General features: G+C 44.5%; 40 protein-coding genes (2 of these 40 only partly in view). 38 read left to right on the top strand and 2 right to left on the bottom strand.

The genetic code is table 11. The annotated features are described in order from the left end of the window. The 21 genes from AC1DOV_RS18115 to AC1DOV_RS18215 form a co-directional block, all read left to right on the top strand. Nucleotides 1–1,071: the 3' portion of an NADH-quinone oxidoreductase subunit N gene (locus AC1DOV_RS18115; RefSeq protein WP_477550660.1), read on the top strand. Its footprint begins 483 nt before the window's first position; only the last 1,071 of its 1,554 coding nucleotides appear in the window; its start codon lies off the left edge, out of view; the stop codon is at nt 1,069–1,071. A 645-nt stretch (nt 1,072–1,716) separates the two neighbouring features. Then, entirely contained in the window at nt 1,717–4,920 is a 3,204-nt protein-coding gene (locus AC1DOV_RS18120; protein WP_477550661.1) for a S8 family peptidase, read from the top strand. 116 nt (nt 4,921–5,036) lie between these two features. Beyond that, on the top strand, nt 5,037–5,303 hold the full coding sequence (locus tag AC1DOV_RS18125) for a DUF1146 family protein (RefSeq protein WP_076266234.1): 267 nt from the start codon (nt 5,037–5,039) through the stop codon (nt 5,301–5,303). A 300-nt stretch (nt 5,304–5,603) separates the two neighbouring features. Then, nucleotides 5,604–7,040 carry a UDP-N-acetylglucosamine 1-carboxyvinyltransferase gene (murA, locus tag AC1DOV_RS18130; RefSeq protein ID WP_477511482.1) on the top strand — a complete coding sequence of 479 codons (1,437 nt, stop codon included), beginning with the start codon at nt 5,604–5,606 and terminating at the stop codon, nt 7,038–7,040. Between the two features lie 172 nt (nt 7,041–7,212). Then, on the top strand, nt 7,213–8,190 hold the full coding sequence (locus AC1DOV_RS18135; protein ID WP_477550662.1) for a LacI family DNA-binding transcriptional regulator: 978 nt from the start codon (nt 7,213–7,215) through the stop codon (nt 8,188–8,190). 191 nt (nt 8,191–8,381) lie between these two features. After that, nucleotides 8,382–9,689: an ABC transporter substrate-binding protein gene (locus AC1DOV_RS18140; RefSeq protein WP_477550663.1), complete on the top strand. Its 1,308-nt coding sequence runs from the start codon at nt 8,382–8,384 to the stop codon at nt 9,687–9,689. Nucleotides 9,690–9,796: 107 nt separating this feature from the next. Continuing rightward, nucleotides 9,797–10,681 carry a carbohydrate ABC transporter permease gene (locus AC1DOV_RS18145; protein ID WP_441874703.1) on the top strand — a complete coding sequence of 295 codons (885 nt, stop codon included), beginning with the start codon at nt 9,797–9,799 and terminating at the stop codon, nt 10,679–10,681. Continuing rightward, nucleotides 10,681–11,508, top strand: a complete 828-nt coding sequence (locus AC1DOV_RS18150; protein ID WP_441874844.1) for a carbohydrate ABC transporter permease — start codon at nt 10,681–10,683, stop codon at nt 11,506–11,508. Before AC1DOV_RS18145 ends, AC1DOV_RS18150 begins: the two co-directional genes overlap by 1 nt. 24 nt (nt 11,509–11,532) lie before the next feature. Then, nucleotides 11,533–12,990: a glycoside hydrolase family 32 protein gene (locus tag AC1DOV_RS18155; protein WP_441874704.1), complete on the top strand. Its 1,458-nt coding sequence runs from the start codon at nt 11,533–11,535 to the stop codon at nt 12,988–12,990. Nucleotides 12,991–13,001: 11 nt separating this feature from the next. Next, on the top strand, nt 13,002–13,952 hold the full coding sequence (locus tag AC1DOV_RS18160; RefSeq protein ID WP_477550709.1) for a carbohydrate kinase family protein: 951 nt from the start codon (nt 13,002–13,004) through the stop codon (nt 13,950–13,952). Nucleotides 13,953–14,170: 218 nt separating this feature from the next. Further along, nucleotides 14,171–14,542: a DUF3846 domain-containing protein gene (locus tag AC1DOV_RS18165; RefSeq protein WP_477511547.1), complete on the top strand. Its 372-nt coding sequence runs from the start codon at nt 14,171–14,173 to the stop codon at nt 14,540–14,542. A gap of 234 nt (nt 14,543–14,776) precedes the next feature. Beyond that, entirely contained in the window at nt 14,777–16,282 is a 1,506-nt protein-coding gene (locus AC1DOV_RS18170) for an efflux RND transporter periplasmic adaptor subunit (RefSeq protein WP_477550664.1), read from the top strand. Then, nucleotides 16,279–17,046: an ABC transporter ATP-binding protein gene (locus AC1DOV_RS18175; RefSeq protein ID WP_477511487.1), complete on the top strand. Its 768-nt coding sequence runs from the start codon at nt 16,279–16,281 to the stop codon at nt 17,044–17,046. Before AC1DOV_RS18170 ends, AC1DOV_RS18175 begins: the two co-directional genes overlap by 4 nt. Continuing rightward, nucleotides 16,988–18,178, top strand: a complete 1,191-nt coding sequence (locus AC1DOV_RS18180) for an ABC transporter permease (protein WP_339205386.1) — start codon at nt 16,988–16,990, stop codon at nt 18,176–18,178. Before AC1DOV_RS18175 ends, AC1DOV_RS18180 begins: the two co-directional genes overlap by 59 nt. A gap of 125 nt (nt 18,179–18,303) precedes the next feature. Continuing rightward, the gene (gene spoIID / locus AC1DOV_RS18185) at nt 18,304–19,494 is read left to right on the top strand and encodes a stage II sporulation protein D (protein ID WP_477550665.1); all 1,191 of its coding nucleotides are present in this window, start codon (nt 18,304–18,306) and stop codon (nt 19,492–19,494) included. 82 nt (nt 19,495–19,576) lie between these two features. Further along, nucleotides 19,577–20,323: a M23 family metallopeptidase gene (locus tag AC1DOV_RS18190; RefSeq protein WP_076266223.1), complete on the top strand. Its 747-nt coding sequence runs from the start codon at nt 19,577–19,579 to the stop codon at nt 20,321–20,323. A 192-nt stretch (nt 20,324–20,515) separates the two neighbouring features. Further along, nucleotides 20,516–20,803: a sporulation transcriptional regulator SpoIIID gene (gene spoIIID, locus AC1DOV_RS18195; protein ID WP_054025430.1), complete on the top strand. Its 288-nt coding sequence runs from the start codon at nt 20,516–20,518 to the stop codon at nt 20,801–20,803. Between the two features lie 124 nt (nt 20,804–20,927). Beyond that, nucleotides 20,928–21,920 (top strand): rod shape-determining protein MreB, encoded by a 993-nt coding sequence (gene mreB, locus AC1DOV_RS18200; protein WP_477511491.1) that lies wholly within the window; start codon nt 20,928–20,930, stop codon nt 21,918–21,920. Nucleotides 21,921–22,095: 175 nt separating this feature from the next. Further along, nucleotides 22,096–22,959 (top strand): flagellar hook-basal body protein, encoded by an 864-nt coding sequence (locus AC1DOV_RS18205; protein ID WP_076266221.1) that lies wholly within the window; start codon nt 22,096–22,098, stop codon nt 22,957–22,959. A gap of 32 nt (nt 22,960–22,991) precedes the next feature. Further along, nucleotides 22,992–23,834, top strand: coding sequence for a flagellar hook-basal body protein (locus tag AC1DOV_RS18210; RefSeq protein WP_076266220.1), 843 nt, complete (start codon nt 22,992–22,994; stop codon nt 23,832–23,834). Between the two features lie 16 nt (nt 23,835–23,850). Beyond that, nucleotides 23,851–24,168, top strand: coding sequence for a DNA-directed RNA polymerase subunit beta (locus tag AC1DOV_RS18215; protein WP_083681610.1), 318 nt, complete (start codon nt 23,851–23,853; stop codon nt 24,166–24,168). A gap of 145 nt (nt 24,169–24,313) precedes the next feature. Here the strand turns inward: AC1DOV_RS18215 and AC1DOV_RS18220 are convergent, their stop codons facing one another. Continuing rightward, nucleotides 24,314–26,521, bottom strand: a complete 2,208-nt coding sequence (locus tag AC1DOV_RS18220) for an Ig-like domain-containing protein (protein ID WP_477550666.1) — start codon at nt 26,519–26,521, stop codon at nt 24,314–24,316. Between the two features lie 245 nt (nt 26,522–26,766). Between AC1DOV_RS18220 and AC1DOV_RS18225 the strand changes: the two genes are divergently transcribed. From AC1DOV_RS18225 to AC1DOV_RS18305, 17 genes are all read left to right on the top strand, one after another. Then, nucleotides 26,767–27,300, top strand: a complete 534-nt coding sequence (locus tag AC1DOV_RS18225; protein WP_475444823.1) for a CDP-alcohol phosphatidyltransferase family protein — start codon at nt 26,767–26,769, stop codon at nt 27,298–27,300. Between the two features lie 175 nt (nt 27,301–27,475). Beyond that, complete coding sequence (gene fabZ, locus AC1DOV_RS18230) at nt 27,476–27,907, top strand: 3-hydroxyacyl-ACP dehydratase FabZ (protein WP_056631018.1); 432 nt, start codon at nt 27,476–27,478, stop codon at nt 27,905–27,907. Between the two features lie 33 nt (nt 27,908–27,940). Next, complete coding sequence (locus AC1DOV_RS18235) at nt 27,941–29,668, top strand: phospho-sugar mutase (RefSeq protein WP_477550667.1); 1,728 nt, start codon at nt 27,941–27,943, stop codon at nt 29,666–29,668. 35 nt (nt 29,669–29,703) lie between these two features. Further along, nucleotides 29,704–31,848: a DUF5693 family protein gene (locus AC1DOV_RS18240; protein ID WP_477550668.1), complete on the top strand. Its 2,145-nt coding sequence runs from the start codon at nt 29,704–29,706 to the stop codon at nt 31,846–31,848. Further along, on the top strand, nt 31,812–32,960 hold the full coding sequence (gene csaB / locus AC1DOV_RS18245) for a polysaccharide pyruvyl transferase CsaB (protein WP_477550669.1): 1,149 nt from the start codon (nt 31,812–31,814) through the stop codon (nt 32,958–32,960). Before AC1DOV_RS18240 ends, csaB begins: the two co-directional genes overlap by 37 nt. Before the next feature lie 64 nt (nt 32,961–33,024). Then, nucleotides 33,025–33,729, top strand: a complete 705-nt coding sequence (locus AC1DOV_RS18250; RefSeq protein WP_083681660.1) for a WecB/TagA/CpsF family glycosyltransferase — start codon at nt 33,025–33,027, stop codon at nt 33,727–33,729. 103 nt (nt 33,730–33,832) lie between these two features. Further along, complete coding sequence (locus AC1DOV_RS18255) at nt 33,833–34,975, top strand: glycosyltransferase family 4 protein (RefSeq protein WP_339205378.1); 1,143 nt, start codon at nt 33,833–33,835, stop codon at nt 34,973–34,975. Between the two features lie 260 nt (nt 34,976–35,235). Then, entirely contained in the window at nt 35,236–39,369 is a 4,134-nt protein-coding gene (locus tag AC1DOV_RS18260; RefSeq protein ID WP_477550670.1) for an S-layer homology domain-containing protein, read from the top strand. 516 nt (nt 39,370–39,885) lie between these two features. Next, nucleotides 39,886–42,513: an S-layer homology domain-containing protein gene (locus AC1DOV_RS18265; RefSeq protein ID WP_477550671.1), complete on the top strand. Its 2,628-nt coding sequence runs from the start codon at nt 39,886–39,888 to the stop codon at nt 42,511–42,513. 225 nt (nt 42,514–42,738) lie between these two features. After that, nucleotides 42,739–44,829 (top strand): hypothetical protein, encoded by a 2,091-nt coding sequence (locus tag AC1DOV_RS18270; RefSeq protein ID WP_477550672.1) that lies wholly within the window; start codon nt 42,739–42,741, stop codon nt 44,827–44,829. Nucleotides 44,830–44,908: 79 nt separating this feature from the next. Then, nucleotides 44,909–45,400, top strand: a complete 492-nt coding sequence (locus AC1DOV_RS18275) for a hypothetical protein (RefSeq protein WP_477550673.1) — start codon at nt 44,909–44,911, stop codon at nt 45,398–45,400. A 112-nt stretch (nt 45,401–45,512) separates the two neighbouring features. Continuing rightward, on the top strand, nt 45,513–45,788 hold the full coding sequence (locus AC1DOV_RS18280) for a small, acid-soluble spore protein, alpha/beta type (protein ID WP_477550674.1): 276 nt from the start codon (nt 45,513–45,515) through the stop codon (nt 45,786–45,788). A gap of 158 nt (nt 45,789–45,946) precedes the next feature. Further along, nucleotides 45,947–47,161 carry a methionine adenosyltransferase gene (gene metK / locus AC1DOV_RS18285; protein ID WP_477550675.1) on the top strand — a complete coding sequence of 405 codons (1,215 nt, stop codon included), beginning with the start codon at nt 45,947–45,949 and terminating at the stop codon, nt 47,159–47,161. Nucleotides 47,162–47,343: 182 nt separating this feature from the next. After that, a complete protein-coding gene (locus AC1DOV_RS18290; RefSeq protein ID WP_477550676.1) occupies nt 47,344–51,726 on the top strand; it encodes an Ig-like domain-containing protein in 4,383 nt (1,460 codons plus the stop codon). A gap of 191 nt (nt 51,727–51,917) precedes the next feature. Continuing rightward, nucleotides 51,918–54,623 carry a stalk domain-containing protein gene (locus tag AC1DOV_RS18295; RefSeq protein WP_477550677.1) on the top strand — a complete coding sequence of 902 codons (2,706 nt, stop codon included), beginning with the start codon at nt 51,918–51,920 and terminating at the stop codon, nt 54,621–54,623. A 76-nt stretch (nt 54,624–54,699) separates the two neighbouring features. Beyond that, nucleotides 54,700–55,860, top strand: a complete 1,161-nt coding sequence (locus AC1DOV_RS18300; protein WP_477550678.1) for a sensor histidine kinase — start codon at nt 54,700–54,702, stop codon at nt 55,858–55,860. A gap of 7 nt (nt 55,861–55,867) precedes the next feature. After that, complete coding sequence (locus AC1DOV_RS18305) at nt 55,868–56,596, top strand: response regulator (RefSeq protein WP_477550710.1); 729 nt, start codon at nt 55,868–55,870, stop codon at nt 56,594–56,596. A gap of 165 nt (nt 56,597–56,761) precedes the next feature. Here the strand turns inward: AC1DOV_RS18305 and AC1DOV_RS18310 are convergent, their stop codons facing one another. Beyond that, nucleotides 56,762–57,671, bottom strand: the 3' portion of a protein-coding gene (locus AC1DOV_RS18310; RefSeq protein WP_477550679.1) for a SpaA isopeptide-forming pilin-related protein. It continues 656 nt past the right edge of the window; only the last 910 of its 1,566 coding nucleotides appear in the window; its start codon lies off the right edge, out of view — the gene reads right to left on this strand; it ends in the stop codon at nt 56,762–56,764.

A 57,671-nucleotide genomic window follows, 5' to 3' on the forward strand; every position in this document is an offset into this window, starting at 1 on the left:
GTATTGGTTGGCATTAGGCGCAAATCAACTTTGTCTGCTGAAGCGGCATTCAAGTATGTCATTACGGGCGGGATTTCCTCGGCGATGGTGTTGTTCGGCATGTCGTACATTTACGGCATAACCGGATCAGTCGATTTGGGTGTGATTGGGGATGCTTTGCCGCGGGCGATGCAGGATTTCAAAGCGCTTGCTTATGTGGGCTTCCTGTTTATGATTGCGGGATTCGGTATTAAGATTGCAGCGGCTCCGTTTCACGCATGGGCGCCTGATGTATATCAAGGGGCTCCAACGCCTGTGTCGGCTTTTCTAGCGGTCATTGCCAAAGGTGCCGCGCTGGCTGCTATATTTAGGGTTATGTTTAGCACTAGCTTATTCAGCGCAGCGGGAGAAGCGGCAAAAATATCAAATGATCTCTTCCTGGTCCTGCTGGTGCTGGCTGCTGCAGCGATGCTCGTCGGAACGACAGCTGCGCTTAAACAAAGGAACGTGAAGCGATTGCTGGCCTTGTCAGGAGTAGCCAATGCGGGTTACATGCTGGTGCCTATCGGTATTTCAATAACGATGGTTCATAGCAGCAACTTCTCTGAATTTGTTTATTATTTGGTTGCTTACTTGTTTATGACGATCGGAGCGTTTGCTGTCTTTACGGTAGTTAGCCGCGCATCGGGGCATGAGGAGCTGAAAAGCTTCGCGGGCATGTACTACCGAGCACCTTGGACGGCTGCGGCTATGGTAGTGTTTATCTTGTCTTTATCAGGCTTGCCGATTTCCGGCGGATTTTTTGGGAAGCTGTTTATCTTGCTCGGTGCAGCGAATGCTAAAGCTTATTGGCTCGTAGCCGTTATCGTCGTAAGCAGCGTCATTTCTTACTATTTCTACTTTGGCATTGTTCGTCAAATGTTCATGCGCAGCGGAGAAGAAAATAATGAAGTGCGAATATCGGGAGCAACGGGAGTTGTGATCTGGCTGTGTGCAGCAGCAACGATTGCACTAGGTATTTTCCCAGGACCGTTAATGCAATGGATTGATGCCATATTCTCGATCAAGGGCGATTTAATGATAATGGGATAAGCAGATTGTAGTAGAGTGATGCGAAGCATTCGTATTCTAGAGGTGTGAAAATAATAGGTCGTTTAAGTAGATGAGGAGCTGATGTCTATTTAAACGATCTATTTTTTGTTTAATCGATGAAGGGGATTTTCGAGGTGGCACAGGGGAAATAGAAAGTAGTTTATAAGCTAAAAAGCAGCATTATAGTTAAAGTTACTGTTAAGGACACAGACTGTAGCAGCAGTTTTAGATATGATGATAGTAATGGCTGGATTATAGTCATTTCTAGCATATAGCAAGAAGAGAGGAAGCTGTCTGACACTGTTTTAAACAGGGATTATGAGCAGAAATATAATTACAGTGTTTCAGCGGAGAATGTTGCGGGTAATGTGCAGCAGGGGGAGTATAGGTTCATAGTATAGTAGACATGAAGTACTATTCTATCTATGTGAACCAGTGTTGCCGCTCGTCTATATTTACCGGGAAATAATAGTTTGTGCCGAATACTGACGTTCCGAGCTATGGAGCGGGATAGTTGTAGGACTTTTGTCCTTTTTGTCTTACAGAAACAAGGGAATTGATACCTGTAAAGAGAAATTGTAGTTAAGGAATATCCAATTGAAAGTGGGAACAAACCATAACCCGTTTCATACGAAAAGGCAGAAAATGATGAGCACTCAAAAAGAACCAAAGCGATTACGAAATTCACAAATGATTAGTCAGAGCCCATCTGATGATCGACAGGGCTCTGCGCTCAAAAAGCATAAAGCTCGCTTGTCTAGGCAAGCAATCGCCATTGCCACGCTCGCCGCGCGCAAGCTCCTTCGTCGCGCGCTGCCCGCGCTGCTGATCGGGAGCATCACCCTCGGGGGCATAGCCCCCGCAGGGTTCGCTCCCGTAGCGGCGCCTATGGCGCTGGCCGCAGCATCGCCTGCGGCTGAGGGCGCCGAAGGCGCCGATGCAGAGCAGCCGCAAAGCTGGCTGCTCAAATGGCGTGACCCCGCGCTAGCGCATGAGCTGCGCGGGACAGAGGTGCTCCGCCGCCAGAATGAGGCGGCGGTCATGCTCGTACGTCCGGCCGCTGAAGGCGCGGACGTACAGGAATGGCTCGACCGGCTGCGAAGCCTGCCGGGCGTAGAGTACGTGCACCCGAATAATAGGGTGCATATGCTTGCTCTGCCTGCCGGCGAGTCGGAGGACGCAGCCTCGGCAGGCTCAGAGGCCGCGCGCAGCAATGCGCGGCCTACAGGCTCTTCTCCATCCAATGTATCACCGGCAGCTTCTGTACCTAACGAAGTATCGCCCGCAGAGACTCCATCGACACCGCCAGCGGCGCCGCAGGAGTCTGAGGCAGCTTCCACAGCGAAGATTGCAGCAGCAGCTACAGCACTGAAAGCAAATGATCCTGAGTTGTCTAAGCAGCTTTATCTCAGTCAGATCGGCGCGCAAAAGGCGTGGGAAACCGTTCGCGAGCAGCAGCAGCTTACGATAGCGATCGTGGATACAGGTGTTGATTTGGAACATCCGGATTTGAAGCCTAATCTTGTTCCAGGCGCTAATCTAGTGAGTCCTGGTGATTCGCCCGATGATGACAATGGGCACGGTACAAGTGTAGCAGGTGTTATCGCAGCTGTAGGAAATAACGGCATTGGCGTATCAGGCATACTGTGGAAAGCCAAAATCATGCCGATAAAAGCGCTGGATCACCGAGGTGACGGAACAGAGCAGGAGCTCGGCGAAGCCATATTGTACGCCGTTCGCAGCGGAGCAAGCATCGTTGTACTGTCGGTTGGCCTTCATCGATATTCTCCGTACATGCTCGACATTGTACAATATGCGGAAAGCAAAAACGTACTGCTCGTAGCAGCGGCAGGCAATGACGGCGTCACCTTTGGAGAGAAAGCTGCGGTAAAATACCCGGCAGCTTATCCGACGGTACTCGCAGTCGGTGGTGTCAAGTCGAATAATACGGTCGATAGTCGATCGAATCGAGGCACTGAGCTTGACCTTGTCGCACCTTGGAATGTATATACAACAGCCATTGGTGGACTCTATAAGAAAGAAGAAGGAACTTCAATGGCGGCTCCGCAAGCCGCAGCTGCTGCAGCGCTCATATGGGCTCGCTACAAGGACATGAAGCCTTACCAGATACGCGAGCTGCTGCGCCAAACAGCTAAGGATATTGGGCCGCCAGGTGCGGACAGCACGTCAGGCTACGGTGTGCTGCAGATCGACCAAGCGGTACGTTCAACCTTGAAGCCAGACGGCTTCGAACCGAATGAAACCCAATCAACTGCTGCAAGGTTTCAGCTGAACAGCCAAATTTCGGCTTTGCTGCAGGGCGTATCCGACCATGATTGGTATCAAATCGATGCGCCGTATGATGGCACGCTGACCATACAATACGAAGGGCTTGTTCCTAACGGAAAGATTGTTCCGCCTGTTAGGCTCACCCATTACATGAATGGCGTGAAGCAAAGTACGAGCGATACGAAGCTTGCAAGCAGGTCCATTGATCTTGAGGTTAAAAAAGGGCGGCAGCTCATTCATCTGGAGCTCATCAATCAGAGCAGCGACGATGAATTGCCTTATCTGCTGACGTCTACTTTTACGATGAAGCCGGACGATTACGAGAAAAATGATAAATCGTTTGAAGCCTATACATTGCAGCCTCGTACGCAGTCGATTACGGGCAACTTTCATCAAACCGCCGATCGCGACTGGTTTACGGTAACCTTTACGCAGAGCGGAAAGCTAAGTCTTACGCTTAGTACGAATACGGCACGTATTGATCCTGGGCTTGCTATACAGAAGGCAGGTCAGCAATTAATGGTGTACGATGATGAGGGTGAAGGGGAGACTGAGCAGTCACCAGTCATAACTGTGACTCCTGGTAAATATTATATTCGTGTTCACAATGCGATCTCCTCAGAAGCTAGTCCGACCATAGGCACCTACATATTGAAGATGGATTATATGCCAAAATATGATGATCCGAATGAACCAAACGATAAATCGTACGAGGCGTTTATGATTAATCCAGGTACGGAGTACCTTGGTGTAATTAGCAGCTACTCCGACGTAGATTGGTTTCAAATCCGGGTTTCAAACGCCAGCATCATCAGCATGACGGTAAACGGTGTGCCGCTTGACGTTGATTTGAGCCTCTTGCTCTATGATAAACGGATGAAGCAGCTTACGGCATCCAAAACAAAAGCAAGCGGGAAGCTCCAAACCGAAGAAAAGCTGCTGCAGCCTGGTGTGTATTACGTGAAGCTGGAAGCAGATGCTCCTTTTGACAAGCAGTATTATCGCTTAAAGGTGAAATCAGAGGAGTTGATTGCTGGATTCCGTGATATTAAAGGTCATTGGGCTCAAAATGAAATCGTCGCCTTAAACAAAAAAGGCATTATTAACGGAACAGGACAAAATCGCTTTGAGCCTAGACGCTCCATAACGCGAGCTGAGGCCGTTTCCATGGTTGTGAAGGCATATAAGCCAGCTTCATCTAGTCGCGTGCAAGGGAAGCGATTCAAAGACGTCCCATTAAAACATTGGGCGAATGATGCGATTACAAGGGCTGTAGAGCAAGGCTGGGTAAAAGGATTCCCGAATGGTGAGTTCAAGCCGGATCAGCCGATTACAAGGGCGGAAATGGCAATGATTATCGGTTATGCGGAAGGTGTACGGCCTAAGCTGCCTGTTATTGATCCGTTCGCCGATGTACCAAAGTCTCATTGGTCAGCACCCATGCTGTATGCCATGAAGTTGAACAAACAAATTGAAGGGATAGAATCAAATCTGTTCAAACCAAGCCTGCAGGCTAGCCGTGCAGACTACACGGTGCTGCTCCACCGATTTATCGCCTAATATTTTCATCAAACAAAATGGCTTCCAGTTACGTTAATAATATGAAGCAAGATAAATGCTGTTTGTAAAGCTGCTTGAGTTTGAAGCTTAAAACATGAAAAAGCTCAGGAGGCATCATGGACGTTAATTACGGTCTTATAAATGGTTTGCAAAACTACACCGGAATGACCGGGTTGTTTTCTATAATCATTGTTATTCTCAGCATTATTCTGGTGTGGTTTGTACTGCAAGAGGTGAAATGGGAAGCTTTTTTTCGTTTTCCAAAGAGTCCAAAAGCCCGTTTGTTTCAAGTATTTGTTGCTATTATTATGGGTCATTTGTTAGCAAAATTCATCTTGGAATATTGGGGCTACACCGTTCTTCTCAAATCGTTTGTCGAATAACAAAAGCGAAACATGTCAACAATGGGTAATACATGACGGTCTCAAAAAGCCGATGGCTTGCGAATAGGTATAAATCAGGACCAGTAATCGTACCGGGAACGTAGTTTTTTCGTGAAAAAGAGACGTTTTTGGAGAAAAAAGTCATAAAATGCGCTGGGAATGACATGTAAAAAATGGTAATAATATAACGCTTGTCGATTGGTGTAATTGAGTGATAAGATGAAGGTTGGGTAAAGTGAGATAAACCTTTTTTTTCACAAATAGGAAATAGAAAATGCAGTTCGCGGAGGGAACCAAAAGATGACCAAAATTATCGTCCGCGGAGGCCAGCGTTTGAAGGGAACGGTCCGTGTTAGCGGAGCAAAAAATGCAGTACTCCCCATTTTAGCGGCCTCATTATTGGCGACAGAAGGAGACAGCGTCATCTATGACGTACCCCTCCTCGACGACGTTATGACGATTCAGAAGGTGCTTGCCTCATTAGGCGCACAATTATCCTATAATAATGAAACGATGCGCATTACAGCGCAGACCATTACGACTTATGAAGCTCCTTATGAGCTTATTCGAAAAATGCGGGCATCCTTCTTAGTTATGGGTCCTCTTCTTGGTCGGATAGGCAAGGTAAGAATTTCGTTGCCTGGCGGCTGTGCGATCGGCACTCGTCCGATTGATCAGCATTTGAAGGGCTTTGAAGCGATGGGCGCTGAAATTACGCTTGGGCAGGGCTTTATCGAAGCCAGCACAAAGACGCGTCTTAAGGGTGCGAAAATTTACCTAGACGTAGCCAGCGTAGGCGCAACGGAAAATATTATGATGGCAGCTGCTTTAGCAGATGGCACAACGATTCTTGAGAATGCAGCCAAAGAACCGGAAATCGTGGATTTGGCCAACTATATCAATGCTATGGGCGGCAAAGTTCGTGGCGCTGGTACAGGAGTTATTCGTATTGAAGGCGTGGACCGGATGTATGGCGCAGCCCATAATGTAATTCCTGACCGTGTTGAAGCAGGCACGTACATGATTGCGGCCGCTATTACAGGCGGTGACGTATTCGTTGAAGGTGCAATTTCTGATCATTTGACGCCGGTAATCTCTAAGCTGCAGGAAATGGGCGTAGAAATTACGGAGAGCGATAACGGAATTCGTGTACAATCGAGCAAGCAATTGAAATCGGTTGATGTGAAAACATTGCCGCATCCAGGTTTCCCAACAGATATGCAATCTCAAATGATGGCTCTTCTCCTCGTATCTGAGGGAACAAGCGTTGTAACGGAAACGGTTTTCGAAAATCGTTTTATGCATGTCGAGGAATTCCAGAAGATGAACGCTCAAATTAAAGTCGATGGACGTACAGCTATCGTTAATGGCGGTATGCCGCTAACGGGTGCAAAGGTATGCGCTACCGATTTAAGAGCAGGAGCAGCACTTATTTGTGCGGCTTTGCGGGCGGAAGGCGAGACTGAAGTAACAGGTCTGCATCATGTGGATCGCGGTTATGTTAACATTACAGGCAAGCTTGCAGCTCTTGGGGCTGATATTCATCGTATTGAGCTGATTAGCGAGGAAGACACGGCGGCAAGCAAGCCATCCGTTTCGGTCCAAGTTACATCGGCAGTGCGTGATACAGCAGCTGTAGTGGCGATCTCTTCAACGTCTTCTGATGTGGATACAGCTGCTTCCTTTAAGCGTGAGAAAGAGGTTGCGGTTCTCAAAGTTCAGCCGACGTGGGCTTAATTTCCGTTAAGAACAAGATAAAGAAGCTGTTTCAAATAAGTCGCAAAGGGCTTATCTGAAACAGCTTCTTTTTGTTTGGACAATCTATACTTTTGAATTATTTATTAAGTATAATAAGGCTAACCATTTAGCTATAATGGTTACTACTACTGCAATAAGCAAAGGGGCGGCCATGGCAACGATACACGATGTGGCAAAAATAGCGAACGTATCCGTGACGACGGTTTCCCGCGTTTTAAACAATCGGGGTTATATTAGTGAAGCAACGAGAACGAAGGTTTATCAAACGATGGAGCAATTAAATTACCAGCCGAATGAGATTGCCCGCTCTTTACTAAGAAAACAATCTAACGTCATTGGTCTTATTATACCTAGTGTAGCTCATCCGTTTTTCAGCGAGCTCGCGAATCACATAGAAAACTATGCTTATGAGCTCGGCTTCAAAATGCTGCTTTGCAATTCCCAGCTTGACCCGCAGAAAGAAAAGGATTATATCGAAATGCTGAAGCGCAATCGTGTGGATGGCATTATCATGGGCAGTCATACGCTTCAGGTCGATGAGTATAAACATTTGAACTCGCCAATTGTCACGATTGATCGTCAGATCAGCAGTGAAATTCCGTATATCTCTTCCGATAATTATGCAGGCGGGAGCCTTGCGGCACAATTGCTGGTTAGTGAGGGCTGCAAAAAAATTGCGCATATATGCGGTAATTTGGAGCTACATTTGCTCGCAAATCAGCGTACAGAAGCGTTTCAAGCCGTGATGAAAGAGAAGGGGATCGAGCATGTCATCATTCAGACTGATATGAATGTGTTTGATCAACTCCAGTACGAGCAAATTATACATCAGCTGTTTCAGGATCATCCCGATCTGGATGGCATTTTCGCTACGAGTGATATTATTGCTGCTTTTGCAGTTAAGGAGTGTGTGATCGCCGGCAAACGAATCCCGGAGGATGTGAAAATTATCGGTTACGACGATATTAGCGCAGCCAGATGGCTCACGCCGGAGCTGACAACGGTGAAACAGCCGATTGCAGAAATTGGGAAAATGGCGATTGATTTGATTATGAAGCAGATGAACGAGGAAGCTTTCGAATTCGAAAGTATTTTACCGGTTGAACTGATTAAACGAGCTTCTACATAGATTAAAAAAACGTGAAAAACCCAAGTGCAGCAAGGGTTTTTTATTTTTTTAAAAGTTATGTCAATCGTTTAACATGTCAAACGATTGACATACTCTTATTCACAATTATATAATACGTTTTGTAAGCGGTTTACACGATCGGTAAATCGTCTTTCAATCTTTTTCAATCTCAAAAAATTGGGGGCAATCAAATGAAATCATTGAAATGGATGCAAGCGATAGCATTATCGCTAATGGTAGTTATGGTTGTAACGGCATGTGGTAATTCGAATAACGCGGGATCGTCTAATGGAGGTTCTGCAGTAAAGATATCGTTGCTTAACTCGAAGGGCGAGATTCAAGCCCAACTCGAAGAGGCTGCGAAAGTATTTAAAGAGGATAATCCTAACATTACGCTTGAAATTATACCGGTACCGGCAGGACAGTCCCCTTTTGAGAAAGCGTCTGCGCTTTATGCATCAGGAAACCCGGCTACCATTACGATGCTCGATACAGGAGATGTTGAGAAATTCAAGGATCGTGTTCTTGATCTTAGCGGTGAGAAGTGGATGGCGGATGCCGTTGACCGCAGCACGGCGCTAACGACATTTGATGGTAAAAACTACGCTTTCCCGCTTGCAGTTGAAGGTTATGGTTTTATTTATAACAAAGCGGTTGTAGAACAAGCGGTAGGCGGAACATTTGATCCAGCAACGATTAACACAACAAGCGCACTTGAAGAGCTGTTCAAGAAAATCGAAGCTTCGGGAAAAGCGCCGCTTATTATCTCTCCAATGGATTGGTCGCTGGGAGCACATTATTTGCCGCTGGCTTACGCGGGTCAATCAGCTGATACGGCTGCAGTTGCAAAGTTTATAGACGATTTGAAGGCTGGAACAATCGATTTAGCTAGCAATACGGTTTTCAATGGACTAATGGATACGTTCGACGTCATGACAAAATACAATATCGACAAAGCTTCCCCATTGTCCGGCACCTATGAGCGCGGTCCAGAGGTGCTCGGTAAAGGCGAGGTAGGCATCTGGTTCCAAGGGAACTGGGCTTGGCCGCAAATTAGCAGCTTTGATACGGCAAGCGGACAATACGGCTTTCTACCTGTCCCTATAAGCAACAATCCAGATGATTTTGGCAATACACAAGTGTCTTCTGCGGTTTCGAAGCGTTTGGTCATCGACAAGGAAAAAAATACGGCGGAGCAGCAGGCTGCTGCAAAAACGTTTTTGGAGTGGATGGTATACAGCGAGAAGGGGCAAGACTTCCTCGTGAACAAAGCGAATATTATTCCAGCGTTCAAGAACATTACACTTGAAGCGAAAGATCCGCTTGCAAAGTCTATTTCTGAACATATCGCAAACGGCAAAACAGAGGATTCAATCAGCACGCTGCCAGCTGACCACTGGGCTAAGCTTGGCGCATCGATGCAGAAATATTTAGCAGGTGCTTCGGATCGTGCGGAGTTGACGAAAGATATTGTGGAGTATTGGAAGACGGTTAAGTAATCCTTAATAGCTTATAGAAGGCTTACCCCGCCAACCGACGGGGTAAGCTGTTTACTCTTTATCGTTTTTTTGAATTACAAAACCATGCTTGAATGTGAGGGATCATGATGATAACGGAAAAAGGGCTGTGGAATCGATTGCGATTGCGGCTGCTGTTTACCGGACCGACTTTGTTTGCTTTTCTTGCTGTAATGATTATTCCATTCTTGTATGGGATTTATTTGACCTTTACGAATTGGGATGGTATATCGACGACAAGCAGTTTGGTTGGATTTGAGAATTACGTAGCGGTATTCAAGGATGCTGTTTTTTGGAAGTCATTTTTGCTTACCTTAAAATATGTTTTTATTTCAGTTGCCCTTATTAATGTAGTTGCGTTTTTGCTAGCCTATGTATTAACGAGAGGATTGAAGGGGCAAAGTATTTTTAGAGCCGGCTTCTTTATTCCCAACTTGGTAGGCGGCATTGTACTCGGCTTTGTATGGCAATTTATTTTCTCGAATGTACTCGTGTATCTAGGCAAAGAATGGGGTATTCCGTTATTCAGCTCCTCATGGCTGGCTGACCCGGACAAAGCCTTCTGGTCGATGATTATCGTCACGGTATGGCAATATGCCGGTTATATGATGGTTATTTATGTAGCTGGGCTTATGAATGTGCCTAAGGATATTTTAGAGGCAGCAAGTATTGATGGTGCGAGCCTATGGACGAAAATGCGCAAAATGATTTTGCCGCTGATGGTTCCATCGTTTATCGTCTGTATTTTCCTATCACTGCAAAGATGCTTTATGGTTTATGACCTGAACGTTTCACTCACAAAAGGCGGACCGTTCAAAAGTACGGAAATGGTATCGATGCATGTATACGAGAAGGCATTTTTATCGCGGGATTATGGCGTAGGCCAAGCAGAAGCATTTGTCCTGTTCCTGCTGGTGGCGACGATTACCATAGCACAGGTTTATTTTAGCAAGAAGCTGGAGGTTGAGGCGTGATGGAGAAAAAGAACCAATGGCTCGCATGGACGAAGTTCATCGCCCTCTTCGTTATTTTAGTTCTGTTCGTCGTTCCTTTCTTTATGCTGCTCATCAACTCATTTAAGGAAAACAAGGCAATCACATCAAGTCCGCTTTCCTTGCCGGATAGCCTAAGCTTCACGAACTATACAAATGCATTTGAAAAAATGAACTTCATATCGGCATTTATGAACTCTGTAGTCATAACTGTGCTTAGCGTGGTGCTTATCTCTATTTTAGCTGCAATGACGGCTCATTATTTTGTGCGAAATCAAACAAAAACGAACCAATACATGTTTTTCCTTATGGTTGCGGCTATGATCATACCTTTCCAGGCCATTATGATCCCTCTCGTCAAAATATACGGAACCATTGGTCTTCTTAATAGCAAATGGGCCCTTATTTATATGTATGTCGGATTTGGCAGTCCGCTGGCCGTCTTTATTTATCATGGGTTTGTAAAAAGCATACCAGCTGAGCTGGAAGAAGCGGCGCTTATCGATGGCTGCACGCGGACGCAAACTTTCTTCCGTATCGTATTTCCGGTGCTTGCTCCGACGACGGTTACGATTGCCATTTTAAATGTATTATGGATTTGGAATGACTTCTTATTGCCTTCCCTCGTGTTAATTTCGCCGAATGAGCGGACATTGCCGTTGTCTACTTTCTATTTCTTCGGTACGTATTCGGTTGATTATGGACCATTAATGGCAGGGCTTATGCTGACCATATTGCCTGTGCTTGTTGTCTACTTGTTTGCGCAGAAATATATTATCCAAGGAGTCATGCAAGGCTCAATTAAATAATAAGTAAGGGTTGGATGCTTTATTTTGTATACAAGAGAAAATGCCGACACATTTATTGCAGAACGCAAGTATTTGTTGAAAGAGGAATACCGCCTTGCTTATCATTTAATGAGCGAGTTTGGCTGGATGAATGATCCGAATGGTTTTGTTTATTATAACGGTGAATACCATATGTTCTATCAGCATTATCCATATCAGCCCGTATGGGGGCCTATGCACTGGGGACATGCGGTTAGCCATGATCTCATCAAGTGGAAGTACCTCCCGGTTGCTCTTGCGCCCGATCAGGATTATGACCGTGACGGCTGTTTCTCTGGCAGTGCTGTTGAGCGGGATGGTAAGTTGTATTTAATGTACACGGGACATTTGATAACGGGGCCTAATAGAGAGCTTGATTATAGTCAAAATCAAAATATCGCTGTTTCCGACGATGGTATCCATTTTGAGAAGCTGGCTAGCAATCCTGTCATTGGTTCAGACCAAATACCGTCAGGATTCAGCCAGAAGGATTTCCGAGATCCGAAGGTATTCGAGCGCGACGGTATTTATTATGCAGTTTTAGGGTCAAATGATGGACAGGGACGCGGACTTATTTTGCTATATCGTTCAACGGACCTTGTGAGTTGGAGTTTTAGCGGGGAAATCGCGCGCAGTGATGGGAAGCTTGGCGACAACTGGGAGTGTCCTGATCTGTTTGAGCTCGGAGGACACGATGTGCTGGTAATGTCGCCGCAGCGTATGCCAGCGCAAGGAGATGACTATCGTAATCTGCATTCCACTACCTATATGATTGGACGCTTGGATATTAAGCAAAGCAGCTTTCAGTATGATCGGTATGAGCCGGTTGACTGCGGCTTTGATTTTTATGCTCCGCAAACAACAGTTGATGAAAAAGGCAGACGCATTATCATCGGCTGGATGGAGGCATGGGAACAAGAAATTCCGACGCAGCTTGGGCATTACTGGGCCGGCGCTATGACTTTGCCGCGCGAAGTTATTTTGCAGGGTGAGTCGTTATTGTTCAAGCCGCTTGAGGAAATGAAAAATTACCGGAAAAATGCTTATGAGGCAAGCGATATTAACTTATCAGATGTTGTTAAAGATATGGGAGTTAGCGGTGATTGTTATGAGCTGGAGGTCGTGTTCCAGGCAGATCAAGCCAAGGAATTTGGTTTGAAGCTGAGGGTGCATGGCGAAGAAGAAACCGTATTGTCTTATCAGCAAGCGGAAGGTAAATTCCGATTTAATCGCGATAAGTCAGGAATTGGTCTTGGCGGTGAGCGCAGGACGAGTGTTGAACTGAAGGATGGTTTGCTGGCTTTGCGCATCTTCGTCGATAAATCCTCCGTCGAGGTGTTCATTCAAGGCGGCGAGAAGGTGATGACAGGCCGTATTTACCCAGGTACTGAATCTCTCGGCATATTCGCCTACGCAGAAGGTGCTTGTACTATGGTATCCTTTAAAAAATGGGACATCAGCTAGGAGGGCTTAATCTGTCTAAACTATATACGATTGGTGAAGCGTTAATTGATTTTATTCCGGATACTCGCGGCATTGAGCTCAAAGATGTCGTTGGTTTCACGAAGGAAGCAGGCGGCGCTCCAGCTAATGTTGCTTGTGCGGTTGCGAAGCTAGGCGGCAGCAGTGCATTTATAGGCAAGCTAGGTAAAGATGCTTTCGGTGACTTTCTCTTGGAAACGATGAAAGCGTCAGGTGTTGATACCCAGCATGTGCTTCAAACGAATGAAGCAAATACTGCTCTTGCGTTTGTAAGCTTAAAAGCCGACGGGGACCGCGATTTTTCTTTCTACCGAAATCCAAGTGCCGATATGCTGCTTTCAGAGGATGAGATTAACGAAGAGTGGTTCGCTAAAGGAGATATTTTGCACTATTGCTCAGTAGATCTTATTGAGGCTCCTGTGAAATATGCGCATCTCAAAGCGATTGCGGGGATGAAAGCAGCAGGAGGACTCATCAGCTTTGATCCTAACGTGCGCCTGCCGCTATGGGCAGATCATGAGCAGTGCAGACAAACGATACTGCAATTCATTCCTTTGAGCCATCTTGTCAAAATAAGCTCGGATGAGCTTGCTTTTGTGACGGGAATTGAAGACGAGAAAGAGGCTATTGCTTCTTTGTTTGTCGGAGACGTTCAAGCTGTTGTATACACAAAGGGAGCGGATGGTGCGGTGTGGTATACGTCTTCCTACGAAGTATCTACTCCTGGCCAGAAAGTAGCCGTTGTGGATACGACTGGGGCTGGCGATGCTTTTATTGGAGCGCTGCTGTACCAGATGCAGCGAAGTGAAGAAGCGTTAAGCGAAATGAATGCCGATACGGCCAAACGTTTGGTTTCGTTTGCGAACGCCGCCGCTGCTCTTACGACAACAAGAGCAGGCGCGATTTCGTCGCTGCCTGTTTTGCAGGAGCTTCCTCCTTTGTAATCAAAGCTGTATCTATTTAGAGAGTATGTTTTTTCTCGCCAATTCGGGAGAATGAAACATACTCTTTTTTTGAATGGATAACTGAATGGCTATAAGTCCTCGCAAACGTTAATAAATGTGCATGCAAGTGAAAGTTTGTAATTGGGTAAGCACTTGTCATAGAATGAATTAAAATAATGGTTTTGGCAGAACGAAGGGTGTGTTGTCCATTGGCTACGATGAAAGTCATTGTTGCAGAAATCGAAAAAGAATTAGAAGTAAAAGAAATAGAAATTAAGGGAAACATCTATGACGCATTAGATGAAATAGCTGAAGGCAACGTAGAATCTATCACGATATGGAATGATGTTGTTTTATGGTTTAACATGGATTTGCAGTCCGATGGGTCAGCATTCAATTTCCATCTGACCGAGAAATCGCGAATTAGAAACCAAGATGAATACGAGCCTAAAGTATCCGTTATTGGAAATGCTATTTTCACTGGAACGGATGAAGATGGTGAACCCGTTGGAATGACGGAGGACGAAATTAAGGCTGTCATGAGTAACTTCATTGACCGCAAAACATACCACCAATTCACTAGAATATAAAGAATGAGGGCGGAGAGGGATCTCCGCTCTTTTTTAATTCCGTTAATATCGTTATTCAGTAGGAACCCTGTTATTACTGAACTTTTGCTGCCTTACGTAATCTTTTACATCATACGCCTGCTCCCTACTGAACACTAGATGGGGGCTTTTTGTCGTCAAGCTTGTTCATCTTCCGTTCATTTTTGAATGCTATAGTCGATCTCACTAAGACCAATGGAAGGTGGATTAAAGCAGATGAAGAAGTGGACGATAGGGCTCGGCATTTTAATCATTTTAGCCGCGGCTGGAGCAGGTGCCTATTATTTTTATTTTGCTAAGGATAAGGAAGCAGCAGGTGTAATGCCTACGTCTCTGACGGTGCAGGCGACAAAAGGGTCAATCGTAAAACAAATTAGCGGGACAGGTTCGGTAGCAGCTAATTCGAGGGAATCGGTGACTGCTGGCAAGAGCGGCACCATAGCTACTGTGAATGTCAAAAAAGGAGATAAGATTAAAGCGGGACAAATTCTTGTTACCTTTGAGTCTGCGGACGACAATGATGACAAAATTAAATCGATCAATAAAAGCATCACAAAACTACAAGAAACGATTACTGAATACCAACAAAGCTATAAGGAAGCAACGGGCACTGAAAATGAAGAGGCCACGAAGGCATCGCTTCAAAAGAATATTAAAAATGCAAACGATGAGATCGCAGACTACCAGGATCAACTACAAGATATCTATGAAGCACAAGCAAAAGAGGAAAAAGTAGTGACAGCCTCCATAGATGGCGAAGTTACCGAAATGTCTATTGAGGTAGGCGATGAGGTGAATGCCAATACGGCAATAGCTACAATTGTAGATTATACGAAGCTAGAATTTGTGACATCTGTGGATGAGCTTGATATATCTGCTTTAAAGGTTAATCAATCGGCAGATTTGTCCTTAAGCGCGCTGACTGACAAGAAGATCAATGCAACCGTATCGGATATTGCGATGGAGGGTACTTCCAATAACGGTTCATCTTCATTTGAAGTGAACTTATTGCTAAAGAACATTGAAGGCGTGAAGGCGGGGATGTCTGGTGAGGCAGCCATTACAATTGCGTCTAAGGAAAACATCATTCTTGTACCAGTAAATGCTGTCGTCGAAATGGGCACAAGGTCTTTCGTTCGTATTCCGTCTGAAAATGGCGGAGCGGGTACATCGGCAGGCGCTGGACAGGCTGGGCAGCAGCAAGAAGGGGCAGCTGCTCCTGGTGGAGCTGTAGACGGGAAACAAGGAACGGCGACCGGACAAGGCAATACAACAAGCGGAGCACAGAAAGCTCCGACGGGGGGAACGGGAACAGGAGCTGTGAGGCAAGGTGCTCAGGGTGCGCAAGGTAATGGTTCAAGAGCAGTCGCAGGCCAATCCATTGCAGCTGATGGAACGGCTTCAGCAGGTCAATCGGGAGCAGGTCGCGCAGCCGCTGGTGGCGGATTTGCAGCTGGCGGTCGTGGCGGCCGCATGCCGGATGCGCTTGGCGGCCAACTGGTTGAGGTGACCACAGGACTCAGCAATGAAAATTTTGTGGAAATTGTCTCAGGGCTAAAAGAAGGGGACAGTGTGCTTGTTCCGATTGCCCAAGGAACGGCTGGCATGGGCAGCAGCTCTGCGGAGATGACAATGCGGCAGGGCGGCTTTGCTGGCGACGTAATGGTCTTCCCAGGAGGCATGGGCGGAGGAATGCGGACTGGAACAGGTGGTCCACGATGAGTTCAACGCTGAATGCTCCATTAATAGAAATGAACAAGATCACGAAGTTTTATACGATGGCGCGTGAAAAAATGACAGTGCTCCATGAGGTCTCACTTACGGTTGCACGCGGTGATTTTCTAGCCATCGTGGGTCCATCCGGCTCTGGAAAATCGACGCTTATGAATATTATTGGCTGTCTTGATTTGCCGAGCGAAGGAAGCTACAAGCTTGAGGGGCTTGAGGTGACTGGACAAAGCGATAATAAACTGACAGAAATACGAAATAAAAAAATTGGATTTATTTTTCAAGGGTATCATTTGCTTCCGAAGCTCACAGCACTTGAGAACTGCGAGCTTCCGCTTATTTATCGGGGGCTGCCGGGCAAGGAGAGACGTATGCGTGCGATGGAAGCGCTGGATAGAGTAGGGCTCGGTGATCGTATGAACCATCGCCAAAACGAGCTGTCGGGCGGGCAGCAGCAGCGTGTTGGCATTGCACGCGCTCTGGCGACTAATCCGCCCATACTGCTTGCCGATGAACCAACAGGTGCGCTTGATTCTAAGACAGGCATGGAAGTGCTCAATATGATGGATGAACTGCATCGCTCAGGTCAGACTATCGTTTTGATTACACATGATATGGAAGTAGCCAAACGAGCAAGCCGTACGGTCATTATTCGGGATGGGGTGTTGACGGAGCGGGAGCAAGAGAGGAGGGACAGCGATGAAGCTTACGCAAGGTCTCAGGATGGCAGTCAAGAGCGTCTTATCCAACAAGCTTAGAACAATATTATCGATGCTCGGTATATTGATTGGTGTTGCAACGGTCATTGCGCTTGTTGCTATGGGAAAGGCTTCCTCCAATGAAGTGGCTAAGCAGGTATCTTCCCTTGGCAGCCCTAACTCGCTCTCCGTTAATATACTTGGACGTGGAACAGTTACGACGCTGTCAGTCGATGAAGCGAATGAGCTTGGTGATGTTATGAATATTGCGGGTGTTGCGCCTGTGACGAGCACAACAGGATATGCGAAATACGGCAAGACGCAGGTATCCGTTACCGTAGAAGGAATAACCGCCGCTTATGAGGAAGTGAAAAGCTTTCCCGTACAGGATGGCAGGTATATCGCCTCTCCAGATATAACAAACAACACAAAGGTTGCGCTTATTGGTGTGGAGACCGCGAAGGATTTATTTGAGGATGAGAGAGTGGACCCTGCGGCGGCAGTAGGGAAAAAGATAACTATTAACGGTTATAATTTCACGATTGTTGGATTGCTGGAATCGCAAGGAAGCTCACTCAGCGGCTCAAATGACGAGAAAATATTAATTCCGATAACGACGGCTCAGAAAATATTTCAAACAAGCGGCGTTTCTACTATTAACTTAATTGTCTCGGATATAGATCGTATGGCTGCGACGGTTACTGCCGTAGAAGCTGTTCTCTATGAGAAATTCCGAGGCAATGAGAATGCCTACAGGGTGTTTAATCAAGAGGAAGCGATGAAAACATTAAATTCCGTTAATGAAACGATGAACAGGCAGCTCATTTATGTAGCGATCATTTCTCTTATCGTAGGTGGAATCGGCATCATGAATATTATGCTAGTGTCTGTAACAGAGCGAACGCGAGAGATTGGCATTCGTAAATCATTGGGAGCAAAAAAGCGGGATATTATGTTTCAATTTCTAGTAGAGGCGGTGTGCATCAGCGGTTTGGGAGGCGCACTAGGAATTGGACTTGGATATATCGCCTCTTTTACTATTGGAATGATTATGAAGACGGAAACGGAAGTACCTTTAGATACTGTATGGTTAGCTTTTGTCTTTTCTGCCCTCGTAGGCGTTATATTTGGCTATTTGCCTGCAAATAAAGCGGCTGGTCTGCGGCCGGTTGACGCGCTTCGCCATGATTAGACTTTAAGGTTCTACCCTATTATTTGTGCTCATAGAATGAACCATCAGGACCCGTATTAAGAGAGAGGGGGGCGGCGGCAGCTGCTTCCTGCTTCCTTTTTCCGGCCAAGATGGAAGGAGAGCACATGAGGCGAAGAAGAGGGACGTTTTCAATAGTTTCGATGATCGATCGTATACGGACAAGCAGACCGATGGCCTTGTTTGCAATCGGAGCGATGCTTGGTGCTTCTGTCATTCTAGTAAGACTTTCAGTTGATGAGCTTCGCGATGCGCAGGCTGCTAGGTCTTTAACAGACAATGCTGCTATTAAAGCGGGCAGCCAAGCGATACCGAAAACGAGCGTGTTGGATGATGCGGATGCGCTCATTCCATCTTCTGAAAATGATCTTTTAAATCGGCCAACGGCTGGTGATGGGAAGAATGGAGAAACGCTGGATGCGATTGATCGTCTTGTCATTCGTGTTTATTTGACGAAGGAAAAGCGGATAGAGCGAGTTCCGCTTGAAGCGTATGTTCGCGGTGTAGTAGCTGCGGAAATGCCAATCGGCTTCGAGCTTGAGGCGTTAAAGGCGCAAGCCATTGCAGCACGTACGTATATGATTCGTAGAATTTTTCTTGGCAATGACAGCGGAGTTCCGGTAAAAGGAGCGGATGTGACGGACACGACCGATCATCAAGTGTATATTTCAGTTGCAGAGCTTGCAGCCAAATGGCCAAAGAATGAGCAGAAAAACAATATGAGCAAGCTTAATGAAGCGATCTTTCAGACGAAGGGCAAGGTTATCACTTATAAAGGCGAACCGATAGATGCCGCTTTCTTCTCTACCAGCAATGGATTCACTGAAAATTCGGAGGACTATTGGACGCAAGAAATTCCATATTTGCGCAGCGTGGCAAGCCCATGGGACAAAGAGCTGTCGCCGAAATATAAAGAAACGGTCAAGCTGTCACTTAACGAGTTTTACAGTAAGCTAGGAGTATCAAAGAAGAACTCTGCCAAACCTTCTATTCGTGTAATAGAGAAGACGGAAGGAAATCGAATCAGCAAGATGATTATCGGAGACAAAACGTTCACAGGCCGAGAAGTGAGAGAGCTGCTAGGACTTGCTTCCTCTCAATTTATTTGGAATATAAAAGATAAATCGATATCCATAACGACTTTTGGTTATGGGCATGGAGTCGGCATGAGCCAGTGGGGAGCCAATGGAATGGCGCAATCAGGGGCAAAAGCCGAAGCTATTCTGGCTCATTATTATTCTAGCGTTCAAGTGGAACAAGCTTCGAAGCTATCGGAAGTGCTGAGAGCTCGCTCGTAATTTGAACTCTTTCAATATTTCGTATTCACCTCACGTATAAACCTAGCAGATCTGGTAACAATGGCTAGTGAGGTGATAGAAAATGAATGATCAAAATCAAAGTAAACCGAAGCAAAGACCAGAAGAAACTCCCAAAACTGTTCTGGGAGGAACGTCTGCCGCCAAATCTAGCAGTGGATGGAAGAACCTTTTTGCAAAGCGATGGGTATCTCCAGCAATCTTCATGGCCGCGGCAGCAATTATCGTAACCTTAATGTGGATCTATCAGGGGGCGGATACAAAACCGACAGCGACAACAGGAAAAACCGAGCCTTCTGAAGTTACACAAGGGGAAGCGTCAGGAACGCAAGGCAAGGATGAAGAAGTGCAAGAAGTTATTGCTGCCAACGAATCGATCCATTGGCCGCTAGCTGACAAAACAGTGCTTAAAGAAGAGCTTCCATTCTACGATGCAAAAGCAAGTGACGCAGAACGCGAAGCTGCATTGATCCAAACGGGTGACAAGTTCTCTCCTCATATGGGTATCGACTTTGTTGACCCAAATGGAAAAACATTTGATGTGCTTGCAGCATTATCAGGCAAGGTTACTTATGTGGAGCAGCATCCAACTAATGGCAACTCCGTCGAAATCACACATGAGGGCGGTCTAGTGACTGTTTACCAAAGCTTAGCGGATGTAACAGTTAAAGAAGGCGATGATGTTACGCAAGGAACAATAATCGCAAAAGCCGGTCGCAATGATTTGGAACGCGATTTGGGCATCCACCTTCATTATGAAACAAGAAGCAATGGCAAGGCGATAAACCCAAGCTCGTTAGTCCAAGAGTAATACAAGTTAAACCATAACGTCAGGTTAGTAAAAATAGGACTTTAGTCGTACAGGCGGGGAGCAATTCCCTGCCTGTTTTACGTTTTTATGAAAATTTATTCACATTCCTGCCTGTCAAGCTTGGCCACAACGAATATATACGGTGCCTACTCATATAATGTACCAAACTATCTCGAGTAGGGAGGCGGGAACGTGCACGATTACATTAAGGAGCGAACCATTAAAATAGGCCGCTGCATCGTGGAAACGAAGCATACGGTGCGGACGATCGCCAAGGAGTTTGGTGTGTCTAAAAGCACTGTGCACAAGGATTTAACTGAGCGGCTTCCTGAAATAAACCCCGATTTGGCCGATCAGGTAAAGCACATTCTCGAGTACCACAAATCGATTAGGCATCTGAGGGGGGGAGAAGCGACCAAAATTAAATATAAAAAAACGAGTACAAAAAAGCGTGAAGTACTCGCAGCAGGCAAGCATTGAAGTTTTTTCACGAATTATAGAGGAATTTTGTCTTTTTTGGCGAATAATAAACGTTAGCGGTTTCTGTGTCAAGGGAACCAAATGTACGTTTTGTAATTATTATTCGTTGGGGGACTTAAGCCTTATGTTGAGCAAGGATATTGGGATTGATCTTGGTACTGCTAATGTATCCATACATGTAAAAGGAAGAGGCGTTGTTCTCGATGAGCCTTCTGTAGTTGCCATTGAGAGTGATTCAAAACGCGTGCTGGCAGTTGGCGAGGAAGCGCATCGCATGGTAGGCAGAACGCCGGGCAATATTATTGCGATTCGTCCGCTGCGTGATGGTGTTATTGCGGATTTTGAAATTACGGAAATTATGCTTAAAGCATTTATTGATCGCGTGGAGGGACGGAAATGGTTTAGCCGTCCCCGCATTCTTATCTGTGCTCCAACCAACATTACTTCTGTAGAGCAGAAGGCTATTCGTGAAGCTGCAGAACGCAGCGGAGCAAAAGAAGTATTTCTTGAGGATGAACCAAAAGCCGCTGCGATAGGGGCTGGAATGGATATCTTCCAGCCTAGCGGCAATATGGTCGTTGACATTGGCGGAGGCACGACAGATGTAGCCGTTCTTTCTATGGGCGACGTTGTCACTGCCTCCTCCATTAAAGTCGCAGGGGACAAGTTTGACGATGCGATTATGAAGTTTATCAAGAACAAATACAAGCTTCTAATCGGTGAAAGAACAAGCGAGGATATTAAAATTAAAATTGGTACTGTGCTAGAGGGCGGAAAACAGGAAGAGATTGATATTCGTGGTCGCGACATGGTTTCAGGCCTTCCTCTCACATTAACGATTCGTTCAGGAGAAATTCGTGAGGCGCTTTGGGATTCCGTAATGTCCATCGTATCGGCTGCTAAGGCTGTGCTGGAACGCACGCCGCCTGAGCTGTCAGCGGACATTATTGACCGTGGTGTTATTTTGACAGGTGGAGGCGCTTTGCTTGGCGGACTAGATTCGCTTCTAGCAGAAGAGCTTAAAGTGCCTGTGCTTATTGCGGAAGATCCGATGCACTGCGTCGTTAAGGGAACCGGAATCCTTCTAGATAACTTGGACAAGCTCGGGAAGAAGTAAAGACCGTATGCGGCTTATATAATAGATGATTTGCGCGGGTAGGGAGCCTTAGGGGGGCGTAGCCGAGGCGTAAATGAGTCATAGGTCGCATGGACAAGCTATTCAGGCAGCCTTGCTTTCAACCGATAACATATATAGCTAGGATCGATTGGAAGCACTAAGGGGGTAACAACGGATGTTAAGAGGATTGTACACCGCGGCGTCAGGCATGATTTCTCAGCAGCGCAGACATGATACGGTGACGAACAATATTTCGAATATTAATACGCCTGGTTATAAGCAGACAAACGCTGTAACTCGTTCGTTTCCGGAGATGATGCTGTCATTGACAGGCGCTGGTCCGGAAAATTTCACCAAGATCGGTAAACTGACTAACGGTGTATTTGCGGAAGAAAGCTTGTCTATTCATTTGCAGGGCGATCTGACACAGACGAACAACTCGTCTGACTTTGCTTTGATCTCCAACATTGAAGTAGACGGGTTGTCCTTTGACGCTTCCGGTAAAAATATAAGCCCGGACGGAGAGATTACTTTTCAGCCTCAAGCCTTTTTTACACTACAGGATCAAAATGGCGAGGTTCGGTATACGCGGGGCGGGAAGTTTACGCTGACCGAGGATGGCTTTCTTATGGGAAGTGACGGCTCGAGCGTGCTTGGAACGAATGGTCAGCCGATTCGGATGCCTGCCGGTGTAGGTCTAGACAGACTTGTACTGACTGATAATCAGCGCTTCGTTGATGCCAATGGGCAAGATATCGGCGTTCAATTGCTAATTAGCCGTGTTGATAATCCGAATATGCTTGTGCGCGAAGGAAACGGAAGCTTCCGATTCTCGGGAGAGGGCGGCGAAGCTGTCGCTATCGCTCCGAATGAACGCGTGGAAGTGAGACAAGGCTACATAGAACGTTCTAATGTTGATACCGCGCAAGCAGCTATTGACCTTATGTCGGCGCTGCGTGCTTATGAAGCTAACCAGAAGGTTATCCAATTTTATGATCAAAGCTTAAGCAAAGCCGTCAACGAAGTCGGTCGCGTGTAACAACAGGTTGAAGTAGCGGAGGTGCACGAAACATGAACAGTTCAATGATTAACGCTATGGTATCGATGAATGGTCTTCAACAAAAGCTGGATCTTCTAGCGGATAACATAGCTAATGTGAATACGGTTGGTTACAAAAAGAAGGAAGCTACCTTTGAGGATCTTCTAACGAACTTAAGAACTCAGCCGGAAGCTTTCAATCAGCCTGGCCGTAAAACGCCGATGGATTTCACACAAGGCTGGGGCTCAAGAATGACAATGGTTCAGCCTAATTTGTCCCAAGGTCCAATGCAGGGAACCGATAAGGACACGGATATTGCGATCGAGGGAAATGCATTGTTCGAGGTGGAAGTGGACAACGCTGGCAACCGTGCTTATACACGCAATGGAGCGTTTCAGTTGACGGTCGGCGCAAACGGTGATACGATTTTGGCAACGGAAGACGGATATCCAGTCGTAGCTAATGTAAGAAATGCTGTGACAGGAAACGTGGTTGAGGGCAATATCGTAGTACCACAAGGGTACAGTTTACGGGTTAATCCAGATGGAACGGTGCTAGGAGTATCTTCCGAGCGCACAATTCCGCTTGGCAGCATTAAGCTGCTCCAAGCTTCGCGTCCTGCGGCACTAACTGCTGTTTCTGATAACCTGTTTGTCGTTGCAAACGGAATTAATGCTGGTGATGTCGTGCAGCAGACCGTGCCGAACTCGGAAAATAACATTGTGCTGCGTCAAGGTTACTTGGAGCAGTCAAATGTCGAGCTGACGGACGAGATCACCGAGCTTATTAATGTGCAGCGCGCTTATCAATTGGCAGCTAGAGCGTTATCGTCAAGTGATACGATGATGAGTCTTACCAACGGGCTGCGCGCATAAGGATAGGATGATGTGAATGAGTATGGCCGATGAGCGAATGGACCACGAAGCAAGCGGATCCGGGAGTAAAGCGGAAGAGAAAAGCTCAGGGAGGCAGAAGCGCGCCAGTCGCGTGAAGGCTGAAGAGAAGAGCTCCAATAAGAAGCAACGGCCCAAAGGGGTAAGCATGCTGCTGTGGCTTTTGCGCAAAAGCATCGTACCGCTCATAATGATCATTATGCTTGTGGCAGGCTTGTACATTGGTTACGCTGTAATAGGCAAGCAGCCTGAGGATGAGGTTTTTAGCTGGGCTACATGGCAGCATCTCTATGACTTAGTGTTTGCTGAATCGTAATCAATTAAATAGAAGAAGGGATGCCCGCTTTGCAGTGTATGCTGCGCAGCGGGCATCCCTTTTTTTGATAGCCTACATTATTTGTGCAAGTGAGAAACTCGTCGTGTAACGAGATAACGAGCTTCTCACTTGCTGCATTTTTGAACTATTTTACACTTACTCTAATCGTCACGCTTTTACCTGCATAGGTTGCTTTAATGGAGGCGGAACCTTTGCTAACTGCAATGATTTTACCATTAGCCACGGTTGCGACACTCGCTTTGGAGGATGTCCAAACGGCATTGTCGGTAACGTCAGCCGGGTTTCCAGTCGTAAAGTTAGCTTGCAGCTTAGCCGAATAGCTTCCTCCCGGGCTGAGCTGAACCGATTTGCTGGATAGAACAAGTGATTTCAGTTTAGGCGAAATCACGATAGGAACGATGACCGTTTTGCCTTGGTATGAACCAGTAATCTTAGTTGTTCCTACGGCAATTCCTTTAACAGTGGTACTGCTAACGGTTGCGATATTAGGATTGCCAGACTCCCAGTTCATTTTTGAACCTAGTGAAACCTGCTTGCCGCTCTTGTAGTAACCTGTAACCTTAACGGATTTGGATTTTCCAGGGTAAAGGTCTAGAGAGATAGGGTCAACAACAAGCTTGACGATTTCTTCCTCTATTCTTACACGTACCGTTACGCTCTTAGTCAGGTATGTAGCAGTGAGCGTGATGCTTGTCACATCTAAGCCCTTCATCGTCGTTTCTTTCAATACGATATCGTCTGATGAAGCCTTCCATTTCACTCTGCTTGAAATATTCTCTTCTTCTCCGTCTTCATTAATAACGGTTACGGAAGGGAAAGGCGTTTCTTTTCCTAAAATAATGCTAAGTTCCTTAACGTCGGCAATCAGCTTTAACGGCTTCATGTGAACGACTAATTTTACATCCGCTTTATAGTTTTGAAGAGATGCTGTAAGAACGGACTCTCCGAGTGTTTTGGCTGTCCATTGACCATCTTTAATCGTTGCAATCTTCTCATCTGCGGATGACCATTTTACGATTTTGGATACATCTACCTTCGAGCCATCAAATGTTGTTGCCATGACTCTAGGAAGATCCTCGCTAATATCGGTATAACCATCGATAGTTTCCGTTTCAATACTAAGTTCAGTTATGCTCGGATACACTGTAATCTCGATGCTGCGGCTTACACCTTTGTAGCTGGCTGTAATTTTAGCAGAACCAACGGATTTAGGGCTAACCAATCCATTTGATACAGTAGCGACTACAACGTTTGAAGACGTCCAATCGGCTTTATCAGTCACATTTTCAGGATTACTATTAAAATTATCTAAAACATCTGCTCGTACCTGTAGTGGTTTGTCCTGAAGCTGTAGATGGTATTCCTTCTCTGGTGAGAGCTTGATTGATTGGTAAGGTGTACGTATGACCACATCGATCGTTGTACTAACCCCTTTGTGGGATACCGTAATCGTCGTTTTTCCAGCGCTTACCGCTGCGACAACGCCTTTTTTAACCGTTGCTACTTTTTCATTAGAACTTACCCACTTAGCATCGTCTGTTACGGGAAGCGTTCCACCTGTCTTCAGATCGACGGATGCCGTTAATACTTTGTCTTCATCGCCGATGTCAATTTCGACGAGCTTGCCAGAAGTGCCTGAATCGATCGTAATCGACTTGTAAGGTGAAGTTACATTTAATGTAATTGCATCGGATTTGCCTTTATACTTTGCCGTAATTGTAACGGCCCCAACACCTAGCAGCTTAATAACACCTTCATCTACGGTTGCGATCGCAGCATTCGATGTTGTCCAAACAGCATTGCGTGTCTCATTTTCTGGCTCTTTGTTTCCTTTCAAGCCGTTTAGCGTGAAGACCAGATTTTGACCAATCTCGATATCCAGCGTTGTTGGAGCGGTTACTCCGTTCTGCATCAAGCTTACGGAATCATAGATATAGTCTGATGAAGCCTTGATAGAAATGGTGAAGCCTTTATAAGTAGCGCTTATCGTTGCGGTTCCTTTGCCCACACCTGTTAAGACGCCTTTTTCCACTTTGACGAAAGCGGTATTGGATGATTTCCATGTCGCATCGGCAGTAACATCTTTTCTAGTGCCTGAACCTGTTGCGAAAACGGCTAGATTAACCTTATCATCTTCAACAAATGTTTCCAGTGATGATGTGTTGCTGTTGTAATCCGATGGGTCATAGGTGAAATCAAGGCCGGTAACCGTATCTTCTGCTGCGTTGACAATGCCGGTCATGGAAGTCATAACCATTACGATTGCAATTGTAGCTGCAAGCCACCTGCGAGTTATTTTCAACGACTTATTCAAGCGTAAACTAAAATTCACTACATCCCTGTCCTTTCTTGTTTAAAGTAATTGGTATTCTATTTATAACGGTAAGAAGATGGTGAAAATGAATAACGATCACAAAATGTATACATAAAAAAATTGCAAATAGTCAGTTAGAACTAACTTCTGCAATTTGTTCCGCTTATTAGGAACAGCGGATAGTTTTATTTTTACGGGAGGTAGTTGTATAATAGTTGGGAACCATGGTGGACCGTCAGTTATAGGTAGAGGAGCGTGAATAGTTGAATCTGCCGAATCTATTAACATCATTGCGTTTTTTATTAATCCCTGTCTACATCGTGATATTTGCGGAAGGACATATGATTCCTGCCTTTTTGATTATGGTTGCTGCCGGTATTACCGATGTTCTTGATGGTTATATCGCACGCAGAACCGGTCAGATTACAACGGCTGGAATGATGCTTGATCCGCTTGCAGACAAGATGATGCTGATCACTGTTATTGTATCGCTGCTCGTATCCGGCCATATTTCCTGGGCTGCGGCTGCAGCGATGTTTTTGCGCGATTTGGGCATGATAGCGGGGGGATTCTATTTTCACTTCCGAGGGAAAAAGACGGTGCCTGCCAACTGGATGGGAAAGCTGACAACTGTGCTCTTTTATGCAGCGATAATGCTCATTTTCTTTGAAGCGCCGAATGCTCATGTTTATTTGTGGGGCGTTATTGGCTTTTCATTCATTACTTCAATGATGTATATCGTCATGTTTAAAGCGCTGAATAAACACATAACAGAAACACCTACTGGACATTCGTGATCATCAAGTCACTACATATGAACAAAGAGGCTTGGCGGAGGACACTTCGGGTCCAAGCAGCCAAGCCTCTTATCTTAACCTTCATAAACTGCAGTTTATGAGGGATATGTATAGTGTCGTACAGAATGACACTTTTTATACTACCTAACTTAACTATTGAGAGGGGCTTTTTTTCATGTTGGATATTAACCAAATTCAAGAAATCATTCCGCACCGCCCGCCATTTCTGCTAATCGACCGTATTTTGGAGGTTGAGCCAGGCGTACGCGCAGTCGGTCTTAAAAATGTTACGATGAATGAACCTTACTTTGTTGGTCATTTTCCGGGTTATCCGGTTATGCCAGGCGTGCTTATAGTAGAAGCGCTTGCGCAAGTAGGTACTGTAGCGATGCTGATGATTGAAGCCAATCGTGGAAAGCTTGGTTTTTTTGCAGGCATCGATGGCTTCCGTTTTCGCGGTCAAGTTAAGCCTGGCGATACGTTGACGCTTGAGGTCCAAATTACAAGGCTGAAGGGCTCTATTGGAAAAGGACAAGGAACAGCACGGGTTGGCGATCAGATCGTTGCCGAAGGCGAGCTTATGTTTGCTTTATCTAATCCTTCATAAATTAAAATTCATGAATGAAAGAGGCTGCTAAATATGACGAACGAAACGAATGCTAATGTTATTGCTAAATATGAGGCGTGGCTTAATGATCCGTTGATTGATGCAGGAACAAAGGACGAGCTTCGCAGTATTGAAGGACAAGAAAAAGAAATTACGGATCGCTTTTATCGCGACCTTGAATTTGGTACGGGCGGCTTGCGCGGCGTAATGGGTGCAGGAACGAATCGTTTGAATACTTATACGGTTGGTAAAGCAACACAGGGACTTGCAAATTGGCTGCTTGCTGGCAAATCGGCGGATGGAGCGGCTCCTTCTGTTGTTATCGCTCACGATTCCCGCAATAATTCACCTGAGTTTGCACTCGATGCAGCGCTTGTGCTTGCGGGCAACGGCATCACTACTTATTTGTTCACGGCGCTTCGTCCAACACCACAGCTTTCTTTTGCGGTACGTGCGCTGAATGCAGCAAGTGGAATTGTCATTACGGCTAGCCATAATCCACCTGAATATAATGGTTACAAAGCATATGGCGCTGACGGCTGCCAGCTTATTCCTGAGGAAGCTGAACAAGTTATTTCTGCTATCAGTCAAATCGCGGGTTTCGATGAAGTGAAACGGGTTTGCCGCGAAGAAGCGGAAGGAAAAGGATTGCTGCGCTGGCTTGGAGATGACGCCGATCAACAATTTATTGATACGGTTGTTGCTCAGAGCTTGAATGCTGATCTTATTAAAGGTGAAGTTGGAGAAAAAATTAGTGTTGTCTTCACACCTCTACATGGCACAGGCAACATGCCTGTTCGCGAAGTGTTGAAAAAGGTTGGTTTTAAAAATGTACACATCGTACCGGAGCAAGAGCAGCCGGATGGATATTTTAGCACGGTAAAGTCTCCTAACCCGGAAGAGCGCGAAGCGTTCACGCTTGCGATTAAACTGGCGCAGCAGGTGAATGCTGATATCATTATCGGTACTGATCCTGACGCAGACCGTATGGGTGCGGTTGTGAAAAACAATGAGGGCGAGTACGTAGTACTCACTGGCAACCAATCGGGTGCGCTAATGGTTCATTATGTGCTAAGCCAGTTGAAGGAACGTGGACAGCTGCCAGACAATGGCGTAGTGATCAAAACGATCGTAACAAGTGAACTAGGCGCAGATATTGCCCGTTCCTATGGTGTAGCGGTTGAGAACACGTTGACCGGCTTCAAATATATTGGTGAAAAAATGACTCGTTATGAGCAAACAGGAGAGCATACCTTCCTATTTGGCTACGAGGAAAGCTACGGTTATTTAACAGGAACTTATGCGCGTGATAAAGATGCGGTCGTTGCTGCGCTATTAATTGCTGAAGCTGCAGCTTATTATAGCAGTCAAGGAAAAACGCTATATGATGTTCTTTTAGAGTTATACGCTGAGCATGGCTTCTATTTGGAAGGCTTGGAGTCGCGTACACTTAAGGGACTTGATGGCGTACAAAAAATAGGCGCTATTATGGATGACTGGCGTCAAAACCCGCCTACAGAAATCGGCGGCGTCAAAGTGGAGCGTGTGCTTGATTACGGCAAAGGCCAAGATGGCTTGCGTCCGGAAAATGTATTGAAATATTTGCGCGCGGATGGCTCATGGTTCTGCCTTCGTCCATCTGGCACGGAGCCAAAAATCAAAGTTTATTTTGCGGTTAAAAGTGAGTCGAAGGATGCTGCTGTTGAGGCGCTGCAAACATTGCAAGCCTCCGTTATGGAACGGGTAGACTCTACCGAATAGTACAATAATTAACCTGTTTAGAACGGAGGAATTGTGTGTTTTTACGTTGGCAGCAATGGAATCGGCGCGCAAGATTCGCATTATGGATCATTGCAATTATCGGGGTGGCGGCAGCATTGCCGCTCGGTGCCGTTCGTATGGAAATGGAAAAATCGTCGAAGCAAGTAGAATATGTATTTGATTATCGGGATATTATTGAGGTGGCGGAGCGCCAGGCTCGTCCGCAGCAATTTTTAACGGAGAAGCTGGAGATGCTCAAGGAAGCTGGCGTCACTACAATGGCTGTTTATGAGAGCTCTCTGAAGGATCTGCAAATCTCCGGCAGACTTACTTTCTACAGTTCTAGAGATGCTGCATTGCTTCAAAGTAAATTTGAGCCGGTAGGTCAAAACTTTACTTATATTTTGTTCAATGGGCCCAAAGAAGAAGAAATGATTGGTCCGATTGTTCGCGAAGCGCTTGATCGTTCCGAGGCTGTGTATAGCAATTGGTCGTACGGTGGCCGAAATGGCTTAGTTGTTGAGATGCCAATTGCAGAGGCAGTTATGAAGACGATGGATTTTGATCCGATTTCACTTGAAACGATTCATAATGCCGGACTTCAAATATTGCCTCGCTTATCTGACCGTATTAAGCCTTATGATCAGCAGGCAACAGATGCTATGCTTGCGAAATTGAAGGAATACGATGTAGACCGCGTATTGTTCGACGGTGACAAAGTAAAGGGTGCATCCGATCAAGCGATGGATAACAGCCTTTATCAGTTCGGAGAACTGCTCAAAAAATACGATATGGGCGTAGCGACCATAGAAAATTTGAAAAAACCGCAACAAGGCATAAATAAATTAGCTTATATTACAAATTATAATGTAGTCAGATTATATTCATTGTCGGAGAACGACGGTATGACGATGACGCCGGAAGCTATTGCTGATCGTTTTCTTTTAGCGGCGAAGGATCGTAATATCCGGATGTTTTTCTTGAACGGGACAGCTCAGTCCAATACGGATAAAGCAAAGGTGGTTCACTCCTTGGACCGCATTGCTGAGGCAATGAGTGAAGAGGGCGGAATCGTAGATAAACTCTCGGACGCCGGCTTTACGCCAGGCAAGCCAAAACCGTTTGATCATGAGCAGCCTTCTTGGAATAAACCGCTGCGTGCAATCGTTGCTGCGGCTGCAGTAGCACTGATTACTTTGTTAATCGGCGCATTTATTCCAGGCGTTTATATTCCCGTTTATGCGATTGGCTTAGTTGGAAGCGCAGGCTTGTATAAGCTAAACAGCTCGCTTATGGAGCAAGGACTTGCATTAGGTGCTTCAATTGCAGCTCCTACGCTGGCTCTTATATGGGTAATGAATCGGATTTATTCCCGTACCGTTGGCGAGCGTCGTGTTATTGGCGGAACGAAATGGTCAGTAGGAAGAAGCCAGCAAGGGCAGACTCCTCAGCAGCCAGGTGCTGTATATGAGAACGGCAATCGTATGAAATGGATATTCCCTGCCATATCTACGGGAAGACGTTTTGGCCTTGCTCTGAATTGGTTTATTGTGGCGACGCTCATCTCTCTTATGGGAGCGCCGATGATATTCGGATTATTGAACAATATTACGTACAATCTTGTATTGGAACAATTCCGCGGTGTAAGTGTGCTGCATTTGGCTCCGATTATCCTTGTGGCCATTTATGTGTTTTTCTATAACGGTCAAACATCAATCGGAAAGCTGCGCAAGCTGCTTTCACAACCTATTACATTAACGTGGATTATAGTAGCTGGAGTTATTGGCGTTATCGGCTTCTATTACTTGTCTCGTACAGGGAATGGTGGACAAGCACCTGCTATTGAGCTGCTTATTCGCGGCTGGCTGGAAAATACATTCGGCGTACGACCGCGCTTTAAAGAGTTCATGCTTGGTCATCCGCCGCTGCTGCTTGGCTTGTTCCTTGCACTTCGTTATCGTGCGGCATGGCTGCTTGTTATCATTGGTTCGATTGGTCAATTGACGATGGTTGATACATTTGCACATCTTCATACACCACTTCACATTTCGATGATTCGTGTAGCGCTCGGCTTGGGTACAGGTATCATAATCGGATGTATCTTGATTTTGGCATGGCAGATCGTGGAAGGAGCAATTCGTAAATGGGCACCAGCCATCATCCGCAAGTTCGTCGAATAGTAATTTCAGGCTATTATGGCTTCTACAACAGCGGTGATGAAGCGGTACTCAAATCGATATTGCTAGCACTAGAAGAAGAAGGCAAAGCGCAGGGCGTACAAATTCAGCCGATCGTTTTATCAGGTGATCCAGATTGGACAAGCCGTATGTACGGCGTTGAAGCTGTCCGCCGCATGCATCCAGGAGACCTATGGAAAGCATTGAAAGGCAGCGACGGTCTAATAAGCGGAGGCGGAAGCCTCCTGCAAGACGTTACAGGCGCCAAAACGATTCCTTATTATACTGGCGTCATGAAGCTGGCCCAATTGCTGGGTAAGCCAACATTCGCTTATTCGCAAGGGATTGGCCCTGTGATTCGGCGCTGGATGGACCCTATGATTCGCGGAGTAATGAAGCAAAGCGCATATGTATCCGTTAGGGATGAGGAATCCGCTGCTTTGCTTGGACGAATCGGCGTGCCTAGTGATCGGATCGATGTTGTTCCTGATCCGGTCATGGGCTTGCCGCTCCCTGCAGGTTCATCAGCAGTTGGACAAGCTTCCGACCCTACTGCTGCGCCGCTGGTCGGTGTATCGCTGCGCCCCTGGCGCAGTGACGGCGCCGATCTCGAACGCGCCGCCGATGCGCTAGTCGCGCTGTCGAAGCGCATGCCTGTCCGGCTGCGCTTCCTGCCGTTCCACACACCCTCCGACACTGTAGCGTCGGAGCAGGTGCTGGAACGGCTGCGCGGCAGGCTCGGCGACGGTTCCACCGCCGAGCTGGCCGCGCCCGGCGACGACCCCCAGCAAATGCTGCTTGAGGTCAGCCGGTGTGATGCTTTGTTCGGCATGCGCCTCCATGCGCTTATTTATGCCGCCGGCCAAAGGGTTCCCATGCTTGGCCTCTCGTACGACCCGAAGATCGACCAATTTCTGGGTCGACTTGGCATCAAAGCCATCGGCACGACGGAGCAGCTCGATGCCGAAAAATTCGCAGAAGCAGCGGGTTTGCTGCTGTCTGACAAAGAGGGCTGGCAGGCAAAGCACAGGCCAGCAATCGACCTTTTAAAACAACAATCGCAAAGACCGGCGCAACAAATTGTACATTTGCTGCGTCATACATTATCGAGGTGAGTTCCTCTTGTCGAAACAACTACCAACTGTGCCGATATACGGCATACCATTCTCCAAAGTGGGCATGGATGACACAGTCAATTACTTAATAGAAGCGATCGAAGCAAGACGGGTAACCCATGTGATTACCGCTAATCCGATTATGATTATGTCTGCCGTCGAGGACTCCAAGTATAGTGCGATGATGCGGCGCGCAGATCTTATTGTGCCTGATGGTGCAGGAGTTGTATGGGCGGCCAAATACGTAGGACAGCCTGTTGCAGAACGTGTGACGGGGTTTGATCTCCTTCATCGCTTGCTGCATGAGGGTGAAAAGCGTAGATGGAAGGCCTACCTGCTTGGCACCTCACAGGAGATTATTGAAGCGGCGGCAGAGAAGCTGCAGCTGCAATATCCTCAAGTGAAAATTGTAGGTTATCGGAACGGATTTTTTGGCCCTGATCAGGATGAGGAAGTCATCGAAGAAATCCGTGCGGCTGCTCCTGATTTATTGTTTGTGGCACGAGGCGCGGATACGCAGGAGCCGTGGATTGTGAAATACAAGCAAAAGCTGGGCGTACCATTGATTATGGGCGTTGGCGGAAGCTTCGATGTTGTTTCGGGTAAGCTAAAGCGAGCTCCGAATATTTTCCAAAAACTTCGACTTGAATGGTTTTATCGCTTGCTGCAAGAGCCTAAACGCTACAAAAGAATGCTTGTTTTGCCGAAATTCGTAGTGAAAGTGGTTCGCGACAAAGAAAACGTTACAAAACCTCGACCTACACCGTGAAATTCTCGTTAAAACCATCAAAATTGGTTGAAAACGGGGTTGGAGTTTCCTTTCCAATCGGAGTATAATTCACTTCGGTAGAAAGAAAAGGGGAGTTGCACACATGCCGGTAGGCTTGCTGTATTCAATAGGGTTCATAATCGCTCTTGTTCTAGCCATTGCGATGACGCCGCTTGTTAAGAAATTTGCTTTCAAAGTAGGCGCAATAGACAAACCAAATCACCGCAAGGTACACACGCGCATTATGCCGCGTCTTGGCGGTCTAGCTATTTATATTGCATTCGTTGGCGCATTCTTTATTTTATCGCCATTTATACCAGACGGCTTGCTCCGTCCACAAGATTCCAATATGATCAACGCACTGCTAGTCGGCGGTACGATGATTATTATTTTAGGTGCTTTCGATGACCGCTTCGAGCTTTCAGCTAAAGTGAAGCTGCTCGGTCAAATCGCGGCGGCATGCGTAGTCGTTTTCGTCTTCGACGTAAAGATCGACTTGCTGAACATTCCGTTCGGTGAAACGATGCAGCCAATTGCTGGATGGATCAGCATTCCACTTACGATTCTCTGGATCGTCGGTGTAACGAATGCCATTAATTTGATCGACGGCTTGGACGGGCTTGCAGCCGGCGTGTCAGGCATCGCGATTGCAACGATTGTTGTGATGGCATCACTGATGGGCTTCCAACCAGTTATCTTATTGAGTACATTGCTGCTGGGTGGAATTGTCGGTTTTCTCGTTTTCAACTTTCATCCCGCAAAAATATTTATGGGCGACTCGGGCTCGCTGTTTCTCGGCTTCAGTCTAGCAACGCTTTCGATGCTTGGCTTCAAGCAGGTAACGATGGTATCGTTTGTAACACCGCTGCTCATTATCGGCGTTCCGCTTTCGGATACCTTCTTTGCAATCGTTCGCCGCTGGGTAAACAAGAAACCGATATTTGCTCCAGACAAAGGGCATTTGCACCATCGTCTGCGCGACCTTGGCTTCAGCCACCGTCGTACCGTACTTATCATTTGGGGAGTAGCTGCTATATTCGGCGGACTCGCAATCGTGCAATCGGCTGTCGTACAGTCGAGCGCGGCGAATTGGATCACTTTTGCCGTCATATGTATGCTAATGTTTTTCTTGCAGATCGGGGCAGAAGTAACCGGTATCGTGGACAAAACACGCAGACCGCTTATTAATTTCCTAGCTCGAATGAGACTTCGACTCAAGCTGGATGCTGAATCCCGTTCCAAATAAATAAGAGCTCTGAATCCTTTAACGGAATCAGGGCTCTTTTTTTGTTGAAAATCGACCAAATAGCTAAAAAATTGGGAGCCAAAAGCCGATAACAACTGTACAGAACTTTTCTGCGGTCAGAGCGCCTAACTGCATTTGCATCAAAGCTGACTAAAGAGGAAAAGGGAGGAAGATTTATTCAAAGGTAAGCCGCATAGTCGTCAGGCCATTTATCATTCAAATACCCATGCTCGTCATATACATAAAGGAGGAACATTGTTTTGAAAAGATTACTATCATTAGCGCTAACGCTGGCACTGTTGATTACATTGTTGCCGCCGTTCGGAGCTTCACAAACGGTAACAGCTGCAACAGGAAGCTTCAGCTTTCCGACGGAAAAGGAACTATCTACGGAAGCAAGAGTCACAACCGATCCGCGTTTTACATTGAATGGATCAATCACTGGTGTAGATCCTACTTCGGTTTCTTACAGTATTGTTCAAGTTATTAATAACAAAGGCACTGCTGACCCTACAGATGACGATCTTGGCTCCAAACGTGAGAACATAACGAGCAATATTTATATTAGCGGATTTAATATTCAGGTATATAACGTAGAATTATTTCCTGGCTTGAACCGCATTACGTTCAGAGGTATTCAAGGCGGCGGCGAAGTAACAAGCTCGATCTATATTGAGTATCACAACGGGCCTGTATTTTACGATTTAGTTGCCCAATTAGACGGTAACAAATTTGCAATTGAAGAAGTTGGAACAACGGTTGTGCATTCAACGACTTCCGCTGGCAGACAATCCGCTGATATCAGTATTACTGGTTTCGCTCCAAATGCGCAGCAGGTAACGGTGGATGTGAACGGGAGCAGCAAAACCTATTCGGTTAACAGCTCCAACAATTATCAGTTTGCCGCTTCTCCGATTACGGTGAACAAAGGAAAAAACTTGGTTACTATTAAAGTGAAAAACGCGAATCAGACAGTTGAGACAACACGCGAGATCGCTTTTTATAACGGTCAAGTGACCTTTTTGGATGTGAATCTTAATGGTAAAAATGGTGCGGTTGATACGGCGGAGCCTTTAGAGTACAATCCAAACCTACTAGTTACGGATTTGAATTCAGCAAGTGTCACAGGAAGAATTATCGTGCCTAACTTCTTAAAGGATGATGACGGCAACGGCAAGCTTGATCCACATCCTAATCCAAGCAATGACATACCTATCGAATATACGATTACGCAAAATGGAGACAGCACCTTTAAGTTGATACAACCAGCAGGTGCTACCGCTAGTCCAGTAGGAACCTATTCGGGACAGGAAGCATTCTTTATTTATCAATTTACTCGACCAATTGGTACGGATCATACGGGTAAACTGGATTATAATAAGGTCTATAATATTCAATTAACAGCAAAAAATGCAAAAACAGAATCGCTCGGCCAAAATGGCAGTGAAGGTACGGGGCTAATGAGTTTCTCGCTTCGCAATGGAGCAGCTCAGTTCATCGACAATATTAATTATTTAAATGGTTATAAAACAGGGACAGGTGAATCACTCACAGGTACTCCGCTTGAAGGAGCCAATATCTATAGTGTCCCTTTCGCGATGGAAGTGTTGGTTGGTAATGCTGATGTATCGAAGACGGCTAATCTAGTTTCAGTTACAGGGATCAAAAATGTTTCCAATGAAGCTGCACCGAGCAGCTATGATTTCGATGACGTAAGCAATATCAAAAATGTATCGAGTGATTTGATCAATAAATTTGTAAATATTAATGGAAAAGTATATAAGCGTGAAATTCTTGTATTTCACAAACTCCCATTTGAAGGTACTCAAACGGTAACGCTTAAAGTTGGCGGCGTGACGAAAGATGTTAAGTTTACAATGCTCTTCGGACCTTATGTAAGCTATACAAGTGTATTTGATAACATGACTGTATATGATGACACGAACAAGCTGCAATCTGAACGGATCACAGCGGCTATTTCAGGCGCTTTTAGTGACTTTAAAGGTATTATGAACAATATTAATAATACTTCTGAGGTCCGTTACACGTTTAAAGCAAATGAAGCTCAAACAGTATTTTTCTATGTGAATAATACGCCGATTCAGCTGCAGCAGCAAGCGGGCAAGCCTGTAACTAATTTTGAAATTGTTCCAGGACAAAGGACAAATGCGTTCAATGCATTGTTTAGTGGCGAGAATGAGATCAAATTCGTTTTCCAAGGAAGTAAAAACTCTTATGAGAAAAAGATCAAATTGTATTTGATTCCAACTAATCTGCCGGTTATACCAGTAGAAGGAACAAGTATCTATCCTTACAGCAGCAAATATACAGAGCCAGTTCCGAATGATCCAAACTTCGTGAAGCGCGGCGCAATTTTCACGACTAACGAAGCGAACATGAATATTTTTGGTACATTCGATTTTATTGATCTTATAGCCACTGGCAGCACAAACACAGATATTTTGGCTAATATTAAAGCTAATATTCAATTGATGAAAGATAGCGATGAACTTACAGACCCAGGTAATTACATTTTAAAAATTGAAAGCAGCTCACTTAAAACGCCAATTCGTTGGAATTTGAGCAATGAGTTAGTCATTATGAAGGGCGCAACAGTTCTAGGTAAAGTTAATGAAAGTACGACCAACAATATTGCTAACCTAGCTGTACGTTATGATATAGACACCAAGACGTTCTCGTTTGTATTAAACTCACAAGCTTTAAATCCTGACGGCAGTTCGAGTGTGTATACTTTCACTGCATACAACAATGGAGAGACTGGTCCTAAAGCTTCTTATCGTCTTGAAGTGGATCCAACCTCGCTTCCATATACGATTTTGCGTCCGATTTTGCCAAATAAAGCGATCGTAAACCAAAATTTCATTGAGGTTATTATTGATGCTCCAGGTGCAAGCTCGGTTACTATCAACAAGCAAATTGCTGAGAAAATTGATTATGATTCGGATAATAATCCAGCAACTATTGAAGAGCTTTATAAAAACACCTATCGTGTCTATGTAAATAAGCTGAAAGTCGGTAAAAACAAAATTGACTTTATTATTTCAAGTGCAAATGATAAGGTGCAAAGCAGCATTGAGATAACTTATGCTCCAACGAATATTCCGGGTGCTCAATTCATGGAGCCAATGGATAGTAGTCACAAAATTTTTGATGGAGCGCTTTCGTTAAAATTCGAAAAAGGTACAACGTTGATCCGTACAGATTTTAACGTGCCTGCAAATCTGAAGAACCAAGTATTTAGTGGTCATAATTTATTGTTTGCAATTGCCAATCCAGAGGATGGGGTTGTGGATCGCCGTGAATTAGAAGCGTGGCCGCCGAATTTTAATATTATTATGGAAAGCTTCGGGACAAGATTCAGATTGTCTTACCCGACAAGGTTTACAAAGGCAAGCCCTGTTTACTGGATTGATGCAGGTTTGGCAGATGATCCAGCCACGGGTGCATACGATCCTTTGAAAATGGGTGTAGACCCTTATCAATTCCCGAATGCTAAGGGCACGGGCGGAACAAAAATTCCTACTTATGATGATCGCCCTGACAATCGCGAGTTGGTAACTTCTAAGACGGGAACCTTGACGCTTGGATTTGATCCGAACATGAAGGACAGCATTGGAACGATTATCACCGTTTATCGTTACGATGTTAAAGCAAAGTATTGGGAAAATATTGGCGGTAAAGTAGATGTGAAGAAAAACACAATTACAGTTCCGTTCAATAAATTTGGTTATTATGTAGTTGGTAAAATGGTTTATTCCTATACAGATATGACGTCACATCCGTATGCTAGAAACTTCCTTGAAGCAATTTATGCCAAAGGAATTATGAATGCAGCTGGGTTTGATGATTTTGGTTCCAATATTTATATTTCTCGCGGTGAATTTGCAAGAATGATGGTTAAGGCGCTAGATATTCCGCTAAACTATGAGCTTAGCAAGCCGCATTTTGATGATGTACCGGCTATCGTTAATCCAGATGCATTATGGGATTATAGATATGTAGAGACAGCAGCGAGAGAAGGTATCATACGAGGCACGGGTCCACGTACGTTCCAGCCGAGCGCTGCTCTGACTAGGGAAGAGGCATCTGTTATTATTGCAAGAGCACTGGACATGAAACTAGCTACTGATTCCTCGAAGATCGATAAAGATCTTGAGAAAACATTTAAAGATGCTGGCAACGTCAATTTCTATGCGAAAAGTTCTGTGCTTGCTATTGCAAAGAAAAAATATATTCTCGGATCTCCTGTAGATCCAAGCAATCCAAAAGGTGGTTCAGTGTTTGAACCGCGTTCGAATTTGTTGCGCTCTGATGCTGCGATTATCGTAGCTCGAATTTTGGCGGATTTAGGTAAGCTTCCTAAGATCGGTTAAAAGTATAAGTTAGAAAAATCTGGTCGCAGGATTTTTTCTGCGGCCAGTTTTTTTACGGCATTAAAGCATTTGCCTCGAGAGAGAAACTTTATCCATGGAAAATGTTTAGCATCGACGAGCTCTATGAAAACAAGCTATACTAACAAAGCAGGGAGTAGATTACAGTTAGATGTACATAATTAAGAAAAAACGGAAAAAGAAAAAACTTTTAAAGTTTTTTTAAGAACATCGCAACTTTTCATTGTCACGTGCGTTTAAATACATGACGTTGTAACAAACACATGATTTGATGCGCGAGACCTACTCATGCTGGAAACAAATTGGAATGAATTCTCAACTTCCTCTTTACGGTACGACCTGCCCATTGTATAATGTTAAAGTGGTGCCGTGACTCTAGCAATGTTCTCGCATTTTTTACAAGTTTCTACGACATGATTTTACAAATGGGTTTATCATGATTGTAGACATCATTTATATCAAATCTGTGCTCAACTCTGGAAAGGGGGTGAATCGGCTATGAGGGAAAAGAGCAATTCACTATTTAAACAAAACTCTCAACAACCGCACGTATTTAGAGGAGGAGAAATAAAGGTTATGAAGAAAAAAATAGCAGCATTTGTGCTAGCTACTGCGCTAGTACTACCATTATCCGTTCCAGCTTTTGCAGCAACACCATCTGATGTTGTTGGCAAACCGGTACAATCAGCAGTTGAAGAACTAACTGCACTAGGAATCATTGCAGGTTATGAAGATGGTACATTCAAACCAGACAACACAATTACTCGCGCTGAACTTGCGAAAGTAATCGTTATCGGTTCTGGTAACGAAGGTGCAGCTAAATTGATGGAATCTGTTAAACCTACGTTTAAAGATGTTAAAGCAAACGTTTGGTACACAGGCTACATCAACGCTGCTGCAACTAAAGGTTTCATCTTGGGCGACGCTGGTACTAAAAACTTCCGTCCAAGCGATGCAGTTAAGTTTGAAGAAGTTGTTGCAGTATTGGTTCGTTCCCTTGGTTACCAAGAGAAAAAGTTGTCAGGCGTATGGCCTTATAACTACCTACTGAAAGCACAAGATCTTGGCTTGTTCAACAACGTTGATCTTAAAGTTGGTTCAAAAGCACTTCGTGGTGTTGTAGCTCAATTGACTTCTAACACACTTAATGCAAAATTGGTATCATACAATGTTGATGGTAACGAAGTACTTTCTTCCAACACATTGATCTCGAAACTGGGCAACACTTCTTCCGCTGAACTTCTTGGCGCAGCAGTAGTTGACGGTAAAGTAGCTCTTCGTTGGGTTGACGGTAAAGATTCAAACGGCAAAGATATCGTGAAAAACGAATCTGTTGCTACTGCTACTAACTTCATCGTTACTGGTGGAAAATCACTAGTTGACCTTGTTGGACATAACGTAACTGTTGTTAAGAACAAAGATGGTAAAGTTCTTGCAATTACTGATGCTCAAGCTGCTGGTGACATCGTGACTGGTAAAATCGATGGTACTCAAGTTGCTGGTTCAGTTAAAATCAAAGATAAAGCTGCTTACTCAACTGTAGAATCCAGCGTTTACTTTGTAAACAGTGTTAAAGCTCCTAGCCTTACAGCTGCTGTAAACGAAGATGAAGTAACTCTTTACCTTGCTGACGGCAAAGTTCGTGCAGCTGTAGTCGTTCAATGGTCGCAAAAAGATGCTGTAGTAACTTCTGTTGAAGCGAAAAACAACTACCGCGATGCTCGTTTGAACACTAATGGTAAAAACGGTGACGAAAGCGTATTTGCTACTGATGCTACTTCTGTAACTTTGGATGGCAAAGTTGCTACATTGGCTGATCTTAAAGCAGATGACGTAGTTCGTGTAATCAAAGCTGACGGTAAAGCTTCTAAAATCGAAGCTGTACGTTCAACTACTACTGGTAAACTAGAATCAATCGGTTCTACAAACGGTACTGCTAAATTCACAGTTTCTGGTAAAGTATACGATGCTTCTGCAAACGTTAAACTTGCAAACATTGAGCAACTGATTGCTACAAACATCGGTAAAGAATTCTCCCTTGTATTGAACAAAGAGGGTGCAATTGTTAAAGCTAAGGCTCCTGAAGCTGCTGTTAACAAACCATTCGCAGTAGTTACGAATGTTGATAACACTGTAGTAGTTCTTGATGGTAACAAACTTGTTAACAAACAAGAAGTTACATTCTTCAACATTAAAGACAACAAATTGCAAACTGCAATCGTTGATCGTTATGTACCAGCAAGCGGTTCTGTTGCAGCTACTGGTGTAAACTACTCACCACTTCTTCAAACACTTGTTGAACTTAAATTCACTGGTGACGGTAAGCTTGATGGTTACAATGCAGCTACAGTAACTAATGCTGCTGTAGATGGTGCTGCTGTTGTTTCTGTGTCAGCTTCTGATATTAAAGTTGGCGGCACAACTAACCTATTGAACTCCAACACTGTTGTAGTTAACGTTTCAAAAATTAAAGCAGAAAAAGCTGCTGATCGCGTTCTTAATACTGAGGCAATTGCTAAAGTAACAAAAGGCGACTTGGTAGTAGTGTTCGCAAAAGACGGCGTTAACGCTGATTTCATCTTGTTGGTAGACGACAAAGATGGCGTATCTGACAAAAAAGATAACATTCATGGTTTGTACATCTCTTCTTCCAAAAACATTCTTTCTGCAACATCTTCCACTTACTCTGTTAAGTTGAATGTTGCTGGCGAAGAGAAAACAGTAGATATTACTGGTTCTGCTTTTGAAACTCTAGAAGCAGCTGCTAAGAAAAATGACATTATCACATTGACTGACACAATCTTGACAAACACATTGTTTGATAATGCATTTGTAAACAAAACTTACTTTGGTGAAGCAGCTCAAGCTGTTGTAACTCCATCAAGCATCACAGTAACTGATACAGCTAACACATTTAACGACTTCATTATCTCAGGTAAATCGGTTGTCTATGTAATCGCAAAAGACGGCACGCTTTACGCTGGTAACTACGTAGACGTTAAAAACCTAAATGGCGCTGCAATTAACGGTGCTGCTAACTCTGTTGCTGATGTAACAGTTGCTGATAGCGGAACTCGTCTTGGAACTTTCAAAGAGGCTGCTGTTGTGGTAATTAAACTTAAGTAGTATTAATTTTAAATGAAGAAAGCTGAGAGTAATACTCTCAGCTTTCTTTTTTTGTTCATATGTCGTTCATATGAAGATGATATAATCATTAATAATCAAACAAATATTTACTCACATAAATTTAAAAAAGAGAGGATAGTGGCAATATATTTATATTTAGGCGAAACATAACAAGCACTAATAGCGTCTAATATGTATACCAAAAGATACGGAGTGAAAATGATAATGCAAAATTATTCGCGGTTTAGAAGATTTAACATTCTATTATTACTGTTACTGTGTTTATCTTTAATTACAAGCGCTGTTCCAACAAACTATGCAAATGCAGCAGCTCAAGCGGTAAACAAGAAGGTATACATAACTAAAGGATCATATATTCAATTAACTGATGCCAATCTGGTTCCAAGTGGCAATGGGGCTACAGCTAGCTTTACGTTTACGTTTTATAATGGTGATAGTAATGCTATTAATTTAGTGGATTACTGGGCACGTTTGAAAACAAACGGAGGTACAAAGTATACGTTGTCTCTGTTAGATGCAGATAAAAAGAAAAAAGTTTTACCCAATTCATCAACCACTTTGACTTATTATAGTGAAGTAGGCGCGAAAATCACTTTGGATCAGTTAGTGATCAATATAATTAAATTTGATTTTAGCGTAGCTGGATATGAAAGATCTGTTGCTCAATTCACTTTTCCAAAAGGTTACTCAAATTTCGTTGCTGCAAAAGGATACAAAGGGATTCTAATTAATAATTCATCAGTAAACGTTAGAGTAGATCAAATAAATGTGACACAAAAAGATAAGAAACTGAATTTTAATTTAACTTTTGTAGCTCGAAATAATAGTAAATTCGGTGTAGCGCTGCCTCAGTATAATTATTACGCGCAAACATCTAAGGGTCTATATAAATTAGCATTAAGAAACAAAACGGATGAGACACTCGTACTTGAGCCGGCTGTTCTGAATGCAATTCAATTAACTGGCAGTATCCCATCAACCGTTGCAACCACTGGTTGGAAACTTGTAATTACGAATAATGTAGGAGCTGAGACCAACAAAGTCGAACTCCCAGTTGCTATTTTTGATATTCCATTTAAAGTAACAACAACTTCAACATCATCACCAAAAACAACGTTCACAAATAATGATGGCACTTATGAGATCGAATTAAAGAGTGTTCAAAGATTACCTTGGAATAATGAAGATAATGTTATAGCAGAAATGGTTGTAAAAAATAATGGATCTGTATACCTTCCTTTACCAGATCTTAATGGACAATTAGTTATTGATGAAAATATTAAAATTACTGGTAAGGCCATAAAGAAAACCGGTGACATTGGATTGGCACCAGGTGCATCAACTTCAATTAGTTATATCGGATCAATACCTTATAGTTATACATGGAAAAAGTTTAACCTTAAGCTTACAGAGAAAAACGGTGAAACAACCAACGACATTGGTAATTTAACAAACTCCATTGTTAAACCTATTCAAAATGTTAGTGTTGGAAAGTCTTTTACTCAATCAAATAATGGTGCTCCTTTTGAAGCATTAATTACTGATGTTAAAACTTATTCAGGTGAAAAAACAAATGTATATGCTGTTTTTATGGATATGACTAATAAGCAAAACAGAAGTGGATCATTATCCTTATTGAGTGGGTATTTTAAAACAGCAGATGGAAATCTTTATGAAGCTAAAATAGTAAAATCAACAAATAATATTAAGGCTGGAAATAAAGAAAAATTGATTATTTGGGCAGATCTCCCTGTAAATGTAGACCGTACAGGTATGCAGCTTCAAATAGGTGAGGCATTTGATGACAATGGTTTGATCCTAGGTTCAGGCACACCGAAAGGTTATTTACGTGCGGCTCAATTTGATTTACCTGAAGAAAAACAGGCTGGATCTAGCTTTAAAGATTTGAAGGTGGGTCCATATACAATTGATATGACATACTTCAACGTATGGGTTAATGACACGAGATTAGATGTTGATATTGGTGCTGATGTGTCCAAAGATTATAGTTATGATGGATATAGTCAATCTCAACTTTCTTATGAAATTATTCATGAGGGTACACAAAAAGTACTTACTTCTCAGTTAATTGACATTGAAGGTAAGGATGAGAAAAACTTAAATTGGAAGGTTGGATATAACTATCAAGAAGTAAATAAAGAAATGGGAGATACATTGTATTGGAATGAGTATACTCTCCGCGTGTATGAAACATTTAATGGAAACAAAAAAATTCTTGCTAGTATGCCAATAACTTTATCTCCTATGATTAACTGGCTAGACGGAAAGCACTAAACTTATAAAAAAACTGGTTTCTCCTACTTAAATCTAGTATCTTTATAGGAGATGAGAGATAGAGAGGAGACTTCCAAAAGTGAAGAAAAAGGTAATACGCAGTTTAGTTGCAGTTGTTTTAGTAGGAGCAGGTGTGTGGGTCGGCGTAAACTTTGCATCACCGCTTGAAGCGGAATCAAATGCGCTGACTCCGGGCTCTGTAGAAGACCCTGTTGTCACGAAAAGCTATGTGGATGAACAACTCGCCAAGCTAGGCGGAGGCACTCCTGGAGGCGGTACGACGACGCCTGTTGTGGACACCGCGCTAGAAGTTGTCACAGTGCCAGCTGGCAAGACGCTAATGGCTGGCCAAGGCACAGAGGTCATTGTACGTGTAGGCAAGGCAATTGCTTACAGCTCTGACGCAAGCGGTATAGCTGATCTAACTGGCGGTACGGATTTAACTAAAGGGAAAGCTGTTCCAACCAACCATTTATTGCTTTTCCCACGTGAGGGCCGCGGCATATTGCCAGATCCTAATCAAAAGAATGGCTTGACGGTATTGGTTAAAGGGAAATACAGCTTGCAATAATATGGATGGATGTTCAACATTTTACCCGAAATGACAATAGATTATACGCTTTAAAGAAGATGAAAGGATGCACAATACAATTGTGTTCCTACATTCTTTGGAGGTGTCATTTATGAGTCGTTCGAATAAAGTAGTAGTACCAACAAGCAAAGCAGCATTAAATCAACTGAAATATGAAATTGCTGCAGAATTTGGTTTAACCTCAGGCGGCTATGCAAGCGAAGGAGCGGACACTGAGTTTGCTGGCGAACTAGGGGCATCCTCTGGAGCCGGAGGCCAAAGCGTACACTGGTCAGCATTATCAACAAGGCAAGCTGGTTCGGTGGGCGGAGAGATCACCAAAAGGCTGATAGCTCAAGCAGAATCAGTGCTTGGCGGTTATCAATAATTATTGGAAATTCCGGCGTCCATTGACACAAAGCGACATTTTCGGTATCATACTGTTTTAGAAGAGTTGTAAAACAACCTTTTCCTACGGGAAAAGGTTCATTTTTTGTGTAGAATGTCCGCACTTATTAATATTAAGGTTGTAGGAGGTTGATACGGATGTCGGTTAAAGGACGCCATTTGTTTACATCAGAATCAGTTACTGAAGGCCATCCGGATAAGATTTGTGATCAAATATCCGATGCTGTCTTAGATGCATTTCTAGAAGCAGATCCATACGCGCGTGTAGCTTGTGAGGTTTCTGTAGCAACAGGTCTTGTACTTGTTATTGGTGAAATTAGCAGCCGTGCTGATTTTATTGATATTTCTTCAATTGCACGCCGTACGATTAAAGAAATTGGTTATACACGTGCCAAATACGGCTTTGACTCCAGCACATGTGCAGTATTGACTTCGCTCAATGAGCAGTCCGCTGACATTGCGCAAGGCGTTAACGCTGCACTTGAAACTCGTGATGGCAAAGATATGAAGCAAGAAAACGAAGATATCGGTGCAGGCGACCAAGGTCTAATGTTTGGTTTTGCTACAAACGAAACACCTGAGCTTATGCCGCTTCCCATTGCGCTATCTCACCGTATCGCTCGCCGCTTATCTGAAGTACGTAAAAACGAGACGATTGCTTACCTTCGTCCAGATGGTAAAACGCAAGTTACAATTGAATATGCAGATGGTAAACCCGTTCGCGTAGATACTATTGTCGTTTCTACACAACATGCGGAAGAAATCACGCTTGAGCAAATTCAACAAGATATTCTTGAGCATGTTATTAAGCCGGTTGTTCCAGTGGAATGGCTTGATGCTGATACAAAATATTTCATTAACCCAACTGGCCGCTTCGTAATTGGCGGACCTCAAGGTGATGCTGGTCTAACTGGCCGTAAAATTATCGTTGACACGTATGGCGGCTACGCTCGTCATGGCGGCGGCGCATTCTCCGGCAAGGATCCTACAAAAGTTGACCGTTCAGCAGCTTATGCTGCCCGTTATGTAGCTAAGAATATCGTAGCTGCAGGACTTGCAGACAAATGCGAAATCCAACTGGCTTACGCAATTGGTGTTGCTCAACCGGTATCAATTAACGTTGATACGTATGGAACAGGCAAAATTGGTGAAGATAAACTTGTTGATATCATCACTAGCAACTTTGACCTTCGTCCTGCAGGCATTATCAAAATGCTTGATCTACGTCGCCCAATTTACAGACAAACAGCTGCTTATGGTCACTTCGGCCGTACAGATGTTGATCTTCCTTGGGAACGCGTTGACAAAGCGGAGAAGCTTAAAGCAGACGCTGGCGTTCAAAGCGGAGTTTAAGATTCGATATACAATATAAAAGCCTTTATAGGCTGAAAAAGCTGTCCACAAAGTAGTATGACTACTTCATGGACGGCTTTTTTATTATTCATTCGGTACAAAAAAGTAGTTTAACCTAAATTTTTCATGCTTAGAAACCGACAAATAAGGTACGAGTGTAATTTTTTGAGGAGTGAATTGAAATGAATCGAACGAGCAAGCTATCTTCGTTTATCGCTGTCATGCTGTTGCTCCAATTAAGCTTAGCAGGCTGGTCATCGGCCCCGCAGCAAGCGGCAGCGGCGGCTTCTGGTCCCGTCGTACTTAGTTTAAGCCCAGCCGACGATCTAATTAACGTATCGATCTCCGCTGATTTAAAGATGACCTTTGATGAAAATGTAAGCAAAGGCTCTAGTTCAACGTCTATTAATATTTATGACTATGCAACAAGCAATTTGGTAGAGAGTATACCTCTATCGTCTAATCGAATTACTATTGATTCATCGCAGCGTGTCGTGACAATAGATCCGTCTAATAATTTTGCTTTAAACACGAATTATTACATATTGGTAGATGCCGGTGCTTTTGTTAATCAATCCAATGGTGTTGGTTATGCCGGTATAAAAAGTGCTAGCAGCTGGAATTTTCGTACCGTTGCTGAAGTTGATGTAACCAGGCCTTCTCATACGGGCTTGTCGCCATCGGTTGCTCCGATTGCGGTGACTACACCGATTACGATTTCATTTAATGAGCCTGTTTATGTTGCAAGTGGCAACATTCAAATTAGCTCGGTTGAGGACAGCCGTACCATTGCTGTTACATCTAACGCGGTAAGAGGAAGCGGAACGAACCTAATCGTTATTCAACCTCCTGCTGCGCTGCAACCTAATACAGCATACACCGTTACAATTCCAGATACTGCATTTCAAGATGCGGCGGGGAACCTATATTACGGCACATCATGGGTTTTTACAACGGACGCAGCACCGGTTAACGTAGCTGCACCATTTGTTCCGGCAGATAATGCTACTTCCATACCAGTAAACTCAGAGCTGTTTATCACTTTTGATAAAGCTATACAGGCACGTGCGGACAAATATATTGAAATACGCAGAATTAGCAATAATACTACTTTTGAGCGTTTTAGTGCCCTTTCTTCGAGAATTACAGTAACCAAAAATCAAGTAAAAATAACTCCAAGCTCTAACTTTGAACCGAATACAGCTTATTATGTATTAATTGATGCTGGAGCCTTCACCCAGACAGATCCGAATGGATCTCAATGGTATCACGGTATTGCTGGAGCATCCGTTTGGAATTTTAGTACAGACCCGGGCTATGAAACCACTCCGCCTCTTGCAACAGAATTATTGCCGGTAGCGAATGGATCTATCACCAGCTTAAATTCTTTACTCAAAATTAATTTTAATGAACCGGTCTTCCCAAGCAGCGGAGTCATTGAAATAAGAGAAACTGCAACAGGATCTTTGTTCCGTACGATTCCAATTACTTCGGAACGCGTGACTGGCGGCGGTACCTATCAGATAACGATAGACCCCAATAAAGCGATAAACGGAGAGTCTGAGAAAGCTTTCGTAAACAATACGAAATACTATGTAATGATCGGCAATCGCGCTATTCGTGATGCAGCAGGAAATCATTTTGCCGGAATATCCTCATCGACGTATTGGTCTTTTACGGTTTCTCAAGATACGGTAAGACCAACGCTTTCTTTATTGAACCCGCTTAACAATGCGGTTTCAGTAGGGCTAAATCAAGCTTTTACAGCAACGTTTAGCGAACCGATAAAAAAAGGTGCAACGGGTTCAATCCTATTTAACCCAATTGGGGACAAATCACTGCAGCCGATCCCGGCAAACTATTATGTAGATGGCAACAATAATAATGTGTTAGTCATAGCGCCAACACAGCCATTTACTGCAAAAACTTCTTATTATGTAACGATTGATGCGAGTGCAGTAACCGATTTGGCTGGCAATAGCTTTGCTGGAATATTAAATGAATATCAATGGACTTTCCAATCATTTGGTTCTGATACAACAGCTCCTACATTAAGCAAGCTCGAGTGGAGCGGATCAACGATTACGATGACCTATAATGAGGATCTGAATGTGCACGCGGTACCTTCGACAGGAAGCTTTTATACGACAGTTAATGGGGCGCCCCGTTCTGTTGTTGGTGTTCAAGTTCGCGGAGAAACAGTCATTCTAACATTATCGAGCCCTATTGTGGCCGGACAAGTGGTGAAGCTCTCATATTCCAAAGCAGCAGTTAGCCCAATTCAAGATACTTCAGGAAATGAAGCGATTAGTATTGCAAATCAGGACGTATCAGGTGCTAAAGATGTCTCTGCACCAACCATTGTAAGCGGGAATGCTTCGGGTACAGCGATTACTTTATCTTTTAACAAGGATCTAGCGACTGTGAACAGCTACGCCTATTTGCAATTTACGGTTAATGCTGGCGGAGTGAATTACAGTACAACCTCGATCTCAAGCACTGGCGGCAATATTTTGTTAACGATTAATGGATCTATACAAAATTATCAGAACGTCTATGTGACCTATGCTCCGGGCACGTATCCCATTCGTGATACGGCAGGCAACTATTTGGCAGCATTTAATAACTACAGCCTCTATAGTACGCCAGACACAGGTACACCTAATCTTCAGTCCATTAGCGTGAGCAGTAATATCGTTACGCTGAGCTATAATAAAAGTTTAAATCCACAAAGCGTTCCAACAGTGGGGCAATTTTATGTACTGGTAGATAATATTGCACGCTCTGTTATTCAGGTTCGAATTTCTGGAAGCACAGTTTTATTAACCCTTTCATCAGCAGTAACAGGAAGCCAGATTACGGCAGTTTCCTATTTGGCATCCGTAACGTTAATAACAGATCTTGCCGGCAATGCTGCACCTTCGTTTAACAATGTAACCACAGGTGGTGGAGGCAGCGGAGGGCAAAATGGCAACATTTATGGCGTCATTGCAAAAGGCTCTACGCTTACGATTAATTTTGCAGAATCATTAAATACAAGCTACGTTCCTACTACTGTTCAGTTTGCTGTTAACGCAAGTAATTCTGTTAAATCGATATCGAGGGTAGATGTTAGCGGATCGTCCGTTATACTAACGTTAACCTCTCCTTTTGCCATAGGAGAGACGGTTTCAGTAACTTACTATTCAACTGCGTCAGGACTTCGAACAAACAGCGGTTCAACGATCAATAGCTTTACGAACATAAACGCTGCGAACCAAACGACGATACTTGATGGGTTATCAGGTGACTTTGAAACGTCTGATGGCGGCGGCATCGGCTTGAAAACAACGGCAGCGACGACAATGTTCGACGTATCGCCTGCTGGTGTTCAAGCCAACCGATATACCTTATCGAATGATAAGCTTCTTACAGCTTTTCAGACAGCACGCTCTGCTGGCTTAACAAGTCCGCGTGTAGCCTTTAAAGTGCCAGCATCAGAGAGAGCTGCTATTGTAGCTGTTCCAATCAATGCGCTTGACGCAGCGTATCGCTTGAATTCGAATTCGATATTTGCTGTTCAATATGGAGATGTCACGTATGAGCTGCAATTAAATGCTGCAGATTATATGAAAATCAATACGTTACTTAACGGTAATAGCGCGACTGGTCAATTAATCATTCGCATTGACCAAGGGTTATCAACGCTAACTGGAAGTATCAGCACAAAAATTAATAGCTCAAATACGAGCTTGCTTGCAGGTCCTTATCATTTTGATATTAATGCTGTGAGTGGGTCGATTCAAAAGCCATTCAATGATTTTAGCGGTTATGTTTCAAGAACAATCCAGACGTATCAAAATGCAGATTTTAAAAATACTGCCGTAGTATGGTTCGATCCAACAACAGGAGGGCTCTCCTATGTTCCGACCGAGCTTACGACAAGCGGCGGGAAGACGACAGCAACTTTTAAAAGAAAAGGAAACAGCGCTTATGCGCTTGTTAGCAATTCATCCAGCTTCTCCGATCTATCGAAGCATTGGGCAGCTTCTGCTATCCATATCATGTCGCGCAAATTTATCGTGGAAGGGCGCTCGGCAACGAAGTTTGAACCAGAGAAGGCAATTACACGAGGTGAATTTGCGACCTACATCGCCAAAGGGCTTGGCCTAAGCAGCGACAGGAGTGCAGCAGCTAAGTTCAAGGATGTAAATGCCAACACAGCGATGGGGGCGTATATTGGAGCCGCCTCAGCGGCTGGTGTCGTCGCTGGCAATACGGATGGCACCTTCAAGCCAAACAACCCGATAACACGTCAGGAAATGGCCGTTATGATGATTAGAGCGGCGAAGGTGGCTGGTCTATCGGTGCAGCTGCCAGAATCGGCCGCAACTTATCTCAAGAAGTATACGGATCGAGGCAAGGTTGGCGCTTGGGCGCAGACAGACATGGCGAAATCAGTGTACATTGGTGTGATTAGCGGTAAAACAGCAACAACATTGAGTCCGCAAACCAATGCAACTCGCGCAGAAGGAACGGTTATGCTTCTTCGTTTGCTGCAGAAGGTGAAATTCCTTTCATCGTAATAATTGAACCAAAGCAGAGCAGCTCGCCCAAACGGCGAGCTGCTCTTTTTATGTCATTCATTTCCACGATGTACATAGCTGATATCTATCACCCTATAGAAAGCGATAGCAGTCTTCTATCATGCGTAACTTTTCTATTACTCTTGTAGTCTATAACTAATAGATTAATGGATGGGAGAGTTGTAAATCTAATGAGTAAGTTTCAAAAAATCATAGATCGGCAGTCAGAAGGCATAGGAAAACGGGTCATAATCGTCGTATTAGGTGGAGCGTTGCTAGTACAGCCTTTAGCTTCAATCTTGCCTAGCAGCTGGCAGACGGCAGTCATTCAATCAGCAGAGGCAGCTGCTGACCCTACGCTTAAGCTGTCGCAGCAATCATTTATAACAGCAGGTGCCAAGCGCCTTGACTATGTATTCCAAACGACACGCGGCAGCTCCAAGGTGCAAACCGATGTGCATGTCATTGAAATCGATCTTACAAATCCCTACGTATCCATAAATGCGATGAGTGGAAAAAATAATAGCATAGGTCAATTAAATACAATACTTAATATGACAAAAGAAAACGGAGCCGTAGCTGGCATTAATGCAGACGTATTCGTAATGGGTAATGAGGGTGCCCCGCTTGGCGGGCAAATCGCGAGCGGCATGTTTATGTCTAGTCCTGCAAAGCTGAAGGGGATGTACGCATTCTCGGTTTCTAAAGACCGCAAACCGATGATTGACAACTATAGCTTCAATGGCCAAGTAACGGCAGCAGATGGCTCTACCTTCCCGCTAGAAGGGCTTAACCAATCTGCTTATATTCCGGAGACAACAGGCTCTAATTATAGCCATGTCAATATGATGTATATCTATACAAGTGCTTGGGGCGGTACAGAGCGCCCGAAAAACTCAGGCTCCACGCCTACCGAAGTATTAGTTCGCAATGGCGTAATTGAGGAGATTTCAATCGATAAAGCAATCGCAGGTCAAGCACCTGCTGATGGATACATACTCCGGTCACATGGCCTTGCTGCTAATTATGTGAAGGAGCATTTACAGGTTGGGCAAACGATCAATGCGGATTATGCGCTCGTTTCGCAAACGACAGGAGCGAAGGTTGATCCGAACTCATTTGAAATGATGGCAGGCGGTCATACATTATTAGTCAATGCGGGCGCAGTAGCTCCATTCTCACGCGATATTACAGGAGTAAGCGGCTCTTCCTATACTTCTCGTTCAGCGGTTGGTTATTCACAGGATGGCACTAAAGTATATCTCATCACGAGTGAGCGCAGCGGCGGGAACACGGGTGTAAACTTGAAGGAGCTTCAGCAAATTATGCTGCAGCTGGGCGTATATAAAGGTGTCAATCTGGATGGCGGCGGTTCTACAACGATGATCGAGCGTCCACTGGGAACAAATGATTTGAAGCTGTCGCATCCTACGCAATACGGCACCACCCAAAGAAGTGTTGCAAACGGCATAGGCGTATTCACAACTGCTCCAGCAGGTTCGTTGAAAGGCATTTCTGTGAGCGGCGCTAATGTTATGTTTATCGGTCAAAAATCGTCGTATTCATTAAAAGGCTATGATACGTACTATAACCCGTTTGAAGTAGATAATTCAGCAGCCGTATGGAGTACCGAGAAAGCCATTGGCACGTTCAAAGGCAATGAATTCACTGCCACAAAGGCGGGTAAAACGAATCTCACTGTGAAATCAGGAGCGATCTCTACCAAACAAGAAATTGAAGTGATTGGACAGGATCAAATTGCATCGCTCTCCATTGATACGAATGCAGGTGTGCTGGCAAAAGGAGCAACGATTTCTGTTCCGCTTACTGTAAAGCTGAAAAACGGAAATTCATATAAGCTTAGCGCTGACTCCGTGAAGTGGGAGTTTGTTGGGTTTACTGCATCTAGAAGTGGCGACAACTTAACTGTGCAGTCGGTTAACGCAGGTACAAGCACCGGGTATGCCATTGCTCGTTATGATGGTTTTCCGACAATGATTCCATTCACACAAGGGGAAGCAGTGAGCACCTTTGAGGATTTTGAAAAATCGACCTATCCCATTACATCACAGGTCACGCCTGCGACAACAACAGGGAGCGTAAGCTTGGTATCCGATTTCCAAGGACAAGCTTCTTCGAAAGCATTAAAGCTTGATTATGATTTCACAAACGGCACGGGAACTAAAGCATCGTATGTAGTATTTAATACAAACGGTCGCGCGATTGAGGGTTCACCTACTTCCATGACGGTTGATCTTTATGGCGATAACAGCTTGAACTGGGTGCGCGCAGAATTCATTGATGCGGATGGCAAAGCACATCTTATCGACCTTGCCAAACAGCTTGATTGGAGCGGCTGGAAGAATGTGAAGATGAATTTATCCTCTGTAGGGATGAAATTCCCTGTTAAACTAAAAAGAATTTACGTTGTGACGATCGCCGAAGGACAGGATGAGCGTTCTGCAACAGGTTCTATTGGACTAGATAATATGAAGCTTCAATATCCGCCTTCCGTAACGGTTGATTCACAAACTAAGGTCGTAATGACTGTAGGCAAATCTGCTGCGACGGTTAATGGAAAAGCGATTACGCTTGATTCAGCACCCATCGTTTTGAATGGAACAACATTTGTACCTGTCCGGTTCGTATCCGATGCCATGGGAGCGAAGCTGTTATTTGACGGAAAAACGGGACAAGTCACCGTTCTTCGCGGCAATAAGCTGATGGAAATGACGCTCGGCAAAAAGGATCTAATTTTAAATGGCGCTCTGCAATCTTCAGATATTACGCCTATCGTTCGTAATAATCGGACGCTCATTCCGGTCCGTTTATTTTCAGAGAAACTAGGCCTAAAGGTCGGGTATGATGGGAAAGCGAAAAAGATTACCATCGATTAACGATGGACGAAATATATCCAATCTGTGGTATGATAGAGTAGATTAACCTTTAATATAGAAAGGTTGCCGATCTACAGTGGACCACCTTACAGTCGATATAAATCGAGTCATTAAAAACGCAATCGAAGTGATGGAAGACAGCAAATACCAGATTTATGAAATATGTGAATCCGCGCGCACGGAGCTAGAATCACTCGAGCAGGAGCTTGAAATTGTCCTTCAAGAAACGGTGAAGACAATTGACAAGGTTGACCAGCTGGAGCAAGACTATCGCCGTGCGCGTATAAGGCTGACAGAAGTGAGCCGGGATTTCGTGCGATACAAGGAAGATGACATTAAGTCTGCCTATGAGAAGGCTACACAAATCCAGTTGGATTTGATGGTGTACCGCGAGAAGGAATCCTACTTGAAAGCACGTCGAGATGATTTGCAAAAACGTGTTCGAAATGTAGAAAATTCAATCGAGCGTGCCGAAACGATTGCTTCGCAAATAAATGTCGTACTTGAATATTTATCGGGTGATCTTAATCAGGTTACTCGTATTCTTGAGTCTGCCAAAACTAGGCAGCTGCTGGGATTGAAAATTATTTTGGCGCAAGAGGAAGAGCGTAAACGGATCGCCAGGGAAATCCATGATGGTCCCGCGCAATCACTCGCAAATATCGTTCTTCGAACAGAAATTGCAGAACGTATGCTAATCAAGCAGGAATTTGTGATGGTGCAGGAAGAATTAGTAGATTTAAAAGGACAAGTGCGCTCCGGCCTTGAGGAAATTCGCAAAATTATATTTAATTTGCGTCCGATGGCGTTGGATGATTTAGGGCTTGTGCCGACTCTTCGAAAATTCACTCAGGATTTTGAAGAGAAAACAAAAATACATACCGTATTCGAGCTTATAGGTAAAGAAACTCGGATGCCCTCTGCAATGGAAGCGGCGATATACCGCTTAGTTCAGGAAGCTTTTACCAATGCACTAAAACATGCGAGCGCTTCACATGTAATGCTCGAGATTAACTATCAGCCACAGCATATTTCACTCGTAATTCAAGACAACGGCGTTGGATTTAACAGCGATTTAATCGAGCAGGATGCTACTCGAAACGCACATTTTGGATTGGTAGGGATGAGAGAACGCATTGAGCTAATAGAGGGAAGGATGGATATAGACTCAAATCCCGGTAGAGGGACGAAAATTATAATAGATATACCTACTACTGCCGAATCTAGAAAGGAGTAAGATGATGATGATCCAAAGAGCTGCAAGCAATATGAATACAATCAAAATTTTACTTGCGGATGACCACCAGCTGTTTCGTGAAGGACTTAAGCGGATTCTAAATATGGAAGACGATCTTGAAGTTATCGGCGAATGTGGTGACGGCATTCAAGTTTTGGAGTTTTGCAATCATACCATTCCTGAGATTGTCCTGATGGATATTAATATGCCTATAGAGAACGGTGTCGTGACGACTGAACGATTGAAAAGTATGTTTCCTGATGTTAAGGTTATCATTTTATCTATCCACGACGATGAGAGCTATGTATTCGAAACTCTTCGTAAAGGGGCTACGGGTTACCTTCTGAAGGATATGGAGGCAGAATCGCTAATTAACGCCATTCGTTCCGTTGTCCAAGGTCATGCCTATATCSATCCTAAAGTGACAGGCAAGCTCATTAACCAGCTTCGCCGTATGACGTATTTGGATGAGATGGGAATTGTCTCAGGTGCTGCAGCTGCTCAGGAACCGGGAGTTAAGTTCGTTGCTGGCGATGAAAGCCCATTAACACGCCGTGAGGCAGAGGTGTTAAGGCTTATGGCAGAGGGCAAGAGCAATAAGCTCATTGGAGAGTTTTTATTCATTAGCGAAAAGACGGTTAAAAACCATGTGAGCAGCATTTTGCAAAAGATGGAAGTTGATGACCGTACGCAAGCTGTTATCCAATCGATCAAATATGGATGGGTTACACTGTAGTAGCCTTTTTGATCATTACTTACATATCGAGCAAAACCCCGTATCGGTTGATACGGGGTTTTTTGTTTGCATATAAAGTTGCCTTGCAGTGCCTGTGTTAAAGAAAAACACTCCTAAGCTGTATAAAACCAGCCTAAGAGTGCGTGGTGAAACATATAATCTTAACTATTTTCTTTGTTTTTGTCTGCGAAGAGAAATGAATCCCGCTGAAAGGGCAAATGCCCCGATGAGATAATAAGGAACCGGACTGCTTTCGCCTGTTTTTGGCAGAGTAGCAAGCGGGACTTGATCTTCATCTACAGCAACAACAGGATCGATTGGCGGCTCGCCTTCTCCACCTTCAGTAACTCCTCCAACAGGTGGATCTTCATCATCAATTTCAACAATTGGTGTTGCTTCAGGTGACGATGTAGGTGTTGTCGTTACCGTAGTTGTAGCAGTAGGTGTGTTGTTAGGCGTGCTCACAGGTGTGGAAGGTGGTGTAGTGTTAGGTGTGCTCTCAGGTGTAGGAGTTGGTGTAGCTGTAGGCGTGCTCTCAGGTGTAGGAGTTGGTGTAGCTGTAGGCGTGCTCTCAGGTGTAGAAGTTGGTGTAACTGTAGGCGTAGTCTCAGGTGTAGGAGTTGGTGTAGCAGTAGGTGTAGTCTCAGGTGTCGATGACGGTGTTGGAGTAGGCGTAGAGCAGGTTTCGCCTTCATTCACAAGTGAAAGCTCCTTCTCCTTGCCCCAATGGATCTTCAGCGTATTAGGTACAGCTTGTGGATCAGTTGGGCTGACGAGCTCCGTATTTGTTGAAAAGCTTACGGAACCTTTTCCAGGTATTACGCCGTTTCCTGTTTGAGTGGAATTCGGAATTTCCCATGAATAAGAAACCTCGATGTTACTCTCGTTACTTACTTTCCATGTTCTTGTTTTATTTGGATCGGCGGAGCAGGCTGTTTCAAGTTTGAGCTTAGCCGTATTGATAACTGCTTTTTGCACAGAGTTATCTGTGGTTACTACGATCTGCTGGGTAGCCACTAAATCGGTGGTAAAGCCATCTAAGGTTAATTCTTTTAATGTATAGGTACCGATAGGT

This window comes from Paenibacillus sp. 01T47 (assembly GCF_056398245.1).

Coding starts and splice junctions, on each gene's coding strand:
- AC1DOV_RS18120 (WP_477550661.1), top strand. CDS start 1,717: ATGATGAGCACTCAAAAAGAACCAAAGCGATTACGAAATTCACAAATG.
- AC1DOV_RS18125 (WP_076266234.1), top strand. CDS start 5,037: ATGGACGTTAATTACGGTCTTATAAATGGTTTGCAAAACTACACCGGA.
- murA (WP_477511482.1), top strand. CDS start 5,604: ATGACCAAAATTATCGTCCGCGGAGGCCAGCGTTTGAAGGGAACGGTC.
- AC1DOV_RS18135 (WP_477550662.1), top strand. CDS start 7,213: ATGGCAACGATACACGATGTGGCAAAAATAGCGAACGTATCCGTGACG.
- AC1DOV_RS18140 (WP_477550663.1), top strand. CDS start 8,382: ATGAAATCATTGAAATGGATGCAAGCGATAGCATTATCGCTAATGGTA.
- AC1DOV_RS18145 (WP_441874703.1), top strand. CDS start 9,797: ATGATAACGGAAAAAGGGCTGTGGAATCGATTGCGATTGCGGCTGCTG.
- AC1DOV_RS18150 (WP_441874844.1), top strand. CDS start 10,681: ATGGAGAAAAAGAACCAATGGCTCGCATGGACGAAGTTCATCGCCCTC.
- AC1DOV_RS18165 (WP_477511547.1), top strand. CDS start 14,171: ATGAAAGTCATTGTTGCAGAAATCGAAAAAGAATTAGAAGTAAAAGAA.
- AC1DOV_RS18170 (WP_477550664.1), top strand. CDS start 14,777: ATGAAGAAGTGGACGATAGGGCTCGGCATTTTAATCATTTTAGCCGCG.
- AC1DOV_RS18175 (WP_477511487.1), top strand. CDS start 16,279: ATGAGTTCAACGCTGAATGCTCCATTAATAGAAATGAACAAGATCACG.
- AC1DOV_RS18180 (WP_339205386.1), top strand. CDS start 16,988: ATGAAGCTTACGCAAGGTCTCAGGATGGCAGTCAAGAGCGTCTTATCC.
- spoIID (WP_477550665.1), top strand. CDS start 18,304: ATGAGGCGAAGAAGAGGGACGTTTTCAATAGTTTCGATGATCGATCGT.
- AC1DOV_RS18190 (WP_076266223.1), top strand. CDS start 19,577: ATGAATGATCAAAATCAAAGTAAACCGAAGCAAAGACCAGAAGAAACT.
- mreB (WP_477511491.1), top strand. CDS start 20,928: ATGTTGAGCAAGGATATTGGGATTGATCTTGGTACTGCTAATGTATCC.
- AC1DOV_RS18205 (WP_076266221.1), top strand. CDS start 22,096: ATGTTAAGAGGATTGTACACCGCGGCGTCAGGCATGATTTCTCAGCAG.
- AC1DOV_RS18210 (WP_076266220.1), top strand. CDS start 22,992: ATGAACAGTTCAATGATTAACGCTATGGTATCGATGAATGGTCTTCAA.
- AC1DOV_RS18215 (WP_083681610.1), top strand. CDS start 23,851: ATGAGTATGGCCGATGAGCGAATGGACCACGAAGCAAGCGGATCCGGG.
- fabZ (WP_056631018.1), top strand. CDS start 27,476: ATGTTGGATATTAACCAAATTCAAGAAATCATTCCGCACCGCCCGCCA.
- AC1DOV_RS18235 (WP_477550667.1), top strand. CDS start 27,941: ATGACGAACGAAACGAATGCTAATGTTATTGCTAAATATGAGGCGTGG.
- csaB (WP_477550669.1), top strand. CDS start 31,812: ATGGGCACCAGCCATCATCCGCAAGTTCGTCGAATAGTAATTTCAGGC.
- AC1DOV_RS18250 (WP_083681660.1), top strand. CDS start 33,025: ATGGATGACACAGTCAATTACTTAATAGAAGCGATCGAAGCAAGACGG.
- AC1DOV_RS18255 (WP_339205378.1), top strand. CDS start 33,833: ATGCCGGTAGGCTTGCTGTATTCAATAGGGTTCATAATCGCTCTTGTT.
- AC1DOV_RS18265 (WP_477550671.1), top strand. CDS start 39,886: ATGAGGGAAAAGAGCAATTCACTATTTAAACAAAACTCTCAACAACCG.
- AC1DOV_RS18270 (WP_477550672.1), top strand. CDS start 42,739: ATGCAAAATTATTCGCGGTTTAGAAGATTTAACATTCTATTATTACTG.
- AC1DOV_RS18280 (WP_477550674.1), top strand. CDS start 45,513: ATGAGTCGTTCGAATAAAGTAGTAGTACCAACAAGCAAAGCAGCATTA.
- metK (WP_477550675.1), top strand. CDS start 45,947: ATGTCGGTTAAAGGACGCCATTTGTTTACATCAGAATCAGTTACTGAA.
- AC1DOV_RS18290 (WP_477550676.1), top strand. CDS start 47,344: ATGAATCGAACGAGCAAGCTATCTTCGTTTATCGCTGTCATGCTGTTG.
- AC1DOV_RS18295 (WP_477550677.1), top strand. CDS start 51,918: ATGAGTAAGTTTCAAAAAATCATAGATCGGCAGTCAGAAGGCATAGGA.